General features: G+C 70.6%; 41 protein-coding genes, 2 tRNA genes and 1 other RNA gene. 21 read left to right on the top strand and 23 right to left on the bottom strand.

Translation table 11 applies throughout. From position 1 onward, the window contains the following. The coding region (locus VMS22_17185; GenBank protein ID HXJ35767.1) for an adenylate/guanylate cyclase domain-containing protein at positions 1 to 3174 on the bottom strand (3174 nt) is incomplete at its 3' end. A gap of 196 nt (positions 3175 to 3370) precedes the next feature. On the opposite strand from VMS22_17185, the gene VMS22_17180 reads away from it, so the two are divergent. Next, on the top strand, positions 3371 to 4954 hold the full coding sequence (locus VMS22_17180) for a sulfatase-like hydrolase/transferase (protein HXJ35766.1): 1584 nt from the start codon (positions 3371 to 3373) through the stop codon (positions 4952 to 4954). Between the two features lie 11 nt (positions 4955 to 4965). Here the strand turns inward: VMS22_17180 and clcA are convergent, their stop codons facing one another. From clcA to VMS22_17125, 11 genes are all read right to left on the bottom strand, one after another. Then, a complete protein-coding gene (gene clcA, locus VMS22_17175; GenBank protein ID HXJ35765.1) occupies positions 4966 to 6588 on the bottom strand; it encodes a H(+)/Cl(-) exchange transporter ClcA in 1623 nt (540 codons plus the stop codon). Between the two features lie 130 nt (positions 6589 to 6718). Then, positions 6719 to 7468, bottom strand: a complete 750-nt coding sequence (locus VMS22_17170; GenBank protein ID HXJ35764.1) for an SDR family NAD(P)-dependent oxidoreductase — start codon at positions 7466 to 7468, stop codon at positions 6719 to 6721. A gap of 11 nt (positions 7469 to 7479) precedes the next feature. After that, complete coding sequence (locus tag VMS22_17165) at positions 7480 to 8631, bottom strand: acyl-CoA dehydrogenase family protein (GenBank protein ID HXJ35763.1); 1152 nt, start codon at positions 8629 to 8631, stop codon at positions 7480 to 7482. Between the two features lie 14 nt (positions 8632 to 8645). Next, positions 8646 to 9854, bottom strand: a complete 1209-nt coding sequence (locus tag VMS22_17160) for an acyl-CoA dehydrogenase family protein (GenBank protein HXJ35762.1) — start codon at positions 9852 to 9854, stop codon at positions 8646 to 8648. Between the two features lie 33 nt (positions 9855 to 9887). Further along, positions 9888 to 10256 (bottom strand): hypothetical protein, encoded by a 369-nt coding sequence (locus tag VMS22_17155; GenBank protein ID HXJ35761.1) that lies wholly within the window; start codon positions 10254 to 10256, stop codon positions 9888 to 9890. Positions 10257 to 10299: 43 nt separating this feature from the next. Then, on the bottom strand, positions 10300 to 11142 hold the full coding sequence (locus VMS22_17150) for a methyltransferase domain-containing protein (protein HXJ35760.1): 843 nt from the start codon (positions 11140 to 11142) through the stop codon (positions 10300 to 10302). A gap of 12 nt (positions 11143 to 11154) precedes the next feature. After that, a complete protein-coding gene (locus VMS22_17145; GenBank protein HXJ35759.1) occupies positions 11155 to 11703 on the bottom strand; it encodes a hypothetical protein in 549 nt (182 codons plus the stop codon). Positions 11704 to 11734: 31 nt separating this feature from the next. After that, a complete protein-coding gene (locus VMS22_17140; GenBank protein ID HXJ35758.1) occupies positions 11735 to 12595 on the bottom strand; it encodes an SDR family oxidoreductase in 861 nt (286 codons plus the stop codon). 2 nt (positions 12596 to 12597) lie between these two features. After that, positions 12598 to 12792: a ferredoxin gene (locus VMS22_17135; GenBank protein HXJ35757.1), complete on the bottom strand. Its 195-nt coding sequence runs from the start codon at positions 12790 to 12792 to the stop codon at positions 12598 to 12600. A 58-nt stretch (positions 12793 to 12850) separates the two neighbouring features. After that, the gene (locus VMS22_17130; GenBank protein HXJ35756.1) at positions 12851 to 13618 is read right to left on the bottom strand and encodes an enoyl-CoA hydratase/isomerase family protein; all 768 of its coding nucleotides are present in this window, start codon (positions 13616 to 13618) and stop codon (positions 12851 to 12853) included. A 44-nt stretch (positions 13619 to 13662) separates the two neighbouring features. Further along, positions 13663 to 15051 (bottom strand): hypothetical protein, encoded by a 1389-nt coding sequence (locus tag VMS22_17125; protein ID HXJ35755.1) that lies wholly within the window; start codon positions 15049 to 15051, stop codon positions 13663 to 13665. 71 nt (positions 15052 to 15122) lie between these two features. On the opposite strand from VMS22_17125, the gene VMS22_17120 reads away from it, so the two are divergent. Then, positions 15123 to 15647 carry a PaaI family thioesterase gene (locus tag VMS22_17120; GenBank protein ID HXJ35754.1) on the top strand — a complete coding sequence of 175 codons (525 nt, stop codon included), beginning with the start codon at positions 15123 to 15125 and terminating at the stop codon, positions 15645 to 15647. Here VMS22_17120 and VMS22_17115 read toward each other — a convergent pair. Further along, positions 15607 to 16218, bottom strand: coding sequence for a glutathione S-transferase family protein (locus VMS22_17115; GenBank protein HXJ35753.1), 612 nt, complete (start codon positions 16216 to 16218; stop codon positions 15607 to 15609). The two genes, VMS22_17120 and VMS22_17115, sit on opposite strands and share 41 nt — an antisense overlap. 193 nt (positions 16219 to 16411) lie before the next feature. Between VMS22_17115 and VMS22_17110 the strand changes: the two genes are divergently transcribed. Beyond that, positions 16412 to 17692 carry a hypothetical protein gene (locus VMS22_17110; protein ID HXJ35752.1) on the top strand — a complete coding sequence of 427 codons (1281 nt, stop codon included), beginning with the start codon at positions 16412 to 16414 and terminating at the stop codon, positions 17690 to 17692. Positions 17693 to 17954: 262 nt separating this feature from the next. Here the strand turns inward: VMS22_17110 and VMS22_17105 are convergent, their stop codons facing one another. Beyond that, complete coding sequence (locus VMS22_17105; GenBank protein ID HXJ35751.1) at positions 17955 to 18224, bottom strand: hypothetical protein; 270 nt, start codon at positions 18222 to 18224, stop codon at positions 17955 to 17957. A 50-nt stretch (positions 18225 to 18274) separates the two neighbouring features. On the opposite strand from VMS22_17105, the gene VMS22_17100 reads away from it, so the two are divergent. Both VMS22_17100 and VMS22_17095 read left to right on the top strand, forming a co-directional pair. Continuing rightward, positions 18275 to 19987, top strand: coding sequence for a hypothetical protein (locus VMS22_17100; GenBank protein HXJ35750.1), 1713 nt, complete (start codon positions 18275 to 18277; stop codon positions 19985 to 19987). Then, positions 19984 to 21399, top strand: coding sequence for an oligosaccharide flippase family protein (locus VMS22_17095; GenBank protein HXJ35749.1), 1416 nt, complete (start codon positions 19984 to 19986; stop codon positions 21397 to 21399). The genes VMS22_17100 and VMS22_17095 overlap by 4 nt, the downstream gene beginning before the upstream one ends. A gap of 16 nt (positions 21400 to 21415) precedes the next feature. On the opposite strand, the gene VMS22_17090 is transcribed toward VMS22_17095, so the two are convergent. Beyond that, a complete protein-coding gene (locus tag VMS22_17090) occupies positions 21416 to 24268 on the bottom strand; it encodes a bifunctional transaldolase/phosoglucose isomerase (GenBank protein ID HXJ35748.1) in 2853 nt (950 codons plus the stop codon). 24 nt (positions 24269 to 24292) lie between these two features. Next, positions 24293 to 26341 carry a transketolase gene (gene tkt, locus VMS22_17085; GenBank protein HXJ35747.1) on the bottom strand — a complete coding sequence of 683 codons (2049 nt, stop codon included), beginning with the start codon at positions 26339 to 26341 and terminating at the stop codon, positions 24293 to 24295. A 152-nt stretch (positions 26342 to 26493) separates the two neighbouring features. On the opposite strand from tkt, the gene VMS22_17080 reads away from it, so the two are divergent. Continuing rightward, the gene (locus VMS22_17080) at positions 26494 to 27000 is read left to right on the top strand and encodes a PH domain-containing protein (protein ID HXJ35746.1); all 507 of its coding nucleotides are present in this window, start codon (positions 26494 to 26496) and stop codon (positions 26998 to 27000) included. Positions 27001 to 27121: 121 nt separating this feature from the next. On the opposite strand, the gene VMS22_17075 is transcribed toward VMS22_17080, so the two are convergent. Continuing rightward, positions 27122 to 27283, bottom strand: a complete 162-nt coding sequence (locus VMS22_17075; protein ID HXJ35745.1) for a hypothetical protein — start codon at positions 27281 to 27283, stop codon at positions 27122 to 27124. A gap of 363 nt (positions 27284 to 27646) precedes the next feature. Here VMS22_17075 and VMS22_17070 point away from each other — a divergent pair, with 363 nt between their 5' ends. The 10 genes from VMS22_17070 to VMS22_17025 all read left to right on the top strand — a co-directional run bounded on the left by VMS22_17070 (position 27647) and on the right by VMS22_17025 (position 33745). Next, positions 27647 to 27889: a hypothetical protein gene (locus tag VMS22_17070; protein HXJ35744.1), complete on the top strand. Its 243-nt coding sequence runs from the start codon at positions 27647 to 27649 to the stop codon at positions 27887 to 27889. A gap of 50 nt (positions 27890 to 27939) precedes the next feature. Further along, positions 27940 to 28422, top strand: a complete 483-nt coding sequence (gene tadA, locus VMS22_17065; GenBank protein HXJ35743.1) for a tRNA adenosine(34) deaminase TadA — start codon at positions 27940 to 27942, stop codon at positions 28420 to 28422. Positions 28423 to 28460: 38 nt separating this feature from the next. Next, positions 28461 to 28548: transfer RNA gene (locus VMS22_17060), tRNA-Ser, on the top strand. A 193-nt stretch (positions 28549 to 28741) separates the two neighbouring features. Then, positions 28742 to 28830 (top strand) — tRNA-Ser (locus VMS22_17055). A gap of 68 nt (positions 28831 to 28898) precedes the next feature. Further along, positions 28899 to 28997: signal recognition particle sRNA small type (gene ffs / locus VMS22_17050), an RNA gene on the top strand. Positions 28998 to 29031: 34 nt separating this feature from the next. Continuing rightward, complete coding sequence (gene dnaX, locus VMS22_17045) at positions 29032 to 30645, top strand: DNA polymerase III subunit gamma/tau (GenBank protein HXJ35742.1); 1614 nt, start codon at positions 29032 to 29034, stop codon at positions 30643 to 30645. Between the two features lie 9 nt (positions 30646 to 30654). Continuing rightward, positions 30655 to 30981, top strand: coding sequence for a YbaB/EbfC family nucleoid-associated protein (locus VMS22_17040; GenBank protein HXJ35741.1), 327 nt, complete (start codon positions 30655 to 30657; stop codon positions 30979 to 30981). A gap of 3 nt (positions 30982 to 30984) precedes the next feature. Beyond that, positions 30985 to 31581 (top strand): recombination mediator RecR, encoded by a 597-nt coding sequence (recR, locus tag VMS22_17035; protein ID HXJ35740.1) that lies wholly within the window; start codon positions 30985 to 30987, stop codon positions 31579 to 31581. Between the two features lie 610 nt (positions 31582 to 32191). Beyond that, on the top strand, positions 32192 to 33067 hold the full coding sequence (locus VMS22_17030) for an HDOD domain-containing protein (protein HXJ35739.1): 876 nt from the start codon (positions 32192 to 32194) through the stop codon (positions 33065 to 33067). Positions 33068 to 33109: 42 nt separating this feature from the next. Next, a complete protein-coding gene (locus tag VMS22_17025; GenBank protein HXJ35738.1) occupies positions 33110 to 33745 on the top strand; it encodes a lysoplasmalogenase in 636 nt (211 codons plus the stop codon). Positions 33746 to 33792: 47 nt separating this feature from the next. Here VMS22_17025 and VMS22_17020 read toward each other — a convergent pair whose 3' ends face one another. Continuing rightward, complete coding sequence (locus VMS22_17020; protein HXJ35737.1) at positions 33793 to 34614, bottom strand: SDR family NAD(P)-dependent oxidoreductase; 822 nt, start codon at positions 34612 to 34614, stop codon at positions 33793 to 33795. Between the two features lie 79 nt (positions 34615 to 34693). Between VMS22_17020 and VMS22_17015 the strand changes: the two genes are divergently transcribed. Next, positions 34694 to 35134, top strand: coding sequence for an OB-fold domain-containing protein (locus VMS22_17015; protein HXJ35736.1), 441 nt, complete (start codon positions 34694 to 34696; stop codon positions 35132 to 35134). Positions 35135 to 35150: 16 nt separating this feature from the next. Then, positions 35151 to 36281, top strand: a complete 1131-nt coding sequence (locus VMS22_17010; protein ID HXJ35735.1) for a beta-ketoacyl synthase N-terminal-like domain-containing protein — start codon at positions 35151 to 35153, stop codon at positions 36279 to 36281. Between the two features lie 160 nt (positions 36282 to 36441). Here the strand turns inward: VMS22_17010 and VMS22_17005 are convergent, their stop codons facing one another. The 5 genes from VMS22_17005 to VMS22_16985 all read right to left on the bottom strand — a co-directional run bounded on the left by VMS22_17005 (position 36442) and on the right by VMS22_16985 (position 39692). Then, positions 36442 to 36882 (bottom strand): retropepsin-like aspartic protease, encoded by a 441-nt coding sequence (locus VMS22_17005; GenBank protein ID HXJ35734.1) that lies wholly within the window; start codon positions 36880 to 36882, stop codon positions 36442 to 36444. Then, entirely contained in the window at positions 36882 to 37298 is a 417-nt protein-coding gene (locus tag VMS22_17000) for a response regulator (GenBank protein ID HXJ35733.1), read from the bottom strand. The genes VMS22_17005 and VMS22_17000 overlap by 1 nt, the downstream gene beginning before the upstream one ends. After that, positions 37298 to 37459: a hypothetical protein gene (locus tag VMS22_16995; GenBank protein ID HXJ35732.1), complete on the bottom strand. Its 162-nt coding sequence runs from the start codon at positions 37457 to 37459 to the stop codon at positions 37298 to 37300. The genes VMS22_17000 and VMS22_16995 overlap by 1 nt, the downstream gene beginning before the upstream one ends. A gap of 12 nt (positions 37460 to 37471) precedes the next feature. After that, a complete protein-coding gene (locus VMS22_16990) occupies positions 37472 to 38878 on the bottom strand; it encodes a sigma-54 dependent transcriptional regulator (GenBank protein HXJ35731.1) in 1407 nt (468 codons plus the stop codon). 427 nt (positions 38879 to 39305) lie between these two features. Further along, positions 39306 to 39692, bottom strand: coding sequence for a helix-turn-helix domain-containing protein (locus VMS22_16985; GenBank protein HXJ35730.1), 387 nt, complete (start codon positions 39690 to 39692; stop codon positions 39306 to 39308). Positions 39693 to 39720: 28 nt separating this feature from the next. Here VMS22_16985 and VMS22_16980 point away from each other — a divergent pair, with 28 nt between their 5' ends. From VMS22_16980 to VMS22_16970, 3 genes are all read left to right on the top strand, one after another. Further along, positions 39721 to 40194 carry a hypothetical protein gene (locus VMS22_16980; protein HXJ35729.1) on the top strand — a complete coding sequence of 158 codons (474 nt, stop codon included), beginning with the start codon at positions 39721 to 39723 and terminating at the stop codon, positions 40192 to 40194. A gap of 73 nt (positions 40195 to 40267) precedes the next feature. Further along, the gene (locus tag VMS22_16975; protein HXJ35728.1) at positions 40268 to 41356 is read left to right on the top strand and encodes a YCF48-related protein; all 1089 of its coding nucleotides are present in this window, start codon (positions 40268 to 40270) and stop codon (positions 41354 to 41356) included. A gap of 24 nt (positions 41357 to 41380) precedes the next feature. Next, on the top strand, positions 41381 to 41916 hold a 536-nt coding region (locus tag VMS22_16970), incomplete at its 3' end, for a transporter (GenBank protein HXJ35727.1).

Below are 41916 nucleotides of genomic sequence, written 5' to 3'. Positions count from 1 at the left end.
CTCGATGAGCGCCGTCGCGTCGTCGAGGTCGCGTTCGACCCCGGGCGAGGGCCCGTCGGCCGCGAGGAGCACGCGGGCCCGGGCCAGCAGGGCGACGATCTCGAAGATGCGCGTCCTGCGGCGGCGCGCGACCGCGACCGCCTCGTCGGCCATTTCGCGCGCGCGGCCGAGGTCGCCGGCGCCGCGGTGGGCGTCGGCGAGAAAGGCGAGGATCATGCCCTCCTGCGCCAGGCCCGTTCGTGCCGTCCGGGTTTGGGCGAGCGAGGCCGCGAGCATGTCGATCGCACCCCGCCACTCGCCCTGCATCAGGTGGGCCCGCCCGAGGGCCCACAGCGCGGATTGCCGAAGGCCTTCGGCCCCGGCCTCGGCGGCTCGCATCGACTCGGTCCCATGGGCGAGCGCGCCCGGAGCGTCGCCCATCATCTCGCACGCGACGAGCCCCGCGGTGCCCCCGATCATCAGCATCTCGAGGTCTCGGCGCTGCCGTGCGATCTCGGTGGCGCGCTCGGCGGACCGCAGCGCCTCCATCCAGTGTCCCTGGTTCGCGAGCGCGAATCCACGCACGGCGAGCAGGTACGCCAACACGCTGAAGCCCGTTATGCCGGCGCCGTACTCGGGATCGCCGCCGCAGGCGACCATGCAGTGGTCGAGGTGGACGATCGCGTCCTCGAGGTGTCCGAGGTTCATCGCAGCGCCCGACAGCGAGAATCGTGTCAGGAACTCGAGGAACGGATCTCCGGTCTCGGCCGCAAGCCGCCGAGCCTCCTCGAGCGGCGCCAGCGCCTCTTCCGGGATGCCGGTGAGGCTCTTGCGACTACCGAGGCGGGTCAGCAGACGGATGCGCGAGCTCGGCTCCTGAAGATCCTCGGCCAGGGCCATCCCCTCGGTGAACAGGGTGTGCGCCTCGTCGTCGGTCATGCCGCAGAAGAGCCCGTGGAGCAGCATCGCGTCACGCGCCATGACGCCGAGGGCGAGCGCCTCGGGCGAGACGGGCACCGTTGCGAGGAGACGCCTGACCTCGCTCCAATGGCGCAGGGTCTCGGCCCGGTCGCGCACGCCGATCCAGCCCGCCGCGCGCTGGTGCCAGGTCGCGGCGACGAAGGGCTCGCCCGCCGCATCCCAATGCTGCGCGAGGAGCGCCGCCTGCTCGTCGAGCTTTGTCGGATACGCCTCCTCGATCGCGCGTGCGACGGCCGTATGAAGCTGCCGCCGGCGCTCGCCGAGCTGGGATCGATACGCCACCTCCTGCGTCAGCGGATGCTTGAAGGCGTACACGGGCTCGGGGTAGAGCGCCTCCTCGTAGAAGAACTCCGCGGCGACGAGGGCGCGCAGCGCCGATGCGAGGTCGGCTTCTTCGAGATCGACGACGCGTTGCAGAATCGACTCGGGGAACTCCTTCCCGACCACCGCCCCCGTCTGCAGCACCGTCTTCTCGCGTTCGCCGAGACGGTCGATCCGCGCCGCCAGGATGGCCTGTACGGTGGTCGGAAGCGCGATCGCCTCGACCGGTTTGGCGAGCCAATACGCGCCGCGCGTGCCCGAGAGCACTCCGCTCTCGGCCAGCGACCGCACGACCTCCTCCACGAAGAAAGGGTTGCCGCCGGTGCGCTCGCGGATCAGCCTGACGAGACCGGCGAGAGCGCTGCCGGTGCCGAGAAGCTCGCGCAGCAGCTCCTCGATGGCATCGGACCCGAGCGGGAGCAGCGGCAGCTGCTGGTAGTACGACCGCTGCATCCATCCCGCGTGATACTCGGGTCGGAAGTTCACGAGCAGCAGCGTGCGCGTGCCGGCCGCCGCGTCGACGAGCGTCTCCACGAAGCCCTCGCTCGCCCCGTCGAGCCAGTGCAGGTCCTCGATGACGGTGACGGCCGTCTCGCGTCGGCTGCGCGCCAGGACCGAACGCCGCACGACCGCGAGGAGCTGGCGCTGCCGTGCCTCGGGGTCCATGCGGGGCAGCGGGTGCTCCGGATCGGGCACGCCCATGAAGTCGAATACGAGCGGAAGGCTCTCGCGGAGTCCCTCGTCGAGAAGGAGGAGCCGCCCGGCGATCTTCTCGCGCGCCGTCTGTGGGCGGTCCTGCTCGGTCACGCCGTGGATCTTTCGCAGGAGCTCGAGCACCGGCAGATACGGGATGGTCTTCCCGTGCGGGACGCAGTGCGCGTCCTGCACTGCGATCCCCCGGGCCCGGCAGCGCTGGACGAACTCCCAACAGAGGCGGCTCTTGCCGACTCCCGGCTCGGCGACGACGCCGATCACCTGTCCGTGGCCCTCCATCGCGCGGGCGAGCGCGGCCTCGAGCGTCGCGACCTCGTCGATCCGACCGACGAAGCGCGAGAAGCCGCGCGTCTGGGAGACGTCGAGGCGCGTCTTGAGCGCGCCGACGTCTTCGAGTTCGTAGACCCGCACGGGCTCGCTCGCGCCCTTCACGGCGAGCGGCCCGAGGTCGCGCAGCCGGAAGTAGCCGTCGACGATGCGCGCCGTGTGCTCGCTCACGTAGGCGCGGTCGGCCGCCGCAATCTGCTCCATGCGTGCGGCGAGGCCGACGGTGTGCCCCTGCGCCGTGTAGTCCATCTTGAGATCGTCCCCGATGCGCCCGACGACGACCTCGCCGGAGTTGACGCCGATGCGCAGCGAGAGATTGAGGCCGTCCGAGAGCCGCAGCTCGTCGGCGTAGCGGCCGAGCGTCTCGCGAAGATGCAGCGCCGTGAAGCAGGCACGCTGCGCGTGGTCCTCGTGCGCGATGGGAGCTCCAAAGAGCGCCATGACGCCGTCGCCCGTGTATTGGGTGACCGTTCCCTCGTACCGATGGACGCCGTCGGCGAGCAGGCGCGCCGTGCGCTCCATGACGCGGTGGAACGCCTCGGGATCGGCCCCCTCGGCGAGCGTCATCGAGCCCTTCACGTCGGCAAAGAGCACGGTCACCTGCTTGCGCTCCCCCTCGAGTGCCGTGCGTGCACCGCGGATCTTGTCGGCGAGGTGCGCGGGGGTGACCACCGGAGATGGTTTGGCCGCCACGGCCGTGCCGCAGTCGCCGCAGAACTTCATGCTCGGCGCCAGGTCGACACCGCACTTCGCGCATTGGCGCGCCAGGGGGGTTCCGCACTCGTGGCAGAACTTCGTCGCACCGGGGTTCGCGTGACCGCAGGCGGGACACGCGAGGTGTGGTCCGCTCATGATCTCACGTTCCGTATCCGGGGCTGGGACGTCAGTTGTCCACCGCCGCCGCGATCGCGTTCTGGGGAGCTACCGTCCAGCGTCGTCATGGCGGAACCCGCCGCCAGAAATCTTTCACACCGCTGGTCGTGTGCGCAAGCTGCCGAACCGCGGCTGGCGCCTGAGCGCGCAGCCGTGGTAGCTCGCTCCCCTACCCATGGGACGCAAGATCCTCTTCATCACCACCGACCAGCAGCGCTACGACTCGCTCGGGTGCAACGGTGGCAGATACGCCCGCACGCCGGTCGTCGACGGCTGGGCACGCAGCGGCATCAACTACCGTCGCGCCTACAACCAGAACGCGGTCTGCATGCCGGCGCGCTCGACCATGCTGACGGGCCAGTACGTGCGCACGCACGGCGTCTACGCGAACGGCGTCGCGCTGCCCGGCGACGCGCCGAGCGTGGCGGCCTACCTCCACGACAAGGCCGGCTATCGCACCGCGCTCCTCGGCAAGGCGCACTTCGAGCCGAACTTCGACCCGACGCTGCGCTTCGAGGAGAACGCGCGCCAGGCGCGCGACGACTTCGGACCGTGGCGCGGCTTCGAGCGCGCGATCCACGCGACCCACATCCCGGCCTTCGGGAAGCGCACCGTCGGCCACTACGGGCGGTGGCTCAAACGGAACCATCCCGAGTGCATCGACGGCTTCGCACCGCTGCTCAACGCCGACGGCGGCGGCGACACGGGCGCGCCCGAGACCAAGAACAACCCCATCCCGCGCGAGTGGTACCACACCGACTGGGTGGCCGATCGCACGATCGAGTTCCTGGACTCGCTCGGCGACGGCGAGGACTGGTTCGTCTGGATGAGCTTTCCGGACCCGCACCACCCCTGGGATCCGCCGGCCTCCGAGCTCCATCGCGTGCCGTGGCGGGACCTGCCGCTGCCGCCCGGACATCCCGGCTCGGAGGAGAAGATCCGGGCGATCCTCGCGCAGAAGCCGGGACACTGGCTCGCGTGCTGGGAGGGCCGGTGGATCAACATGGAGGGCGGGCCGATGAACTATCGGCCGCAGGCGCTCTCCGCCGACAACATCCGCGAGATCAACGCCAAGGCGCACGTCATGAACGAGCTCATCGACGAGGCCTGCGGGCGCGTCGTGCGTCGGATCGCCGAGCGCGGCTGGGACGCCGACACCGACGTCGTCTTCACGACCGACCACGGCGAGATGCAGGGCGACTTCGGCTTCGTCTACAAGGGACCGTTCCACACCGACGCGCTGATGCGGCTACCGCTCGTGTGGCGTCCGGCGCCTTCGGCGAAGGTCGCGCCGGCGGAGGTGCGCCAGCCGGTCGGACAGGTCGATCTGGCGCCGACGTTCTGCGCGATCGCGGGCGTCGCGCCCGCATCGTGGATGCAGGGCCGTGCCCTCCCGACCGCCGAGGACGGCACACGCCAGCGCGTGCTGTGCGAATGGGACAGCCAGTTTCCCGGCTACGGCATGCACCTGCGCTCGATCTACCGCGACGGCTGGTTGCTCACGACCTACGAGCCCAGCACCGCCGGCCAGCCGAACGGTCTCGAGAAGACGATGGGCGACTGGGTGCTGACGCCGTCACCCGTCGTGTACGACGGCACCGAGGGCGAGCTCTACAACGTCGACGACGATCCCCATCAGTGGCGGAACCTCTGGAACGACTCGCAGCACCGGACGCTGCGCTCCGACCTGGTGGCCGATCTGTACGACCATCTGCCCGAGGAGCGCCGTCCGAAGCTCGCGGTCGACGCGCCGGCCTGATGTGACCGCCGTCAGCGGCGGTCGCCGTTCACACCCGAGCGAAGAAGAGCGGCAGCCGCCGGGGCATCGGCGGCGACGACGGCCGTCAGGCGATCCCCCGCCTCGAGGCGGAAGTCGCCCGTGGGCACGTGCTCGCCCGTCTTGCGGCTGACGGTGACGATCACGCAGCCCGGCGGCAGCCCGATCTCGCGGATGCGCTGTCCCTCGAAGGGAGCGCCCGCCGCGAGCGTCAGCTCGAGCAGCAGCGCCGATTCGAGGTTCGACATGGGCTCGCCGCGGAGAAGGTCGCGTTCGAGCAGCGCCTCGTATACCGGGCGGTCGCCCAGGGCGTCCGCCATCCCGTAGGCCGTGAGGCATGCCCCGAGCAACGGGAGGACCAGCGAATAGTTGCCCGTCATCTCGACCATCAGGACGATGCCCGTGAGTGGAGCGCGCACGATCGCGGTGAAATAGGCCGCCATCCCGACGACCGCGAACAGCGCGGGATGCTCGACTGCGCTCGGGACCACGTGCTGTGCGAGGAGCCCGACCCCCAGGCCGAGCTGTGAGCCGAGGACGAGGAGCGGGGCGAAGATGCCACCCGGCGCGCCGCTGCCGTAGCTCAGCATCGTGAGGGCGAAGCGGAGCACGAAGGACCCCGCCAGCGCCGGGAGGGCGAGCGCACCCGCCAGCGTCTGCTCGACGAGACCGTGTCCGCCGCCGAGCGCGATCGGCACGAACCAGCCAGCGCCCCCCACGACGGCTCCCGCGACGGCACCGCTCGCCCACGACAGTCCGTTGCCCAACCGCTGGAACAGGTCGAGCGCCCCGACGAGGGCGCGATTGAATGCGACGCCGAACAGACCGGCAGCGGCTCCGACGAGCAGCGCCACGGGCAGGACCTGCAACGGGGGAATGGACTCCGTGCGCACGTGGAATACCGGCAGCTGGCCGATCAGAAGCCGCGTGACGACATCGGCCGTCACGGCGGCGATCAGCGTCGTGGTGAACACGGTCGGCGAGAAGTCCCGCTGGACCTCCTCGAGAACGAAGACGAGACCAGCCAGCGGCGCGTTGAAGGCCGCGGCGAGCCCGGCGCCGGCTCCGGCGGCGATGAGGGTCTGGCGCTCGCGCGGCGTACACCGGAACCACTGACTGGTCAGCTGTCCGAGCGCGCCGCCCATCTGGATCGTCGGGCCTTCGCGGCCGAGCGCGAGGCCGCCCCCGATCCCCAGCACCCCGCCGATGAACTTGACCGCGAGAACTCGAGCGCCCCGCATCGGCCGCAGGTGATGCAGGACGGCCTCGAGCTGTGGAATGCCGCTACCGGAGGCCTCCGGTGCCATCCGACGTACGAGGCCAACGGCTGCGCCGGCGCCGAGCGCCGCCAGCGAGACGGGGAAGGCGAATCCCCAGGGGCCCAAGGTGTGGGCCCAGGCGATGAACGTGGTCCGGAGATCGTCGGCCTCGGCGAGAACACGGGTGAAGGCGACCGCCGTGATGCCGGCCAGCAACCCGACGACGATCGCGCGAGGGAGCTGGCGGCGCCGCCGCTCGTGTGCCCGAACGAAGTCGCGCACCTCGCGCTGGACCACCTCGGCTGCCCGTGACGTGGCGTCGCCAGCGGAGCTCGGTTCCGGCGACCGATCGCTCATCTGTCGGGATCGACCCTATGCGAAGCTCGAGGTTGGCGCGAGCGCAGCTCTCTTCGACGGTAGCGTGACCTTCTTGACGAAGACCAACACCGGCTTCGTGCGCGCCGTCCGCGGCGGCCCCTGATCGGGTTCAGGCGAGCGTGCCGCCGTCGATGCGGATGTGCTCGCCGGTGACGAACGCGCCGTCGTCCGAGGCCAACATCGCGATCACGCCGGCCACGTGCTCGGGCTTGCCCGTCCCCATCGGGGCCATCACGCGCCGCAGGAGCTTCGGGTTTGCCCCCTCGGGTAGCCGGAACGCGTTCATGATCGGCGTCTGGATGTCGCCCGGGCACACGGCGTTCACGCGCAGGCCCTGCTTCACGTAGTCGATCGCGAGCGTGTGCGTGAGGGCGAGGATGCCACCCTTCGACGCCGCGTACGCCGCCGCCCACGGCTGCGCCGCGAGCGCCGCCGTCGACGCCACGTTCACGATGTTGCCCTTCGTCTTCAGGAGATGGGGGAGCGCGGCGCGGCACACGAGAAAGGTCCCCGTGAGATTCACGGCGAGGACGCGGTTCCAGTCCTCCGTGCGCAGGTCGTGGAAGTGATCGAAGCGCAGGATGCCGGCGACGTTGCAGAGGACGTCGAGGCGGCCGTAGCGGTCGACGCACGCGGCGATCGTCTCCGCGACCTGCCGCTCGTCGCTGACGTCGCAGGCCTGGGCCGTGGCCTCGCCGCCGCGCGCCGCGATGGCGGTGACCAGCTCGCGCACGGCGTCGATCTGCACGTCGACGCAGAAGAGCTTGCCGCCCTCGTCGGCGAGCCGCTCGGCCGTGGCACGACCGATGCCGGAGGCGGCACCCGTGACCAGGATCACTCGATTCTCGAGACGTCGCATCGCGCCGGTCGTCAGATGGCGTCGAGGAGCGAGGCCAGCTTCGCGCGCTGATACGGTCCGTCCCCGTACAGGAGCTGATTGTGCTTCTGGCGCTTGAAGTAGAGGTGGACGTCGCACTCCCACGTGAAGCCGATGCCGCCGTGGAGCTGGACCGAGCGGTCGGAGCAGAAGGCGGCCGCATCGGAGGCCGCGGCCTTGGCCATCCGCGCCAGACGGAGGGCATCGCCCGGCTCGTGGTCGATCGCGCAGGCGGCGGCGTACATGAGCGAGCGCGCGCGATCGACGGCCAGCATCATGTTCACGATGGGATGCTTCACCGCCTGGAAGAAGCCGATCGGATGGTCGAACTGGACCCGCGTGCGCGCGTACTCGGTCGTGGTCTGGAGCTGCCATTCGGCGGCGCCGCAGAGGTCGGCGGCGACGATGGTGAGGATGGCGGGTGTCGCCGTCTCGATCGCGGCCGGACCGCGGCCGCCGGTGGTGACGGCAGCGTCGGCGCCGATCTTGACCTGCTTCAGGCTGACCGTCGCCTGGTCGCGCGTGAGGTCCACAATGCGGTCGGGCGTGATGGTGAACCCGGGCGCGTTCGCCGGCACGGCGTAGAGGTCGACGCCGCTCTTGCCCTTCGCAGACACGATGAAGATCTGTGCCTTGCGTGCGTCCTGCACGAACGCGGCGGTGCCGTCGAGGACGATGCCGCCGTCGGCCACCGTCGCCGTGACGTCGGTGTCGGCGGGCTCCCAGGATCCGTCGGCGTTCGTCACGGCGAGCGTCGCCGCCTCACCGCCGGCCACGCGCTCGAGCCACGGGGTCGATCCGGCGGCGCGCAGAACCGTGGTGGCGATGAGGGTCGCGGTCAGCGGCGAGGGCAGGGCGGCGCGGCCCACCTCTTCGGCGAGCGTCGCGACGGCGATCATCTTCATGCCGACGCCGCCGGCCGCTTCCGGAACTGCGAGACCAGTCCACCCGAGCTCGACCATCTGCTGCCAGAGGGTCTTGTCGTACGGCGCTGGCTGGACGGCGCTCTCATAGGCCTCGTGGTGGTCGGCGGCGACCAGCTTGCGCAGTCGCTCGATGCCGAAGTTGTCACGCAGGAACTTCCGCGCCTGGTCGCGCACCAGGCGCTCGTCGGGGCCGAAGCCGAAATCCTTCGTCAGTGCCATCGTCGGGTGCGTCCCTACTTCGACTTCGCGAGGCCGAGCACCCGCTCACCGAGAATGTTGCGCTGGATCTCGTTCGACCCGGCGGCGATCGTCATGCCGTAGGAGTTCATGTACGTGTGCGGCCAGTGCCCGCCGTCGGGCGCGTTGGGATCGCCCAGGTAGCGCGTCGCGCCCGCGCCGGCGATCTCGACGCCGAGCGCGCCCACGTCCTGGATGAGCTCGGTCATGAGGACCTTCGCCTGCAGCGGAAGGCGCATCGGATGATCGCCGAGCGCTTCGACGCGCATGCGGCGTGCCGTCTGCCGGAGGCCTTCGGCGCGCACGAGGAGCTGCACGATCTTGTCGCGCACGACCGCGTCGTCCCACGCGGTGCCGCCATTGCGGCGGGTGCGCTTGGCGAGCGCGACGAGGGCCTTCAGCTCGTCCTCGAAGGACGCGCCGCCGCCGCTGCCCGCGCCCTCGGCTGCGCCGCGCTCGTAGAGAAGCGTCGTCATGGCGACCGTCCAGCCCTTGCCGACGGCGTCGACACGCAGCGTGTCCGGGACGACGACGTCCTCGAAGAGCACCTCGTTGAACCCCGTCTCGCCCGTGATCTTGATGAGCGGTCGGACCGTCACGCCCTTGGTGCCGCCGATCGGAACGATGAAGTACGTGAGGCCCTCGTACTTGTGGGCGGTCGAGTGGCGGCACACCATGATCATCCAGCTCGCGAAGTGGGCGAGGCTCGTCCACACCTTGTGGCCGTTGATGACCCAGTTGTCGCCCTGACGGACGGCCGAGGCCTGTGCGTTGGCGAGGTCGCTGCCGGCGTTCGGCTCCGAGAACCCCTGGCACCAGATCTCGTCGGCGGAGAAGAGCGGCGGCAGGAAGCGCTGCTTCTGTTCCTCGGTGCCGTGGTTGAGGATCGTCGGCGCCGCCATCGAGAGCCCGATGACGTTGATCATGAAGGGCACGCCGGCGTGGCCGACCTCCTGGCTCGCGATGGTCTGGAAGCCCTTGTGGCCGCCGCCGCCGTACTCCTTCGGGTAGTCGGCGCCGATCAGGCCCGCCTGGTGGCACTTCTTCTGCCAGGCACAGAGGTAGCGCCGCTGCTCCTCGGTCGCCGTCTCGATCGGCATGAGCGGCAGCCGGAAGCTCGGGGGCGCCGGACGGTTCTCGGCCAGCCAGCGGCGGCAGTATTCGCGGAACTCGGCCTGCTCGGGGGTGTCTCGTCGTTCGGACATGGCGAATTGGTTTCGCCTGCCCGACCCCCCGGGTCAAGCCTCGGAGGCCTCGGCCGCCTGGGCCGCCTCGGCCGCGAGACGCTCGGCCTCCCAGCAGGTCTTCTGGATCTCCGCCTGGAGCTCGCAGATGGCCTGGGAGATGGTCTCCTGCTCCTCGGGGGTCAGGGTATCGAGCTTCACGGCCAGGGTCGTGCCGACGGGCGGGTCGCCGATCGCCTTGTAGATCCGGCGCCAGAGCGCGAAGGCGTGCCCGGTGGGATCGTCCCGGAAGGTCCGGCTGAAGTAGGAGATTGCCCGATCGAGCCGCTCCTGCGGCGTGCGCGTCAGCGAGGTGAGCGCCTGCATGGCCGTCGTGAGCTGCTCCGCCTGGTACTGCAACGTCTCGAGGCTTGGCTGACCCATGGCATCGAGCATACGGGCAGCCGCGCGAGTGTCGAGCGCCGCCTCAGGGCGGAAGGCCCATTTCCCCACGCAGCGCCCGGAAGGCCGGCGTGCGGGCACCGCGGGTGTCCCGCACGACGAGCGGCGCGAGCATCTCGTGCGACCTGGTCTCCTCGCGACGGCGCATCTCGTGGACCGAGAAGAGCGGCGCCTTGCCGGCACGCGGCACGACCGGCAGCGTGCAGGCGACGCCCAGTCCCGCGCCGGCGGCGGCCGCGTGGACGCGCGGGTCCTGGCTCGCCTGCTCGCAGACGACGGCGGCGCCGCCCGGCGCGAGCGCGGACGCCGCCGCCGTCGCGTACGCCTCGATGCCGCCGCGATGCTCGAAGTTGCAAGGACCTTTCTGTACGCGGCGCGACTCGCGCGCCGTGCCGATCGGAAGATACGGCGGCGTCCCGGTGACGAGATCGAAGATGCCCTCGGGTACGAGCTGCGGGTCACGGAGATCGCCCTCGCGCACCGTGCAGCGATCGCCGCACCCGTTCCACGCGATCGATCGACGCGCGAGGTCGACGCTCACCGCCTGCGCCTCGACGCCCACCGCGATCGCGTCCGGAAAACGCCAGGCGAGCATCAGGAGGACGCTCCCGATGCCGCACCCGAGGTCGAGGAGCCGGCGTGGCGGGCTCGACGCCGCGACGCGCGCCGCGAGCCACGCCGTCACCAGGTCGTCGAGCGACCAGCGGTGTCCGTCCACCCGCTGCAGGATGCGCCACTCGCCGGAGAGGAAGCAGAGGTCCTCGCCGGGACCTGGCGCGACGTCGTCGCGAGCGCGTGGCGCGGGACCGGGCGCGATCCAGCCGGCCGGACGGCGGGCGGTGCGCACGATGCCCCGACCGGCGCTCATCGGCGCGTCGGATCAGCCGAAGCTGCGCCCAAAGAGCGCGTCGATCGCGGCCTTGCCGCCGGGCTCGAGAAAGCGCGTGCCGGTGCCCGTGAAGTGCCGCTCGCTGATCACCGGATCGCGGGCCGGCTCCCACGTGTCGCCGCTCCAGCGGAACCACCCGTTCTTCGTCTGGTCGAACACGAAGAGGGGCTTGTTGAAGAACTTCGCGTATTCGGCCGCGACGCCGGTGCCGCCACGCACGGTCTGGTCGGGCAGGATCGCGCCGACGACGAAGATCTGCTGGCCGTGGTTCACCTGGTGCCAGATGCTCTGCAGCACCTTCCGGAAGAGCGGCGTGTCCGGATACTTCCGGTTCATGATGCGGCTCACGTAGGTGAGGCTCACGTCACCGTGGCGCAGCTCCTCGCTGGTCAGCACGCGGATGCCGCGCGTGCGCGCATCGGAGTGGCCTTCGAAGGTGAAGTTCACCTCCTGGACGCCGTGGCGCTCGGCGGCTTCCCCGAAGGCGGCCTCGGCGCCCTGCGCGGCGCCGCTGTAGAGGATCGTGTCGCCCGGTTGCACGCGCGGGTTGTCGCCGATCGGACGGCGCGGGTCAACGGGTGGGACGGCCGGGCCGCCGGCTGTCCATCCCGGTCATCGTGTCGGCGCCGAAGAAGCGCTCGACCATCGTCTCGATGCGCGGGCCGCGTCGCAGCGTGTGCCCGCCGTCGATCGCGATGCACTGCCCGGTGACCCAGCTCGACTCGGGGCCGGCGAGGTAGCGCACCGCCGCGGCGACGTCGTCCACCGTCCCGAGACGCCCGAGCGGAATCTGGTCCAGGTAGTCGTCGACGATGGCCTGGTCCTGCACCAGCGGATCGGCCATCTCGGTCGGGACGAGGCTCGGCCGCACGGCGTTCGCCCGGATGCCGAGCGGGCCCAGCTCGTCGGCCGCGACCTTGATGAGCATCTCGACGCCCGCCTTGGAGGCGCAGTAGGGCGCCATGAAGCGGTGGGTGAGGGGGCCGGCGATCGACGACACGGCGACGATCGAGCCGCCGCCGCCCGCGCCCATCTTCTCCCCGGCGTGCTTCACCGTGAGGAAGGTTCCGGTCAGGTTCACGTCCATCGTGTAGCGCCACATCTCGACGCTGGTGGAGAAGATCGGACCGCCGGCGCCCGCGCCGGCGTTGGCGACCGCGATGTCGAGACGGCCGGTCGGCGCCGCGGCCTTCGCGACCGCGGCGAGGACGGCGGCCTCGTCGACGACGTCGCCCGCGTGCCACGCGACCTGGGTGCCGCCCGGCGCCTCGCGCCGGAGGCCTTCGGCCGCTTCGACGAGACGCGATTCGGTGCGACCCATGAGCGTCACGCTGCAACCGTCGCGCAGCAGCGCGCGAGCGCAGGCGAGGCCGATCCCGCTCCCGCCGCCGGTCACGAGCGCGGTCTTGCCGGAGAGCGCGTGCTCGGCCACGCTCAGTCCTCGAGCAGGGTGAGGGCGTTGCGCGGACAGCGACGCACGGCGCGGTCGACCTTCGCGCGCAGCGCCTCGCCCGGATGCTCGATCAGCACGCGCGCCTGATCGTCGTCGCCGAGCGAGAAGACCTCGGGCGCTTCCTTCACACAGAGGGCGTTCCCTTCGCAGAGATCCCTGTTCACTACGACTCGCATCGTCGTCCTCCGGGGGTCGGTTTCCGTCTTTCGGCCTGGCCGGTCAACCCGCGACGGCTCAACGCGCGGACTTGCCGATCTTCTCGCGCTGGCGGGCGCGCGCGGCGCGGCTCTCGGGCGTCATCCACACGGCGGCGGAGCGCGCGTCGGCATCGGGCGACTCGCCCATGACGCGGCGAACGGCGTCCTCGACCAGGGCAGCCTTCGTGTGGGCGTACGCTTCGCGCGGGAACGCACCCATGCGCGCGGCCCGCCGGAGCACGGTGTCCGTGAGCTTCTCGGCGGGGAGCAGCTCGTCGACGATGCCGAGACGGGTCGCCTGGCTCGCGGGATACACCGCCGCACCCAGCAACAGCTCCGCGGCGCGCGCGTGGGCCAGGCGCAGGCGCACGATCTCCATCGCGACGCGCGGGAACGAGGCGCCGATCGCGACCTCGTTGAGACCGACCTTGTAGTCACCCTCGGCACCGAGCCGGTAGTCGCACGCGAGCACCAGCACGAGACCGCCCGCGACGGCGTGGCCGCCCAGCATCGCGAGCGTCGGCTTGGGGAAGGTGAGGAGCCGCAGGTGCGAATCGCGATACAGCACGCGCAGCGCGTCCGAGCGCTCGGCGTCCCGCCGCGGCGCCGACAGGTCGAATCCGCCGCTGAAGAACGCGCCGGCGCCCGTGAGGACGACCGCGCGCACCGAGGCGGTCTCGCGTGCATCGTCGAGCGCGGTCGAGAGGTCGGCGAGCAGCGTCTCGTCGAGCGCGTTCGCGGGCGGGCGATCGAGCGTCAGCAGGCGCACGCCGCCGTCGTGATCGGCGATCCGGATCGTCGACATGCCGGCGGGCTATAGCCGAGGCGTCGTGCGATGGCGAGGACACGTCAGGGGAGGCGTCGTCTGCTCGAGAGGACCGTCACCAGGTCCTGCAGCATGCCTTCGAGACGTTCGCGGGCGGCGGCCGGGATGCCGGAGAGCAGCGGTACGACATGCCGGGTCACGTGTGCGCGGGCCGCGTCGCGATCGCGCAGGGCGAGCGCCTCGGTCTCCCAGGCGCGATAGGCGAGCATCTGGCGCGTCTCCGGCTCGAGGTCGGGCAGGTGCTGCGCCGTGCGGCGGACGGCTTCGGCGATCTCGAAGCCGTGGATCCACGGCCGACTCCTCTCGTCGAAGCCGACGCCGGTGGCCGGCGCGTCGAAGACCCGCCCCGTGATCCGTACCGGGCCCGTCCAGTACTCGATCGGCAGCGCGTGCGCGGGCGCGTCGACCCAGGGCTCCGCCGTGACGTCGACGCCGAGCTCGGGGGCGCGCAGGTGATAGCGGTAGGGGAACCAGCGCGGGCCGTCGGTGAGCATCTCGCGGCCGCGTACGACCCCGGGGCTGCGGATGAACTCCGGGAAGTCGAGCTCGATGCGGGTCGTGGCGCGGATCTCGAACGCGGGGGCGGGGCCCTGTGCCGACATGCCGGTCCACGGGACGACGGCGTTCCGGGCCGGCCGGAGGTATTGATGGAAGCAGCTCATGTCCCAGCCGTTCGTGAACTGCATGACGCGCCACTCGTTGCGGTAGCGCGCGCTCCTGCGGTCCTGGTGGCGGCTGAAGTCGTGCACGGCCCATTGGCGGTCGATCCAGCCGACCTCGCCCTCGACCTCCTCGCCGATCTCGCCCCACCCGAGGCGCCCGCGCATGCGGAGCCCGCTCTGGAAGTAGGAGAAGGTCGATGGGAGGCCGAGGAACATCATCTCGCCGCCGAGCGCCCGACCCCCGAGCGGCGCCGGCGGCCGCACGGCGTCCACCTCGAGATCGAGCAGCATGGGGTCGCCGTGGTGGTCTTTCCCGCGCAGCTCGATCGACCACGCGAACGGGCGCAGCGCGCCGTCGCCGTCGCGAGCGTTCTCCCATCGCACGGGTCCCGCCGGCGCGGCGTAGCGCAGCGCGAGGTGGCCGCGCCCGGCCTCGAGCTTGTAGCGCGATCGCCAGCGCAGCGGGGCAGGGAAGTCGTAGTCGGTGTATGTCCCGTAGCGGCGGCGCGCGCGGTCGTAGAGCGCGAAGGTGTAGAAGCTCGCGCGCAGGCGCTTCGCCACCACGTGCATGTCGGTCACGATGGTCATGAAGGCGTACTCGCGCCCGCTCGTCCGCCCGCGCAGGAAGCCGTCGACGAAGTACGTCGCCATGCCGAGGTCTTCGCGGTAGCCGTCTACGTCGGGGAAACGGAACCAGGCGGGGTCCCCCCAGCCCGGGACGTACGGGTAGCGCTTCCAGTCGCCGTTCATCGCGCCGGCGCGCCTTAGCACGGCCGTCGACATGGTTGCCACGGCACGCCGCGCCAGGAAGAACCGCCGCCATGACCGCGCCGAACGCCGACCGCTTTCCTCCGATCACGCCCGAGCGACTCGCCACGTGGGCTCGCTTCGGGCAGCGCGAGGAAGGGGCGGCCCCGTTCTTTCCGGGCTACGTCGGCCTCGTGCTCGAGGAGGTGCGGCAAGACTACGCCCGCATGCGCCTGCCGCACCGTCGCGAGATCGACCAGCCCCAGGGCGTCCTGCACGGCGGCGCCGTCGCGACGCTCGTCGACACCGTCGTCGTGCCCGCGATCGGGAGCGCCTACGACGACCGGCGCGCGCTCCTCACCGTCGCGATGACGATCCAGTACCTCGATGCGGTGGCCGGTGAGGATGCGATCGCCGAGGGATGGGTCGAGAAGCGGGGGCGATCGACGGTCTTCTGCCGCGTCGAGGTCCGGACCGCGTCGGGCGTCCTCGCCGCGACGGCCAGCGTCGTCTACAAGGTGAGCAGCCGCACGATCGCCCAGCCGCTTGCTGACGGTATCAGTCGGCCATCGCGCGCCGGAACGCCGAGCGGCCCATGAGCCGGCCGAGATAGGCGGCCGTCGCGGGAAAGCTCGCGTCGAGGAGCCCGAGCATCTGGGCCCACGCGAGCGTGGAGGCGACCATGACGTCGCCGGTCGTGAGGTCGTCGCCGACCAGGAAGGTGTGGCCGGCCAGCGCACGGTCGAGCACGGCCAGGGCGGCGCGAAGCTGCTGGCGTGCCGGCTCGAGGAGCTGCGGGATGCGCTCGCTCTCGGGCTTCGCGACCGTGTGCAGGAAGATCGTGAGCAGCGGAGGCTCGATCGTGCACAGGCCGAAGTGGATCCACTGATAGTAGTAGCCGCGCGCGGGCGTGCCCACGGGCGGTGCGAGGCGCTTCTCGGGAAAGCGATCGGCCAGGTACTGCGAGATGGCGCCCGACTCGAACAGCTTGACCTCGCCGTCGACGAGCGCCGGCACGGCGCCGTTCGGATTGATCTTCAGGAACTCGGGCGTCTTCTGCTCGCCGGCCTCGAGGTTCACGCGCCGCAGATCGTACGGAACACCGATCTCTTCGAGCATCCACCGCGGCCGCACCGAGCGTGACTGGGCCGAATGATAGAGCGTGATCATGTCGGGGCGCTTATCGAAGGGGCCCCTCGACCGTCAACCCGCGCGCGGGGCGCCAATCCGCCCAGCAGGGCGCATGGCGAAATGGTGATGGCGTCGCGTCGGGCGGGCGAATCGGGCGCGCACGCTTGTACGCAGCGGCTACGGCAGACGTCGGGCGTAGGGGTGGAACGAACGTTGCTCCTCGTGGCCGACCATGCGGTGGTGGGGGTGGTCCGCGGTGCTGGCGCTCGTGGTGAGCGTGACGATGGTGGCTGTGGTGGAAGCACGGACGCCGCACCGACCCCACCCCCCGCACAAGCCGCGGCGGCCTCGGGCGCCGCGCACGGCCGACGGCGGAGACGTTCCGCTTCCGCCGGCGAACGTCCACTTCGACGCGGCCGGTACGATCGATCTTCCGGGGCGAGGTCTCGCGCTCGCGTGGTCGCCCGACGCGACCCGCATCGCGGTCGGCGGCCGGTTCCGCGAGCGCGCGAGCGGGCTGCGCTACGACACGCGGGTCGCAGACGTCGAAGCGGCGACGCTCGAGAAGAGCTTCGCCTGCCACTACTTCTGGGTGATCGCGACCGCCTGGACGCGGAATCCCTTCCTGGGCGAGATCATCGCCGACGGAGGCGGCGACCACGCGATCAAGCTGTGGGATCCCACCGGTACCGGGAGCGCCACGTGCAAGCCCGGACAGTTCCCGGCCGCCGCGGGCGCCGTGCGGGCCCTGCCCGAGATCGACGGCTGGACGACGGCGCTCGCGTTCTCGCCCGACGGGCGATTCCTCGCCGGGGCGAGCCGCGACCGCATGATCCGCATCTGGCAGCTCGAACCCGGTCCGGACCAGTTCCGGGTCGTGTCGGCGCTCTACGACCGCGAGGCGGGCAATTTCGCGTCGGTCGCCTGGCTTCCGGATGGGCTCGTCACCGGCGACCGGCGCGGGCGCGTGGTCGCGTGGGACGTCGACGTCGATCGCGACCGCTGGGACGTGGGTACGATCGCCGCGTTCGCGGCGCTGTCGTACGAGGCTCAGGTCGGCTGGTGCGCCGCCAACGAGGCGCTCGTCTCACCCGCGCAGCGCTGGATCGACGGCGGGCACGGCTGGGTGTGGAACGTGCGCGTCGCGCCCCCCGGCGACCGCGTGGCGGGCATCGGGACCGACGGCGTCCTGTCGGTTTTCGACGCCGCGTCGGGCGGCGTCGTGTACCGGACCGCCGGGCCGCGGAAGGCGGCGCTCCACGCCCTCGATTGGAGTCCCGACGGCGCGCTCATCGCCGCGGGTGGCAGCGACGAGGACGTCTACGTCTTCACGGCCGACACCGGCGCCGTCTACGATCGGCTCCCGGGCCATGCCGACGTGGTGAGCGCAGTCGCGTGGCGCCCGGACGGTCGCGCCCTCGCGAGCACGGCGGGCGGGCCGCGCATCTCGCTCGCGCTCCTCAACGTCGCCACCGGTCCCGACCAGACGATCCGTCTCTGGACGCGCCGCTAGCGAGCCGAGCCAAGACTCCGTCTTGGCTCGGGGTGGGACGCGAGTGTGTCGCGTTCGTGGCACGCGCGACCGGCATGCCGCGGCCAGCCAAGCTGGCGCGGCAGACGAACTACACGCGTTGCAGCGCGACGACGGCCTACGGTCGATGCGAACCCCCGACCCACGACGGAGTCTTGGGCCGGTCTCCGCGCGCGCGGTTGACACCCGGCGCGCGGGTCTCTAGCGATACCGCGTGGTGGGGTTGGGGACGCCGCGCGCGGCGCTACGCGGAGCGGAGCAGGCCCGGGGTGGAAAGGGTCGTCGGCGTTTGCGAGGCGCCCTCGCCGCGACGCGCGCGCCACTCGCGCTTGTAGCAGGCGAAGCAGCGTCCGCGCGCTTGCAGCAGCTTGCGCGCGCCGCAGCTCGCGCACGCGTCGGTTCGCAGGCGCAGCCGATCGGAGCACGCGGGACAGATGAGCTTGCCGGACCCCCGATTCCGGTGGACCTTCTCCTTGCGGCGTCGACACACGGTGCAGACTCCGGGGCGGTTCATATTGCCGGTCTTATAGCGCAGTGCAATCGCCAGGCAAACGGCTTTCCGCCATGGTGAAGAGCCAGTATATCTCGCATAGCCACAAGATATGGGGCGAAGCGGGGTGGGGCGGGTCCCTGCTCGCTGGACTGCTCGTCGGGGGCTATTGCCTCGCCCTGCGTCGCTACGGTCTCGAGCTGGCCGACGAGGGGACGCTCCTCGCCCAGATCGACCGCGTGGCCCAGGGTCAGGTGCCGTACCGGGACTTCCATACCGGCTACGGGCCGGCCCTTTTCTACACCAACGCGGGGCTGTTCGCGGCCATGGGCGCGTCACTCGCCACCGTGCGCCACGGCCTCGTCGTCATCCAGGCGCTCCGCGCGGCGCTCCTTGTCCGGCTGGCCGGGCGCATCGGTCCACCGGGCTGGTGGGTGGCGAGCGCCGTCGTCCTGATCGCGTTCTTCTTGCCCATCGCCCCCGGGATCTGTGCGCCGCTCTTCGTCCCGTACGCATCGTGGTACGCCGACGCGCTCGGGCTCCTCGCGCTCTGGCAGCTGGCGAAGTCGCCCAGCCGGGGAGGCTACGTCGTCGTGGGTCTCCTGTGGGGGGCGGCGTTCGCGTTCAAGCAGAATACGGGGCTGCTCGGCGTGGGTGCCGCGGCCGTCGCGATCCTGCTCGTCTCCAAGGGCGGGGGCGGCCGCCTGCTCGGGGGCCTCTTGGGCCTCGCGCTCGTCGCCGGGGGCCTGGCGCTCCTGCGCGCTCACCTGGATCCACAGCTCGCCGTCGTGATGCTGGTACCACTCGTGATCCTCGGCGTCGCGACCGTACGCGCGCGTTCCGGGACGACGACGATGGCCGACCTCGTCGCGCTCGCGGCGGGATTCGCGGCCGTCGCGATTCCGGTCGTGGGGATCATGGCGTTCGCGGCCGGCATGTCGCCCGTTGCGACCGACCTGCTCCAGATCGGGACGGACACGGCACTCGTGTACTACGTCCCGTACCCTGCGCTCGGATCGCTTCGCGATGCCTTCGCCGGGTCGCCCGGCGCGCTCCGCGCCCTACGTCAGGTGGTGGACCTCTCCTGGTTCGCGATCTTCCCGCTCGTCCATCTCGGGGCGGCCGTGCTGCTGCTGCGCCGGCGCGTCGCCACGCGCGCCGGAATCGTCGTCGCGTCGGCGGCGATCGTCGGCTACCTCCAGCTCTATCCGCGCATGGACGGATGGCATCTGTTCGCGATCGCCCCGGCGAGCCTCGCGACCTGCGGGATCCTCCTGGCGACCTGCGGCCCGGTGCTGCGCCGCACGGTCGTCGCGGCGCTCGTCCTCGCCAGCTTCGGACGCGCGCTTCCAGTCGTGCCGGTCATCGGCGCGCTCGCTGCGGGGTCCGACCAGCCCCCGAGCGTGGCACGCGTCGATCTTCGTTGGGATCTCCTCGGGCCCGAAGAGCTGCGCCGCCTTCCCGACGTCATCCAGGCGGTGCAGGGACGTGGGAGTGTCGTGGGTTTTCCGGCCCTCGGCATCATCAACTTCGCGATCGACGCTCCCTCGCCGCTGCGGCACGACTATTTCTTCCCCGGCCGCCCCACGGCCGCGGAGGAAGACGTGATCGCGGCCGAGCTGCGCGTGCATCCGCCGTCCACCGTCGTGTTGCTGGACGCACCCACGGGGTTCGTCCTGGACGCCTTTGCGGCCCACCTGCCGGTCGTCGTGGCGCTCCGTGATCGATTCGTGGTGGAGCGCGAGATCGGACCATACCGCATCCTCGTGCCGCGGGGCGGTTCGTGACCGACGCGCACCCGCCGGCGGCGCGGGGTGCGCTGCTGGGGATCCTCACCGTGGTCGCCGAGCGCGGCGTGGCGTTCGTGGTCGTGCTCTCGCTCGCTCGCCTGCTCTCGCCCGGCGAGTTCGGTCGCTACGGATACATCCTTGCGGGCATGGCGCTCGTGCAGGTCCTCGCCGACCAGGGATTCGAGGTCGCCGCCGTCGCATCGATGGCGAACGCGCCCGCACGCGCCGGCCAGGTTCTGCGAGCCCTCCTGGCATGGCGCGCGATCCTGTGGATCGGCGTGATGCTGCCGGTGGGGACGCTGGTGCTGCCGCGTCTCGCCGGCGAGGCGGCGGGCGGCTCGCTCGTCGCGAGCGGGGCGGCGGCGAGCGTCTTCGGGCTCCTGGGCTCGTCGATTTCGGCACGGAGCGTCCGCCGCGCCCGCGGAGCGATGGGCGCGATGGCACGCGTCGCGCTCGCCGACGCCGCGTTGGGCGGCGTCGCCATCGTCGGCGTCGCCGCCCTCGGGGGAAGCCTGGCCGGGATCTTCCTCGCACGTGCGGGGGCGAGCGCCGTCGTGACCGTCGTGGCGCTGGCGGCGAGTCATCCACGTTCCGGCTCCGGCGACGCGGCCAGTGCGGCGGGTCCACTGGCGGAGGCAGCCGCGCCGCTGGCGGCGAACGCGCTCCTGATCGCGGTCCAGACGCGGGCGGGGCACCTGGCGGCGATGGCGCTCATGGGAGCGGAGCCCGTGGCGCTTCTCGCTGCGGCCGCGCGCGCGAGCGAGGTGCTCGGGATCCTGCCCGAGGGCGCCTTGCTCGCGCTCTTCCCTCGCATGGCGGCGTCGCCCGAGATGGCGATCCGCGTCGCGGCCGATGCGGCGCGGCGCCTCGCGGTCGTCGTCCTCGCCCTCGTGTGCGGTCTCGCCGTCGGTGCGGCGCGAGTGGCCGAGCTGCTCTTCGGACCGCCATACGCCGCCGCGGCTCCTGCGATCGTCGTGCTCGCCTGGGGCGCGCTCTTCTCGGTGACCGGAGCCGTCGCGCTCCATGCCATCGCCGCGCTCGGGCGACAGCGCGCGCTGGTCTGGGCCAACGTCGTGGCCGCCGCGTGCGGGATCGCGCTCCAGATCGTGCTGGTTCCGCGCCTGGGTCTGCGGGGAGCCGCGCTCGCGACCGTTGCGACGGCCGCGTGCGGTCAGGTCGTGCTCGCGATCCTGCCCATCACGCGCGGGGTCCTGATCGCCGTCTGGCGGAGCGTCGCGGTCGCCGCCGGGCTCGCCCTCGTCGTCGCGGGTGTGCTCGCGTCATGGTGGCCGGGCCTCGCTGGTGCGATGCTGGCCGCGCTCGCCTTCGTCGCGCTCGCGCACCTCCTCGGCGTCGTCGGACGATCGGACTGGCGCGCCCTCGCGTCAGCCGTGCGCGGCTCCGCGTGAGTCCCGGGGGCGGCGATCAGCGGCGGCGGCCGGCGCGCGCGCGCAGCGTCGTCGCGGCGGGACGCCGTCTCGCCGGGGGTCGCGTCGTGCGTGCCTTCGGCCGGCGCGCGAGGGCGGCCACGAAGAGCTCCAGACCGCGCTCGACGTTGCGCCCCAGATGCAGCCGCAGCACGCTGCGCTGTCGCGCAGTGAGCGCCTCGTAGTCGGCAGCCGCCTGCACGTTCTTGAGGGTGCCGAAGCTGTAGCCCGCGCCAGGTACCGGAACGTCGACGGGATCGTCGGCGGTGAGCTGCACGACGAGCAGGCTCGCCGGGCCGCCCTTGTGGAGCTGTCCGGTCGAGTGCAGGAACCGGGGCCCGTACCCGAGCGTCGTGGCGATACCGAGATGCCGGCGCAGATGGGTCCGCGCGTCGGTCAGCGCCTTCGTCCGGCGGGGCGACGGCGTGAAGTACGGCGTGAGCGCGACGTAGGAACGAGCCGTCGAGCGTTGCAGGAACCGCCAGAGCATCGGTGTGAGGTCGGGCGCTTCGATCGATAGGACGTCGCCCCCGGCAAGGCGTCGATTCGGATCGGCCAGCAGGCGCTCGGTGTTCGCCTTCGTCTCCTCGACGTTCGGCTGATCGAACGGATTGACGCCGAGGAGATGGCCGGCCACCGCCGTCGCGATCTCCCAGCGCACGAACTCGCCGGCCAGGTCGTACGCGTCGTTGAGACGCAGCGAGACGACCGGATGCCCGGCGCGCGCGTGGGCGGCGAGCGGGCGGCCACCGCCGGTCCCGACCCGAACCGCGACGAACGCGCGGTCCCTGCCGTAGGCGATCGGGGTCGCCTCGGGCTCGCCGGCCACCGGAACGATCCCGCGTCCGTCCTTGCCGGTCGATGCGGCCACCAGCTGTTCGGCCCATTCGGCGAAACCCGCGACCTTGCCGGCGACCACGAAAGTGAGTTTGTCGCGACCGGCACGCGAGGCGGCGGTCAGGATCGCGCCGAGTCGCAGCCCGGGGTTGCGCGCGGCGCGAACGCTGGGCGCGCACGCCACCAGCATGCGCTGGGCTCGCGCCACGAGCTTGCCGACGTCGTGGCCCATGATGGCGGCGGGTACGAGTGCGGCAAGCGAGAGCGCGGCATAGCGCTCGCCGACGTCCGCCGGGTTCAAGAAGACGCGCCGGAATCGGCGCTCGCGGGCCACCTGCTCGAGCCGCGTGTCGGCATCCGTGATGGCGACGAAGTGGCTCGCGGCGTCGTCACCGACGAGATGCGTCAGGCGGTCCCAGAAGAGCGCCAGCAGGGAGTGCACTTCGATCGTGTCGCCGGATTTCGACGACAGGATGTAGAGCGTCTGCGCGGGATCGCTGCGTTGCACGGCGGCGAGGACTGCGGCGGGATCGGTCGAGTCGAGCACCGCCAGATCGAGGAAGCCCCGCCGGACGCCCAACCCGTGGCGGAAGGCTTCGGCCGCGAGCGACGCCCCGCCCATTGCGCACAAGACGGCGTGCGTGAAGCCGGCCGTGCGCACCTCGTCGGCGAACGCCCCGAGCTCCTCGAAATGAGGAGGCATCGTCCTCCCGAAGTCGAGCCAGCCCAGGCGGTCGCCGATCGCAGCCGCTGCCGCCGCGTCGTTCGTGCGCCACAGTGTCGCATCCTTCTTCCACAGGCGTGCGCCGACGTTCGCGGCGTCGAGGTCGCGACAGATCGCATCGGTCGGGCGCGCGATCGCGCCGAGCTCTCCGCTCATCCGCTGGAGCGCGAGCACCGCCTCGCGGCGCGCGCTCACCGTGTCGACGAGGGAGCGGTAGGAGCGCGCGAACGCCGCGACGCCTTCGACCTCGAGCTGGCGCGTGACGGCGTCGAGATCGATCCCGCACGTGCGCAGCCGGGTCAGGACGTCGTGTGCGCGATCGAGGTCCGCGTCGAGGCGCGACTCGGGCTGTCCGTGGTCGGCGTACGCGTCGAGGGTGGCCGGCGGCAGGGTGTTCACCGTGTCCGCGCCGACGAGCGCTTCGACGTAGTAGACGTCGGGGAAGGCCGGGTTCTTGGTCGAGGTGCTGGCCCAGAGCGGGCGTTGCGGCCGGGCGCCTTCGCGGGCGAGGAGGCCGAAGCGCTCGGCGTTGAACCGTTCGCGAAAGGCGGCATACGCGAGCTTGGCGTTCGCGATGGCGGCCTTGCCCCGCAGGCGTTCGAGCTGCTCGACTGCGGTGACGGTCGCCGTGGCGATGCGGGCGTCGAGCAGGCGGTCGACAGCCGTGTCGATGCGGCTCACGAAGAAGCTCGCCACCGACGCAATGCGATCGACGCGCGTCCCGGCCTCGAGGCGCCGCGTGAGGCCGCGCAGGTAGGCGTCCATCACCAACTGGTAACGGGCGATCGAGAAGATGAGCGTCACGTTCACGTTGATCCCGCTCGCGATCGCGTCTTCGATGGCGGGAATGCCCTCGAGCGTGGCGGGGATCTTGACCATGAGGTTGGGCCGATTGACCGCCCGCCAGATGCGCCGGACCTCGCGGATGGTGCCGGCGGTGTCGTGCGCGATGGTCGGGTCGATCTCGATGCTGACGTACCCGTCGGCGCGCTTGGTGCGCTCGTAGACCGGACGGAACACGTCCGCCGCCGCGCGGATGTCCTCGACCATGAGCGCGTCGATGATGGTCGTCGGCGACTTTCCGGAGCGAACCAGTCCCTCGAGCGCGTCGTCGTACTCGGCGCCCTTGCTGATGGCCTGCTCGAAGATCGTCGGATTGGAGGTGAGCCCGGTGACTTCACCGGCGCGCACCATCTTGCCGAGGCGTCCCGAACGCAGCAGGTCGCGTGTGATGAAATCGAGCCAGGGCGATTGCCCGAGCTGTTGCAGCACCTGGAGCGCGTTACTCATGGGGCCCGCACGCCAGGGCGACCGTCATCCCAGGACCTCGAGCGCCAGCGCGACGACGCGATCGACGGTGAAGCCGAGCTCGCGCGCCACCTGTGGACCGGGCGCCGAGGCCCCGAAGCGATCGAGCCCGAGAACGGCCCCGCGGGTACCGACCCAGCGGTGCCAGCCGAGCGACCGGCCCGTCTCGACCGCGACACGCGCCGCCACCGCCGGCGGCAGCACCGCATCCCTGTACGCGGCGGGCTGCTCCTCGAACAGCTCCCAGGACGGCATCGACACGAGTCGGACCTTGCGGCCGCGCGCCGTGAGGATCGGCTCGGCGCCGACGATGTACTGCACCTCCGAGCCGGTCGCCATGAGGACGAGATCGGGTTGCGTCACGTCGGGATTGAGCACGTAGGCGCCGCGCGTGGCGCCCGACGCCGGGGCGAAGCGGCTTCGGTCGAGCGTCGGGACGTTCTGCCGGGTGAGCGCGAGGCAGGTCGGGCGGTGGCGATTCGCGATCGCGATGCGCCACGCTTCGGCCGTCTCGTTGGCGTCGCACGGCCGCAGGAAGAGCAGGCCGGGAATGGCGCGCAGAGCGACGTAGTGCTCGACGGGTTGGTGCGTCGGCCCGTCCTCGCCGACGCCGATGCCGTCGTGCGTGAACACCCACACGGTGCCGAGCTCCATCAAGGCGGAGAGACGGATGGCCGGCCGCATGTAGTCCGAGAACACGAGGAAGGTCGATCCGTACGGGATGAAGCCGCCGTGGAGGGCGAGGCCATTCACGGCCGAGCCCATCGCGTGCTCGCGCACGCCGAAGTGCACGTTGCGTCCCTCGTAGCCCCACGGGCCACCGACCTCTCCCTGCACCGCGTCGTGGGGCGCGTCCTTCGGCTCGAAGTCGCCGGCTCCCTTCAGCCACGTGAGCGTCGACGGATTGAGATCGGCCGAGCCACCGAAGAGCTCCGGCAGTCGCGCCGCGAGCTTCTGCATGACGGTCTCCGACGCCTTGCGTGTCGCGACGCCCTTGGGATCCGCTTCGAAGGAGGGGAGGTCGACCTCCCAACCCGACGGCAGCTCGCCGGCCATGCGGCGCCGGAATTCGGCGCCGAGATCGGGATTCGCCGCCGCCCAGCGTTGGACGCGCGCTTCCCACTCCTGTCGCCGCTCGGTGCCGCGCCCGAGCGCCGTCCGGAAGTGCGCGAGCACGTCGGGAGGGATCCAGAAGGAGGGCTCGAGCGGCCAGCCGAGCTTCTCTTTGGCCGCGCGCAGCTCCGGTTCGCCGAGCGGCGATCCATGCGCTTCGAACGTCCCGGCCTTCTTCGGGGCGCCGAATCCGATCGTCGTCCGGACGCGCAGCAGCGAAGGGCGATCGGGTTCGCGGCGTGCCAGGGTGAGCGCCCCGTCGATCGCGTCGAGATCGTTGCCGTCCGGAACGTCGTGGACATGCCATCCGTAGGCGCGAAACCGCGCCCCGACGTCCTCGCTGAAATCGAGGTGGGTCGAGCCGGCGAGCGAGATCCGGTTGTCGTCGTACAGCACGACGAGCTTGCCGAGCCGCAGGTGGCCTGCGAGCGAGCACGCCTCCGACGTGACGCCCTCCATGAGGTCGCCGTCGCTCGCGAGGACGTATGTCGCGTGGTCGACGACGGTGTGGCCGGGACGGTTGAAGCGAGCGGCGAGATGGGCTTCGGCCATCGCGAAGCCGAGCGCGTCGGCGAGCCCCTGTCCCAGCGGTCCGGTCGTCGCTTCGACGCCCGCGGTGTGATGGACCTCGGGGTGCCCTGGCGTCTTCGAGCCCCACTGGCGGAAGTTGCGGATCGCCTCGAGCGAGAGGTCGTAACCCGTCAAGTGGAGGAGCGCGTACAGGAGCATCGAGCCGTGGCCGGCCGACAGGATGAACCGGTCCCGATCGGGCCACGCGGGATGCGCGGGGTCGTGCCGGAGATGGCGCGTCCAGAGGACGTACGCCATGGCCGCCGCACCCATGGGCAATCCGGGGTGCCCGGAGTTCGCGGCTTGAACCGCGTCGGCTGCCAGGAAGCGAATCGTGTTGATCGCTCGCGATTCCAGATCAGCCGTGCCCATCGCCGCCGCTGTAGCCACCCCCGATGTCCTCCCGTGCGTCGGTGCGTTCCGCCGCGCCCGAGTGTATGGCGGCCGAGCGGCCCGAGGGCAAGGGCGCCCGTGGCCTCACCCGGTTGTCAAACGAGCGCGCCTTGGGCATAGCCGCGCGTCACATGGATGCCGGTGCGACGCGAGGTCAGTCGACCGCCCTCGCCACCATCGCACACGCTCGCCCGCATCCGATCGTGATGGGCAATGCGGTGACCTTCGCGGCGTTCGTCGCGCTCGTCGTGACGCTGCTCATCAAGAACAATCCGGACCTCTCGCTCGAGACCGACTGGCGCATCGCGCAATGGGGCATCGTCGTCGCGTTGCTCGGGTTCGTCCTGCCGCTGCTGCGATGGCGCACCGGGTGGATCGAGCTGGACGCTGAGCATGTGCGTTGGACGATCGGCATCCTGCCGCGCCGGCACTTCGAGAGCCGCCTCGACGAGCTGCAGGGGATCGTCGTGGAGCAGGGGTGGGTCGGGAAGGCGCTCGGCTACGCGACGCTACGGGTCGTCGACGCGACCGGCGCCGAACGGGTCTACGCGCCCGCAGGCGACGTGGGCGCGCTCCGCGCCGCGGCGGTGAAATGCGACACCTCACGCCGTGGGCGGCGCGAGGGACGGCGGACCTGAAGGCTTGGGGCGGGGCGAACGTCACGAGGACGTTCGGGGGAGAGGCCGACGAGGAAGAGTACCGAAGGCGTCGCGGCGCCGGGCCTCACGGCGCCACAACGCACGGACGTCGCGAGTGGGATCAGGCGCGGGCGCGACGTCGCTCGCTTCGGCTGCCGGACTCACGCTGCAGCTTCTCTTCGAGCGCCTTCACCACGAACTCCATCACGGACACGTCGGACTTGACGCAATGGAGCTTCAGCTCGCGATGCAGGTGCTTCGGGATGCGCGTTGCAAGCTGCACCCAAACCTCACTTTCGGCCGTAGCCATAGAACTCCTTCCTTTCCTCCGCGATGCCGGGTCGGCGTGCGCGGAAACATGTGGTGCTACGTATCTAACCGGCCATCCGCTTCTCTGCAAGGCCCCAGTCGGGGTGAGTGATGCGCGCGAGCAAGATGGCATGCAAATGCCATGAATCAGCACGGGATTGCCGCACAGCGTCTCTGGCGGCTCCGCGACCCACCTTAGTACTTTCGGGCCGGGGAGCCCCGGACGCGACCCGCTACCATAACTTTTCTTCACGAAGGGGCGTTGCTATGAGGGCGCAAAGGCACCGCTGAGTGCCTCGCACACGACGAAGCGCGGATAGCGCAAGGAGGCTAACGTATGAAGCTGGGAGTCTTGGTGATGGCAGGAGTCCTGGTCACAGCAGGCGCGACGGTTGGTCGGGCGGAGGTGAACTGCAAGTTCGTCCTGAAGAACCTGTCGCTGCCGGGCCGCACGGTGCAGAGCGTGGCGGAGACCATGTCGATCAGCGAGGACGACGTGAAGAAGTGCCAGGCCGAGGCCGGCTCGGCCGGGGGCGAGCAAAAGGGCGGCGAGCAGAAGCCGGCCGGCGAGGCGAAGTAACGACGGTCGCGAAGCCAGCGCGGCGGTCGTCGGAAGACGGCCGCCGCGGCGTGGCACAGGACCCCGATCGCCTGCGCGGGCTCATGCGGGCGGCGCTCGCCGAAGCGCGGCGCGCAGGAGCCCGGGGGGAGGTCCCCGTGGGCGCGGTCGTCGTCGTGGACGACCGGGTCGTCGCCCGGGCGGGCAACGACAGCATCGGCGCCTGCGACCCCACCGGGCACGCCGAGATCCGGGCGTTGCGCACGGCGGCGCGCCGCGTCGGAAGCCACCGCCTGGTCGGAGCGACGCTCGTGGTGACGCTCGAGCCGTGCGCGATGTGCATGGGGGCGATGGTTCACGCGCGGATCGCACGGCTCGTCTTCGGTGCCGAGGATCCGAAGGCCGGCGCGGCCGTATCGCTCTACCGCCTTGCGGAGGATCGCCGCCTGAACCATCGCTTCGCAGTCGTGGGCGGCATCGAGGCCGAGGCAGGCGCCGCGCTTCTCCGCGACTTCTTTCGACGGCGCAGGACGTCGCGCGACCCGAATCGCTAGGCGCCGCACCGAGCCCGTGCTAGGAGATCCGGTCCCGTGGAGAGGTGCGTGAGTCCGGTTGAAACGGCACGACTCGAAATCGTGTGTGCCCTCGTGGTACCGGGGGTTCGAATCCCCCCCTCTCCGTTTGTGATCCGGCGACGTCTGGGCTGCGACTCGACGCGTCCAACCGTTGAAAAGGCGGGGGCGCTCACGTAGACCGAGCCTGATGGAGGAACGCGGGCATGCCGGTAGTCGGATTTCCCCCGCGCGCCTCCCGAGCCTCGTTCGACGAAAGAGGCGGCCGGACCGCGTGGCCGGGTCGCCGGCCGACGCGGCTGGAGAGGTGACCGAGTGGTCGAAGGTGCACGCCTGGAGAGCGTGTGTAGGGTTCAACCCCTACCGAGGGTTCGAATCCCTCCCTCTCCGTTTGCCCGGCGCGTCGTGGCAAGCGGGACGGAGCCGGGCGACGGCCCGGCGGGCCGTCGGGCGGTGGTGGCTAGGTCCTGCGCAAGACGGCGTCGCGAACCCCGTCAGGTCCGGAAGGAAGCAGCGGTACCGAATGTCCCTCTGTGCCGCAGGGAGCCCTAGCTACCACCGCCGGGCGGCTCGTCCGCTCCGGTGGGTCGCATGACGTACCAGGTCCTGGCGCGACGGCTTCGGCCGCAGCGATTCGACGACGTCGTCGGGCAGGAGCACGTGACGCGCACGCTGCAGGCGGCCATCCGCGCGGGCCGGATCGCGCACGCATTTCTGTTCACCGGTCCGCGTGGCGTCGGTAAGACGACGACCGCCCGCATCCTGGCCAAGGCGCTCCAATGCGAGAAGGGGCTCTCGCCGGACCCGTGCAACGCCTGCTCGACCTGCCACGAGATCGCCGAGGGCATCGCCTTCGACGTGCTCGAGATCGACGGTGCCTCCCACACGCAGGTCGACAAGATGCGCGACCTGATGGAGACCGTGGCCCACCGGCCGATGAAGAGCCGGTTCAAGATCTACATCATCGACGAGGTGCACATGCTCTCGTCGCACTCGTTCAACGCCCTCCTGAAGACGCTCGAGGAGCCGCCGGCGCACGTGAAGTTCATCTTCGCGACCACCGATCCCCAGAAGGTGCTGCCGACCGTGCTCTCGCGCTGCCAGCGCTACGACCTGCGACGCATCGGCGCCGGCGAGCTCGTGGCCCATCTCGAGAGCGCGGCGCGGGCCGAGGGACGTTCGTTGTCGCCCGGCGCGCTCGCGCTCCTGGCGCGCGAGGCCGAGGGGAGCCTGCGCGACGCGCAGTCGCTCCTGGAGCAGGTGCTCGCCAGCGGCGCCACGACGATCGACGAAGCGGGCGTCCGCGACGTCATCGGCGGCGCCGACCGGCAGCTCGTGGTCGACGTCGCCGACGGCATCCTCGCCGGCGACCCGGGTCGTTGCCTCGCGAGCCTTCGTACGCTGTACGCGCACGGCTACGACGCGCGCCGGTTCTGCCGCGACCTGCTCGAGCACTTCCGTCACCTCGCGATTCTCGCTGCGACCGGCGACCGATCGCTCATCGCCGGCCTGCCCGACACGGAGGTCGAGACGATCGCGACGCAGGCGCGCCTGCGCTCCGGTGACGACCTGCAGCGCTCCTTTCATCTGCTCCTCGAGGCCGACGAGGCGCTCGCGGTACCGTCGCGCACGATCGAGCCGCAGCTGGTGCTCGAGATGGCCGTCCTGCGCCTGGCGACCCTGGGTCCGCTCGTGCCGCTCGACGAGCTGACCCGACGGCTCGAAGCGCTCGCGGGGGGATCGCAGCGCCGGCCGCCGGCCAGCGCATCGGGCCCGTCGGCGCCGCGCGCCACGGCGACGCCGGCGTCGTCGGTCGTCGCTGGAGCGTCCGATGTCCGGCGCCTGTGGGATGCGTTGCTCGCCCGCGTGCAGGAGGAGAAGGTCGCGCTCTATCTCGCGCTCGCGGCCGCGCGCCCGCTCGGCATCGACGGCACGCGCCTGCGCATCGGGGTCGAGAACGAGGTCATGCGGCGCGATCTCAATCGCAAGGAGACGCTCGAGCGGCTGCGGACGATCGCCGGCGCGGTGGCCGGACGGCCGCTCCAGGTCGACATCGAGCCGTTGCCCGCCGAGCACGTTGCCGACACGCCGGCGGCGCAGGCGCGCCGGCGTACCGAGGAGACGCTCGCCGATCCGCTCGTGCAGGCCGCGGTCGAGATCTTCGGCGCCGAGGTGCGCGGTGTGCGTGATCGGCGGTCACAGTAAGGAGAGCAGATGGCGAGCGGATTCGATCTGGGCGGGCTGCTGAAGCAGGCACAGGAGCTCCAGGAGCGGCTGGCCTCGACGCAGGCGGACCTCGCCAAGCGCACCGTCGAGGGCTCGGCCGGCGGCGGCATGGTGACGGCCACGGTGAACGGCAAGCTCGAAGTGGTCGCGATCCGCATCGATCCCGCCGTGCTCGACAAACCCGACCGCGAGATGCTGCAGGATCTCGTCGTCGCGGCGGTGAACACGGCCATCCGCTCGGCGCAGCAGCTGATGGGGGAGGAAATGGGGAAGCTGACGGGCATGCTCGGCATGAAGCTGCCGGGGATGGGCTGAGCGATGGCGCACACGCCCTCGATGGCTCGTCTCGTCGAGCATCTGATGCGCCTGCCGGGCATCGGCGAGAAGACCGCGACGCGCATGGCGTTCCACGTTCTGCGCAGCGACCGCGAGCTCGCGCAGGCGCTGGCCGAAGCGCTGGTCGCCATGAAGGACGACACGCGCCTGTGCTCGCAGTGCTTCGCGTTGACCGAGCAGGATCCCTGCCGCTTCTGCAGCGACGTCGAGCGCACGAGCGACGTTGTCTGCGTCGTTGAAGAGCCCGCGGATCTCATCGCCGTCGAGCGCGCGGGAACCTTCCGCGGCCGCTATCACGTCCTGCACGGGACGATCGCCCCGCTGGACGGGGTCGGGCCCGACGATCTCAAGATCCAGCCGCTCCTGGTCCGCATCCGCGAGGAAGGCATGCGCGAGGTGATCGTCGCGACCAATCCGACCGTCGAGGGCGAGGCGACCGCGATCTACCTCGCGAAGCTGCTGAAGCCGCTCGGCATCCGCGTGACGCGCATCGCGCACGGCATCCCCGTCGGCGGCGACCTCGAGTACACCGACGTCATGACCGTCGGCCGCGCGCTCGACGGCCGTCGCGAGATGTGACGCGGATTGCCACCCGAAAAGTCGTTCGCTATAACCCGCGCATTCCCCGGTAGCTCAGTTGGTAGAGCAATCGGCTGTGGGGTTCCGCAGCGTCACCGGGAAACCGGTGATCGAAAAAGCGGGTGAATTCAGGGAAGCCTAAGTGCAAAGGAGCCCAGAAGTCGGAACGAGCATACGGTAATCCTGAGCCAAGCCCCCCGAGGTAACGGGCGGGGGGAAGGTGCAGAGACTAGGGAGTGACGGAAGAATAAACTCCCCTCGAGCGCCCGCCACCTACCGGCCGCGAGGCCCACGGTGATGAGATAGTCCACCCCCGTCGGAAACGGCGGGACACGGTGTAACCGATTTGTCGCTGGTTCGAGACCGGCCCGGGGAGCCTGATGACGGGGCCGCCGGAGAATCCTCCGGCGGCCCCGTCCACTTCCGGCCCGGCCCGCCGAGGCATCGACTCGGATGTCGGTCCGTTGACACGTTCGGGACGGAGCCGCCCCCGAGGATCAAGGCCTCCTGACCCCCGCGCGCCGGCATGGGCGTTGCACGAGGTCGGAGGACACCCATGCCCGGCGGTGGCTGGGAGGGGGCGCCGTAGACCATGTCAGGGACCGGAAACGTGCGGGAGCGACCGAAGGGCGGGGGAGAGCCCCTGCAACCCGAGCTGCGCGAGGGCGTTCGCAGCACGCTGACGCGCCTGTCGCGCACGGGGGAGCTGCCGACCCTGCCGGCCGCGGCGACCGCGGCCATGGCGATCGCCCGCGACCCCGAAGCCGGCGTCGACGCCCTCTGCAACGTCATCCGCCGCGACGTCGGTCTCTCGGCGCGCATCCTGCGCGTCGCGAATTCGGCGGCGTACGCGCGTCGCGTTCCGGCGCGCACGCTGGTCGACGCGGTGCTGACCTTGGGGCTGCGCAAGACCTGCGATCTCCTGGTGGCGGCGAACGCGAAGCAGCTCTTCCGCGCGGTCCCGCGCTATGCGGAGCGGCTGTGGAAACACGCGCTCGCGGCGGCGCTCGCGGCCGAGGAAGTCGCGTGCGAAACGCGCGCCCTCGATCCGCATCTCGTCTTTCTCCCCGGGCTCTTCCACGACGTGGGCCGGATCGCGTTCTTCATCGCGGCGGTCGAGGGCGGACCGGGCACGACCGACGAGACGTTCGCGAGCGCGGAGGCGCACCCCGATCGCGAGCGCGCGTGGTACGGCTTCGACCACGCCGAAGCGGGCGCGATCCTCGCCGAGGAGTGGGGCCTCGCGCACGATCAAGTAGAGGCGATTCGCTGGTACCACCAGCCGGCGCAGGCCGAGCGCGGCCAGCTCCTCGCGGCGGTGATCAACGTCGCCGATGCGATGGCCTATGCCATGGGGTTCGGGGGCGGCGGGCCCACACCCGAGGACGTCGGCCACGTGATCCTCGGATTCACGCAGGCGCAGCTCGACGGAATCCTTTCCCGCGCGCGTGCCGCCTACGGTGTGCACGCGGTTCTGCTCGCCTGACGCGCCTTGCGCTGGCGGCCGGTGGCCGGGTAGGCAGCCGATGTGCCCGCGCAGTTCATCGGCGTCGTGATCGCGATCGGTACCGCGCACCTGGTCGCATACTATGGTGGTCTGCACGTCGTCGCCGGGGTGCTGAAGCCGCTCCCCGTCTTGCTGCTCGCGTGGGCGGTGTGGTCGCTCGGCGACGTGACACCGACCTATCGCGCGCTGCTGGCGTCGGGCTTGGTCTTCTCGGCAATGGGGGACGTGAGCCTCGTCTTCCATCGCGGATTCCTCGCGGGTCTGTCGAGCTTCTTCGTCGCGCACCTCTGCTACATCACGGCCTTCGCCGCCGGCGCGCGCGGCGGGTCGAGCGCGACGCTGGTCGCCGTCGGGCTCGTCGTGTTCGCCGTCGCGATGCTGGCCTATCTCTGGCCGTACGTGGCGCGGCGTCGCGGTCCCATCGTCGCGTACGTGGCGGTGCTCACGACCATGGTCTGGTGCGCCGTGGCGCGCGCGCTCACGCCCGGCGCGCTCGCCGGCGCAGGCGCGGCGGCGGCGGGGTCCCTCAGCTTTCTCGTCTCGGACGGCGCCCTGGCGGTGAACCGCTTCGCCCGTCCGTTCGCGGGCGCGCACGGCGTCGTGATGGTCACGTACTACGCGGCGCAGCTGCTGATCGCCGCCTCGGCGCTCATCTAGTGTCCGGAGACCAGGACGCCCCACGACGTGGTCGTGGGTCGGAAGCCTCACCACTTGTCGGGTTCGAACATCTGATCCTGGCGGCGCGCGCGCCGGCGCAGGATCTCGCGCTGCTCGGGGTGCGTCAGGACGTAGAAATCGCCGCGATCGATGGCCCGTACCACGCGGCGTGCGACCTCTTCGACCTTGATGACGCTCCCGACCATGGTGCCGGCCTCGATGTCGGGCGGACTGTCGGTGTGGTCGGGGTTGCGCAGCGGCGCCGGGCGGTTGCGCAGCGAGTTGGCGTTGATGTTGGTCTCGACGATCATCGGGCACAGGACCGAGACGCCGATGCGGTGCGGCGCGAGCTCGCGCTGGAGCCCCTCGGACAGGCCGACGACGGCGAACTTCGACGCGCAGTAGATGCCGAGCCACTGCATGCCGACGAGGCCGGCCATGGACGCCGTGTTGACCACGTGCCCGCCGGCGCGCTGCGCGATGAGGCGCGGGACGAACGCTTCGACGCCGTGCACGACGCCCCAGAAGTTGACGCGCATCGTGTATTCCCAGTCCTTGTGCGTCGCGTGGGCCATCTCGCCGAACAGGGCGATGCCGGCGTTGTTGCAGACGATGTGCGCTCCGCCGAACCGGCTGAATGCGGCGTCGGCGAGCGCTTCGACCTGGGCGCGGTCGCCGACGTCGGTCTGCACGGTGTGCACGGAAGCGCCGCGGTCGCGCAGCTCGCTCGCGGCCCGCGCCAGGGCCGCCTCGTCGACGTCGGCGAGCACGAGCTTCGCGCCTCGCGCCGCGAAGGCGCGTGCGAGCGCCATGCCGATGCCGCCCGCGCCACCCGTGATGACCGCGACCCGCCCCGTGAATGGATCCATCGCCGACGCTTACACCGCGCCCGCGCTCGGGCACAATCGTGCCTGGACACGTGGAAGGGAGCGGTGTAGTCGACCCGGCATGAGTGACGCGTCCGCTGCCGCGACGGCGCCGAAGGGACGGCGTCCGATCGTTCCGTTCCTGAAGCTCCCGGAGGGGGGCGAGCCGTATCTCGCCGGTCAGCGCTGCTCGAAGTGCGGCGCGATCTACCTCGGGCATCGCCTCGCATGCGCCAAGTGTCTCGGGCGCGGTCCGTTCACCGAGGTACCGCTGTCGCGAACGGGCGAGCTCTACGTCTGGTCGATCGTGCACCAGTCCTTCCCGGGCGTCCCGGTCCCCTACGTGGTCGGCGTCGTCGACCTGCCCGAAGGCGTCTCGGTGCGCTGCAACCTCGTCGAGGTCGCGCCCGACCCGAAGGCGCTCGAGTTCGGGATGAAGGTCGAGATGACCACCGGCGTGTCGCAGCAGGACAAGGAAGGCAACGACGTCGTGGCGTTCTACTTCCGCCCCGCGCGGAACTGACGAAGGAGAGCGGGCAATGGGTGAAGGATTCGTCGCGGGCGTGGCCATGTTGAAGTTCGGTCGCTACAAGGACCGCGACGTCACCGATCTCGGCGGCGAGGCCGCGCTCGCGGCGCTCGACGACGCCGGCCTCACGATGCGCGACGTCGAGTTCATGGCGGCCGGCTGCCTCATGCAGGCGAACGCCATGGTGGGCCAGCGCATCCTGCACGAGATCGGACAGACCGGCATCCCGGTCGTGAACGTCGCGAACGCGTGCGCGACCGGGTCGACCGCCTTCCGCGAAGCGTATCTCGCCGTCGCGGCCGGCGAGGTCGACGTCGCGCTCGCCGTCGGCGTCGAGCAGATGGGCAAGGCCGGGCTGCTGGGTGGCGGCGGCGGCTCGGGCATCCGCACCGAGGGCGTCATCGGCAGCGGGCTCATGCCGGCCGTCTTCGGGCAGGCGGGCATGGAGCACATGCGCAAGTACGGCACGACGGCCGAGCAGTTCGCGAAGGTCGCCGTCAAGAACCACCACCACGCGACGTTGAACCCGCTCTCGCAGTATCAGGTCGAGACGCCGCTCGAGCAGGTCATGGGCGCGCGCATGGTGGCGTACCCGAATACGCTCCTCATGTGCTGCCCCTCGGGCGACGGTGCGGCGGCGGCCGTCGTCGTGTCGGCGAAAAAGGCGCGCGAGATCGGCGCCAAGGTGAAGGTGCTCGCGTCGGTGCTCACGTCGGATCCATGGTCGGACCGCGACCTCACGCATCCCGACGTGAACACGCTCACGCGCAACGCCGCAAAGAAGGCGTACGAGCGCGCGGGCGTCGGCCCGCAGGACGTCGGCCTCGTCGAGCTGCACGACTGCTTCGCGACCGCCGAGCTGCTCCACTACGAGAACCTCGGCCTCTGCGAGGACGGCGAAGCCGGTCGCATGATCGACGAAGGCGAGACCACCCACGGCGGACGCGTCCCCGTGAACGTCTCTGGCGGCCTCCTCTCCAAGGGGCACCCGCTCGGCGCCACCGGCGTCGCGAACATCTACGAGATCGTGACCCACCTCCGCGGCCGCGCCGACAAGCGCCAAGTTCCGAACGCGAAGGTCGGTCTCGCGCACGTGATCGGCCTAGGCTCCGCCTGCACGATCAACCTCCTCGGCGTCTGACGGAGCGGCGGGCGCACGCGGGGCGAGGTCGGAGCGAGCCCGCAGGACCAGGCGCGCGCATCGATTGGCGGTGTGTGTCGCCGCGGCCTACGCGGCGCGCCTGGTCCGAGGACCGCGAGCGAAGACCTCGCCCCGCGTGCGCCTGCCGCGGCGCTTGACGCTATTGCAGGTGCAGCGTGCGGCGCTGCGGATCGATCGCGTAGCGATACTGGTTCAAGAAGTTGAGGCCGATGACGCCGTCGAGCTTCGGGCCGACCGCGTCGTGGACGATCGCCTGGACGTCGTGCGCGCGCGTCGTGCCGAGGTCGAGGGTGGCGATGCGGACGACGGGCGCGCGCACGATGCCGTTGGCGGTGTGGAGCGTGACCGCCTTGTCGGTCGGGGGCAGGGCCAGGCCACGCGCGAAGGCGGGGGCGAGCACGCAGTAGCTGGCGCCCGTGTCGACCAGGAAGAGGCCGCTCGCACGGTCGTTCACGGTGACCTGCACCAGCCAGCTCGTGCCGTCGCCGCGCAGCGGGACTTCGCCTTTGCCGGAGGCCCGGTCGAACAGAGCGCAGGACGTGGTGAGGATCGCCGCGACCACTACGGCCGCAAGGCGCATCACCCCGCGGCGGGCGATTCCGCCGACGACTGCTTGCGGCCGGCGAGGCACAGACGGAGCTTCCGCATCAGGTCCTGTCCGCTGAACGGCTTCGTGATGTAGTGGTTCGCGCCGAGCGCGAGCCCCTTCTCGATGTCGGCGGGGGCCGACTTCGCCGTGAGGAAGATCACGGGCAGCGAGGCGGTCGCGGGCGTCGACCGGATCGAGCGGAGGACCTCGTACCCGTCGACGTCGGGCATCATGATGTCGAGGATCACGGCGTCGAACTGCTCGGTCGACAGCGCACCGAGCGCCTCGCGTCCACCGGTACACTTGGTGGGCGACATGCCCTCGATGCGCAGCCGCGTCTCGATCAGCTCCGCGATCAGCGGATGATCCTCGACGATGAGAATACGTGGCTTGGTCTGCGGCTCCATCATCTCTCTCCCTGGTTCTGCGGGGCACTGTCCGACGACGCGGGACGTATCTGCGCGCCGATCGCCATGAGCGTGAGGACCACGCCCAGTGCGAGGGTCCCGAGCAAGATTCCGTATTCGATCATCCCCTCACCTCGCTCGCCGTGACGGATCCGTCGCATGCCGATGCTCCCTCACGCGATCCCGTAGCGGTCGAGCTTGCGGTACAGGGTGCGGCGCGACAGCCCGAGCAGTCGGGCCGCTTCGATGCGCTTGCCACCCGACGCCTGGAGCGCACGCAGGATCTGCTCGCGCTCGGCCGCCTCGAGCGAGAGCTCGGGGAGGCGCGGGCTGTCTCCGGTCGGGGCGACGCGGGTCTCGAAGAGGTGGGGCGGCAGGTGCTCGGGCAGGATCACGCTGCCCTTCGCGACCACCATGGCGCGCTCGATGACGTTGGCGAGCTCGCGGACGTTGCCCGGCCAATGATAGCGCGTGAGGATGGCGAGGACCTGCGGGCTCACGCCGGCGACGCTGCGTGACAGCTTCTCGTTGCACGCCGTGATGAAGTGGCCGACGAGCGGCTCGATGTCGTCGGCGCGCTCGCGCAGCGGCGCGAGCTGGATCGCACCGACGTTCAGCCGGTAGTACAGGTCGTCGCGAAACGTCGCCTCGTGAACCATGTCCGGCAGCTCGCGATTGGTGGCGGCGATGACGCGGATGTCGACGCGCATCGGCTCCGGCGATCCAATGCGCTTGATCTCGCGGTTCTCGAGGACGCGGAGGAGCTTCACCTGGACGCCGAGCGGCAGCTCGCCGATCTCGTCGAGGAAGATCGTCCCGCCGTGGGCGGCTTCGAAGAGCCCCTTGCGATCGCGGTCGGCGCCGGTGAACGCGCCACGCACGTAGCCGAAGAGCTCGCTCTCCAGCAGGGTCGGCGCGAGCGTCGTGCAGTTGCAGATGATGAAGGGACGGTCGCGGAGCGGCGAGAGGTTGTGGATCGCGCGCGCCACGAGCTCCTTGCCCGTGCCACTCTCGCCGGTGATGAGCGCCGTCGTGGGGTAGCGCGCCAGGCGCTCGATGAAGGCGAACGTCTCGAGCATGCGCTGGGTGCGCGCGACCATGCCCTCGAAGACGACGACGCCCTGCAGGCGCTGCTCGAGGATCCGCGTGCGATGCTGCAGGTTGCGCTTCTCGAGCACCGTCTGCAGCACACGCTCGAGCCGGCGGAAGTCGATCGGCTTCTCGACGTAGTCGGCCGCGCCGAGTTGGATCGCCTCCACCGCGTCGCGCACGTTGGAGTAGGCGCTCATGAGCACGAGCTCGATCTCGGGATCGCGCTCCTTCACCGTCCGCAGGAGGTCGATTCCCGTCATGCCCGGCATGCGGACGTCGGACAGGATGAGGTCGACCGGTTCCTCGACCAGGAGCTCCAGCGCGCGGTGCCCGGTGTCGGCCACCTTCACGTGGAAGCCCTTGTCGCCGAGGAAGACGGCCAGGAGTGCCCGGATGTCCGCGTCGTCCTCGACCACCAGCACCTTGGGCTGGTCGCGGCGGTCGGGTGGCGGGAGGACGTGACGATCGTCGATGTCGGGTTGTGCCATGGTGAGGGTCGGTGGCCCGGTTGTGTCAGCCCTGACGCAATCCGCATGCCGAACGGCCGGCGCACGTGTCGCGCGCGGCCCGCGGGCGCCCCGAACGGAAAAAGCGTCGGCGCGACAATGGCTCTTCCTCCAAGCGTCCGCCGTGACAGGGGCGGTGTCGTCGCTCGACGGAGCGTGCCGGAGCGACGCAGATGTGCCACGGCGTCGAGAGGCTGCCGTTCGGGAGCGGCTCGACCGCGTCGGCGGAGGCGCCGTGCGCATCGGCGCGCGCGCCGTGCGCGTAGCGCGCTGCGCACGAGCAGACGGTGCGGCGCCGGCGGCCGACGAGCGGCCGCGGCGAGGTCCGCGGGGTGGGCGGCGTCGCCGGCGGGAGACGACGCCGCCCGAGTGGCGGAGCCGGGCAGCGTCGCCGCCCGGTCGGCGGAAGCTAGTTGTCGAGCGAGTGGCGCGCGAGGTCGTCGGGCAGGCCGCGCTTGCGCGCGAGATCCTGGATCGCCTTCCACGCGAGCTTGCTCGGCTCGGCGTGCGCGTTCTCCCAGCGGTTGACGGTCGAGACCGTCACGGCGATCTCGTGCGCGAATTCTTCCTGGGTCATGCCGAGCTTCTGCCGGAGGCCACGGACGAGGTTGCCAGCGTTTTCTTCCATTTTGTGTCCCTCTGAGCGGTGCATCGCGCGTGGTGCGCGTCGGGAAAGCGGCAGCAACTGACGTGCCACGGGCGTACGCAGAAAACGCGGGCAACTCTCGGTGTTCGGCTGTGCCACCTGCGACGAAAAAATGTGCGAGCGGTGCAGGCGTGTCGCCGCCTTCCGCATCAGCCACAGCCTGTGCTAACCGTCGCGCATGCGGCTTCTCACGACGACTCTCGCGCTGGTCGCGATGGTGCTCGGCGGCACCGCGCGCGCCCTCGAGCCTGGCAGCCCCGAGGACACGCTGATGCGCTATCTGGCCGCGATGAAGGCGGACAGGTTCGACGAGGTCTACGAGCTCAGCTCCAAGACCTTGCGAGGTGGTAAGGACAAGGAGGCATTCGTCAAGGAGATGAAGGCCATGATGTCCGTCGCCGACGTGAAGATCTTCGACTTCACTGTGTCACCTGGCAAGATCGAGGGCGACAAGGCGCGCGTCCCCAACGTCCTCGAGTCCCAGGACAAGTTCGTCAACACGCTGGGTCTGACGGAGCACGAGCTCTACACGCTCGTGCGCGAGGACGGGGAGTGGAAGGTCGATTCGCAGCTCCTCCTGGAGCCGGCCGAGATCCCGAAGTGGTTTCCGCAGAAGCAGAAGAGCGACGCCGCAACCCCCCCGTCCCATTGACACTCTGACATAGGGTTTGTTATCGCCCGCGCTCACGGGGTCTGCAGTTCGCCGGTCCCCGGAAGGGGGTAGTATGCACCGTCGGTCGATCCCGCTCGGGCTCACACTGTGCGCGCTCGCGCTGGGTTGCCATCACGAAGTCGAGATGGTGCCGCTCGTCGAGCGCACCATCTACGTGACCGACAAGTTCTACGATGTGCAGGCGCTGTCGAAGGACCGCGCGTTCGTGGTCGGCTACGGTGGGAAGATTCTCGAGACGTCGAACGGCGGATCCACCTGGGACGTTCGTCCGAGCGGCACCGACAGCGCGCTCTACGGCATCAAGATGGTCGACGAGAAGCAGGGCTGGATCGTCGGACAAGAAGGTCTCGTCCTGCACACGGCAGACGGTGGGAAGACCTGGCAGCCGCAGGAGTCCAACGCCACCTTCAAGGACTCCGACGGCGCGTCGAAGCGCGCCTACCTCTTCAGCCTCGACGCCCTCGACGCCAACACGGCGTGGGCGGTCGGTGACCGGTCGATCCTCATCTCCACGACCGACGGTGGCAAGACGTGGACGAGCCGGAAGGTGAAGATGGAGCTCGACACGTCGGGCGGCGAGAGCCTCGCAGCGGCCGATCCCATCTTCTACGCCGTCAAGTTCATCGACGCGCAGCATGGCTGGATCGTCGGCGAGTTCGGCAAGATCATGTACACGAGCGACGGCGGGCAGACGTGGAAGGAGCAGGAGCGGACGCTGATGAGCGCCGAGAGCGGCTTCTTCGATCTGCTCGACCTCCCCACGATGTTCGGCGTGTACCCGGCGGACGCGCAAAACGTCGTTGCCGTCGGTCTCGACGGTCACGTCGCGCGGACGAGCGACAGCGGGCAAGTCTGGGCGTTCGACAAAGTCGACGCCGGCGACGTACCGCTCGTGGACCCGCTCTACGACGCCGTCACGCTCCCCGACGGGACGGGATGGGCGGTCGGCGCCGCGGGCGAGGTGATCCGCAAAGGTTCCGGCGACGCGGCCTGGACGCGAGCGAAGATCGGACAGGACGTGCTCACGTGGCTGCGGTCGGTCAACTTTTCCGACCCGAAGAACGGCTGGATGGTGGGCGGCTTCGGTCTCATCTTCCGAACGACCGACGGCGGCAAAACCTGGCTGCCGTCCCAGGGCTGAGCGCGGGAGTGTAGGAGAACACCCATGAGCATGGAAGACGTAAGCGCGCAGGACAAACGAGCGCTCTACTGGCTCGGCGAGCGCCTGATCGACCACCGCAACCCCATCATGATCCTCGTCCTGGCAATCACGGGGCTCTTCGCCTACTGGAGCTTCCAGCTGAAGCTCGAGACGAGCTTCGGCGACCTGCTGCCGCAGAGCCATCCGTTCGTCCAGATCCACAACAAGTACGCCGGGACGTTCGGCGGCGCGAACAACATCCAGCTGATGGTCGAGGTGAAGGAGGGCAGCATCTTCACCGTTCCGACCCTGGCGCGCATCTATAAGATCACCGAGGCCGTCGATCAGGTCTACGGCGTGAACCACAACCAGATCGACTCGATCGGCCACCGCACGACGCGCTACCTGCGCGCCCAGTCGGGGGGCTTCCTGCGCGCCGAGCCGGTCATGATCGGCTTGCCCAAGACGCCCGAGGACGCCGCCAACATCCGCCGCATCGTGCACAACACCGAGAGCGTCTACGGCATCCTCGTCTCGCTCGACGACAAGGCGGCGCTCGT

Source organism: Candidatus Eisenbacteria bacterium, from assembly GCA_035577985.1.
Lineage (GTDB): Bacteria > Desulfobacterota > Binatia > DP-6 > DP-6 > DATJZY01.
The sequence above is the reverse complement of the archived record's forward strand: the minus strand, read 5'-3'. Positions and strand labels throughout refer to the sequence as shown.

Coding starts and splice junctions, on each gene's coding strand:
- VMS22_17135 (HXJ35757.1), bottom strand. CDS start 12,792: ATGCGAGTCGTAGTGAACAGGGATCTCTGCGAAGGGAACGCCCTCTGT.
- VMS22_17165 (HXJ35763.1), bottom strand. CDS start 8,631: ATGGCACTGACGAAGGATTTCGGCTTCGGCCCCGACGAGCGCCTGGTG.
- VMS22_17130 (HXJ35756.1), bottom strand. CDS start 13,618: ATGTCGACGATCCGGATCGCCGATCACGACGGCGGCGTGCGCCTGCTG.
- VMS22_17020 (HXJ35737.1), bottom strand. CDS start 34,614: ATGGATCCATTCACGGGGCGGGTCGCGGTCATCACGGGTGGCGCGGGC.
- VMS22_17170 (HXJ35764.1), bottom strand. CDS start 7,468: ATGCGACGTCTCGAGAATCGAGTGATCCTGGTCACGGGTGCCGCCTCC.
- VMS22_17120 (HXJ35754.1), top strand. CDS start 15,123: ATGACCGCGCCGAACGCCGACCGCTTTCCTCCGATCACGCCCGAGCGA.
- dnaX (HXJ35742.1), top strand. CDS start 29,032: ATGACGTACCAGGTCCTGGCGCGACGGCTTCGGCCGCAGCGATTCGAC.
- VMS22_17040 (HXJ35741.1), top strand. CDS start 30,655: ATGGCGAGCGGATTCGATCTGGGCGGGCTGCTGAAGCAGGCACAGGAG.
- VMS22_17070 (HXJ35744.1), top strand. CDS start 27,647: ATGAAGCTGGGAGTCTTGGTGATGGCAGGAGTCCTGGTCACAGCAGGC.
- VMS22_16975 (HXJ35728.1), top strand. CDS start 40,268: ATGCACCGTCGGTCGATCCCGCTCGGGCTCACACTGTGCGCGCTCGCG.
- VMS22_17150 (HXJ35760.1), bottom strand. CDS start 11,142: ATGAGCGCCGGTCGGGGCATCGTGCGCACCGCCCGCCGTCCGGCCGGC.
- VMS22_17160 (HXJ35762.1), bottom strand. CDS start 9,854: ATGTCCGAACGACGAGACACCCCCGAGCAGGCCGAGTTCCGCGAATAC.
- VMS22_17010 (HXJ35735.1), top strand. CDS start 35,151: ATGGGTGAAGGATTCGTCGCGGGCGTGGCCATGTTGAAGTTCGGTCGC.
- VMS22_17005 (HXJ35734.1), bottom strand. CDS start 36,882: ATGCGCCTTGCGGCCGTAGTGGTCGCGGCGATCCTCACCACGTCCTGC.
- VMS22_16980 (HXJ35729.1), top strand. CDS start 39,721: ATGCGGCTTCTCACGACGACTCTCGCGCTGGTCGCGATGGTGCTCGGC.
- VMS22_17100 (HXJ35750.1), top strand. CDS start 18,275: ATGGTGAAGAGCCAGTATATCTCGCATAGCCACAAGATATGGGGCGAA.
- VMS22_17125 (HXJ35755.1), bottom strand. CDS start 15,051: ATGAACGGCGACTGGAAGCGCTACCCGTACGTCCCGGGCTGGGGGGAC.
- VMS22_16995 (HXJ35732.1), bottom strand. CDS start 37,459: ATGCGACGGATCCGTCACGGCGAGCGAGGTGAGGGGATGATCGAATAC.
- VMS22_17000 (HXJ35733.1), bottom strand. CDS start 37,298: ATGGAGCCGCAGACCAAGCCACGTATTCTCATCGTCGAGGATCATCCG.
- clcA (HXJ35765.1), bottom strand. CDS start 6,588: ATGAGCGATCGGTCGCCGGAACCGAGCTCCGCTGGCGACGCCACGTCA.
- VMS22_16990 (HXJ35731.1), bottom strand. CDS start 38,878: ATGGCACAACCCGACATCGACGATCGTCACGTCCTCCCGCCACCCGAC.
- VMS22_17110 (HXJ35752.1), top strand. CDS start 16,412: ATGCGGTGGTGGGGGTGGTCCGCGGTGCTGGCGCTCGTGGTGAGCGTG.
- VMS22_17155 (HXJ35761.1), bottom strand. CDS start 10,256: ATGGGTCAGCCAAGCCTCGAGACGTTGCAGTACCAGGCGGAGCAGCTC.
- VMS22_17105 (HXJ35751.1), bottom strand. CDS start 18,224: ATGAACCGCCCCGGAGTCTGCACCGTGTGTCGACGCCGCAAGGAGAAG.
- VMS22_17180 (HXJ35766.1), top strand. CDS start 3,371: ATGGGACGCAAGATCCTCTTCATCACCACCGACCAGCAGCGCTACGAC.
- tkt (HXJ35747.1), bottom strand. CDS start 26,341: ATGGGCACGGCTGATCTGGAATCGCGAGCGATCAACACGATTCGCTTC.
- recR (HXJ35740.1), top strand. CDS start 30,985: ATGGCGCACACGCCCTCGATGGCTCGTCTCGTCGAGCATCTGATGCGC.
- VMS22_17080 (HXJ35746.1), top strand. CDS start 26,494: ATGGATGCCGGTGCGACGCGAGGTCAGTCGACCGCCCTCGCCACCATC.
- VMS22_17015 (HXJ35736.1), top strand. CDS start 34,694: ATGAGTGACGCGTCCGCTGCCGCGACGGCGCCGAAGGGACGGCGTCCG.
- VMS22_16985 (HXJ35730.1), bottom strand. CDS start 39,692: ATGCGGAAGGCGGCGACACGCCTGCACCGCTCGCACATTTTTTCGTCG.
- VMS22_17115 (HXJ35753.1), bottom strand. CDS start 16,218: ATGATCACGCTCTATCATTCGGCCCAGTCACGCTCGGTGCGGCCGCGG.
- VMS22_17090 (HXJ35748.1), bottom strand. CDS start 24,268: ATGAGTAACGCGCTCCAGGTGCTGCAACAGCTCGGGCAATCGCCCTGG.